52 protein-coding genes and 1 pseudogene (1 of these 53 cut by a window edge) are annotated in these 56,038 nt (G+C 75.1%); 30 read left to right on the top strand and 23 right to left on the bottom strand.

Annotated features, from left to right (window positions below):
* Both fxsT and V6V16_RS20785 read right to left on the bottom strand, forming a co-directional pair.
* A protein-coding gene (gene fxsT / locus V6V16_RS20790) for an FxSxx-COOH system tetratricopeptide repeat protein (protein ID WP_334564486.1) crosses the window boundary here: on the bottom strand, positions 1–3,800 show its 5' portion. The gene continues 112 nt to the left of window position 1, outside the view; the window shows 3,800 of its 3,912 coding nt (coding positions 1–3,800); its start codon is at positions 3,798–3,800; its stop codon lies beyond the left edge, outside the window.
* Between the two features lie 16 nt (positions 3,801–3,816).
* Positions 3,817–5,049: a TIR-like protein FxsC gene (locus V6V16_RS20785; RefSeq protein WP_334564485.1), complete on the bottom strand. Its 1,233-nt coding sequence runs from the start codon at positions 5,047–5,049 to the stop codon at positions 3,817–3,819.
* 176 nt (positions 5,050–5,225) lie between these two features.
* Between V6V16_RS20785 and V6V16_RS20780 the strand changes: the two genes are divergently transcribed.
* From V6V16_RS20780 to V6V16_RS20765, 4 genes are all read left to right on the top strand, one after another.
* Positions 5,226–5,606, top strand: coding sequence for an ArsR/SmtB family transcription factor (locus V6V16_RS20780; protein WP_334564484.1), 381 nt, complete (start codon positions 5,226–5,228; stop codon positions 5,604–5,606).
* Positions 5,603–6,247, top strand: a complete 645-nt coding sequence (locus tag V6V16_RS20775) for an SRPBCC family protein (protein WP_334564483.1) — start codon at positions 5,603–5,605, stop codon at positions 6,245–6,247. Before V6V16_RS20780 ends, V6V16_RS20775 begins: the two co-directional genes overlap by 4 nt.
* 73 nt (positions 6,248–6,320) lie before the next feature.
* A complete protein-coding gene (locus V6V16_RS20770) occupies positions 6,321–6,881 on the top strand; it encodes an NADAR family protein (RefSeq protein ID WP_334564482.1) in 561 nt (186 codons plus the stop codon).
* Between the two features lie 175 nt (positions 6,882–7,056).
* Positions 7,057–7,569: an NUDIX domain-containing protein gene (locus V6V16_RS20765; protein ID WP_334564480.1), complete on the top strand. Its 513-nt coding sequence runs from the start codon at positions 7,057–7,059 to the stop codon at positions 7,567–7,569.
* Positions 7,570–7,620: 51 nt separating this feature from the next.
* On the opposite strand, the gene V6V16_RS20760 is transcribed toward V6V16_RS20765, so the two are convergent.
* The gene (locus V6V16_RS20760; RefSeq protein WP_334564478.1) at positions 7,621–8,160 is read right to left on the bottom strand and encodes an RNA 2'-phosphotransferase; all 540 of its coding nucleotides are present in this window, start codon (positions 8,158–8,160) and stop codon (positions 7,621–7,623) included.
* A gap of 143 nt (positions 8,161–8,303) precedes the next feature.
* On the opposite strand from V6V16_RS20760, the gene smpB reads away from it, so the two are divergent.
* On the top strand, positions 8,304–8,798 hold the full coding sequence (smpB, locus tag V6V16_RS20755) for an SsrA-binding protein SmpB (protein WP_250100895.1): 495 nt from the start codon (positions 8,304–8,306) through the stop codon (positions 8,796–8,798).
* A gap of 34 nt (positions 8,799–8,832) precedes the next feature.
* Here the strand turns inward: smpB and V6V16_RS20750 are convergent, their stop codons facing one another.
* Both V6V16_RS20750 and V6V16_RS20745 read right to left on the bottom strand, forming a co-directional pair.
* Positions 8,833–9,981, bottom strand: coding sequence for a hypothetical protein (locus V6V16_RS20750; protein WP_334564476.1), 1,149 nt, complete (start codon positions 9,979–9,981; stop codon positions 8,833–8,835).
* On the bottom strand, positions 9,873–11,006 hold the full coding sequence (locus V6V16_RS20745; RefSeq protein WP_334564475.1) for a transporter substrate-binding domain-containing protein: 1,134 nt from the start codon (positions 11,004–11,006) through the stop codon (positions 9,873–9,875). Before V6V16_RS20745 ends, V6V16_RS20750 begins: the two co-directional genes overlap by 109 nt.
* Positions 11,007–11,204: 198 nt before the next feature.
* Between V6V16_RS20745 and V6V16_RS20740 the strand changes: the two genes are divergently transcribed.
* Genes V6V16_RS20740 through V6V16_RS20725 form a run of 4 tightly spaced genes read left to right on the top strand, consistent with a single transcriptional unit; the run spans position 11,205 to position 14,291 of the window.
* Positions 11,205–11,627, top strand: a complete 423-nt coding sequence (locus V6V16_RS20740; protein WP_334564473.1) for a TOBE domain-containing protein — start codon at positions 11,205–11,207, stop codon at positions 11,625–11,627.
* Positions 11,624–12,421, top strand: a complete 798-nt coding sequence (gene modA, locus V6V16_RS20735) for a molybdate ABC transporter substrate-binding protein (RefSeq protein WP_442934120.1) — start codon at positions 11,624–11,626, stop codon at positions 12,419–12,421. Before V6V16_RS20740 ends, modA begins: the two co-directional genes overlap by 4 nt.
* Positions 12,418–13,230 (top strand): ABC transporter permease, encoded by an 813-nt coding sequence (locus V6V16_RS20730; protein ID WP_334564468.1) that lies wholly within the window; start codon positions 12,418–12,420, stop codon positions 13,228–13,230. The genes modA and V6V16_RS20730 overlap by 4 nt, the downstream gene beginning before the upstream one ends.
* Positions 13,227–14,291: an ABC transporter ATP-binding protein gene (locus tag V6V16_RS20725; protein WP_334564466.1), complete on the top strand. Its 1,065-nt coding sequence runs from the start codon at positions 13,227–13,229 to the stop codon at positions 14,289–14,291. Before V6V16_RS20730 ends, V6V16_RS20725 begins: the two co-directional genes overlap by 4 nt.
* Positions 14,292–14,452: 161 nt before the next feature.
* Here the strand turns inward: V6V16_RS20725 and V6V16_RS20720 are convergent, their stop codons facing one another.
* Positions 14,453–14,878, bottom strand: coding sequence for a type II toxin-antitoxin system Phd/YefM family antitoxin (locus tag V6V16_RS20720; RefSeq protein WP_334564464.1), 426 nt, complete (start codon positions 14,876–14,878; stop codon positions 14,453–14,455).
* A gap of 539 nt (positions 14,879–15,417) precedes the next feature.
* Here V6V16_RS20720 and V6V16_RS20715 point away from each other — a divergent pair.
* Both V6V16_RS20715 and V6V16_RS20710 read left to right on the top strand, forming a co-directional pair.
* A complete protein-coding gene (locus tag V6V16_RS20715) occupies positions 15,418–16,956 on the top strand; it encodes a chitinase (protein WP_442934121.1) in 1,539 nt (512 codons plus the stop codon).
* Between the two features lie 234 nt (positions 16,957–17,190).
* Positions 17,191–17,778, top strand: a complete 588-nt coding sequence (locus V6V16_RS20710; RefSeq protein ID WP_334564460.1) for an ATP-dependent endonuclease — start codon at positions 17,191–17,193, stop codon at positions 17,776–17,778.
* Here V6V16_RS20710 and V6V16_RS20705 read toward each other — a convergent pair.
* A complete protein-coding gene (locus V6V16_RS20705; RefSeq protein ID WP_334564459.1) occupies positions 17,749–18,324 on the bottom strand; it encodes a GNAT family N-acetyltransferase in 576 nt (191 codons plus the stop codon). The genes V6V16_RS20710 and V6V16_RS20705 overlap by 30 nt on opposite strands.
* A gap of 78 nt (positions 18,325–18,402) precedes the next feature.
* Here V6V16_RS20705 and V6V16_RS20700 point away from each other — a divergent pair, with 78 nt between their 5' ends.
* The 4 genes from V6V16_RS20700 to V6V16_RS20685 all read left to right on the top strand — a co-directional run bounded on the left by V6V16_RS20700 (position 18,403) and on the right by V6V16_RS20685 (position 22,872).
* Positions 18,403–18,927 (top strand): PadR family transcriptional regulator, encoded by a 525-nt coding sequence (locus tag V6V16_RS20700; RefSeq protein ID WP_334564457.1) that lies wholly within the window; start codon positions 18,403–18,405, stop codon positions 18,925–18,927.
* Positions 18,924–19,604: an ABC transporter ATP-binding protein gene (locus tag V6V16_RS20695; RefSeq protein WP_334564454.1), complete on the top strand. Its 681-nt coding sequence runs from the start codon at positions 18,924–18,926 to the stop codon at positions 19,602–19,604. The genes V6V16_RS20700 and V6V16_RS20695 overlap by 4 nt, the downstream gene beginning before the upstream one ends.
* The gene (locus V6V16_RS20690) at positions 19,601–21,874 is read left to right on the top strand and encodes an ABC transporter permease (protein ID WP_334564451.1); all 2,274 of its coding nucleotides are present in this window, start codon (positions 19,601–19,603) and stop codon (positions 21,872–21,874) included. Before V6V16_RS20695 ends, V6V16_RS20690 begins: the two co-directional genes overlap by 4 nt.
* 287 nt (positions 21,875–22,161) lie before the next feature.
* Positions 22,162–22,872 (top strand): GAF and ANTAR domain-containing protein, encoded by a 711-nt coding sequence (locus V6V16_RS20685; protein WP_334564450.1) that lies wholly within the window; start codon positions 22,162–22,164, stop codon positions 22,870–22,872.
* 7 nt (positions 22,873–22,879) lie between these two features.
* On the opposite strand, the gene V6V16_RS20680 is transcribed toward V6V16_RS20685, so the two are convergent.
* Positions 22,880–23,590 carry a GAF and ANTAR domain-containing protein gene (locus tag V6V16_RS20680; RefSeq protein ID WP_334564449.1) on the bottom strand — a complete coding sequence of 237 codons (711 nt, stop codon included), beginning with the start codon at positions 23,588–23,590 and terminating at the stop codon, positions 22,880–22,882.
* Between the two features lie 256 nt (positions 23,591–23,846).
* On the opposite strand from V6V16_RS20680, the gene V6V16_RS20675 reads away from it, so the two are divergent.
* Positions 23,847–24,296: an STAS domain-containing protein gene (locus tag V6V16_RS20675; RefSeq protein ID WP_334564447.1), complete on the top strand. Its 450-nt coding sequence runs from the start codon at positions 23,847–23,849 to the stop codon at positions 24,294–24,296.
* 111 nt (positions 24,297–24,407) lie between these two features.
* Here V6V16_RS20675 and V6V16_RS20670 read toward each other — a convergent pair whose 3' ends face one another.
* From V6V16_RS20670 to V6V16_RS20645, 6 genes are all read right to left on the bottom strand, one after another.
* On the bottom strand, positions 24,408–25,493 hold the full coding sequence (locus tag V6V16_RS20670) for a (Fe-S)-binding protein (protein WP_334564445.1): 1,086 nt from the start codon (positions 25,491–25,493) through the stop codon (positions 24,408–24,410).
* The gene (locus V6V16_RS20665) at positions 25,490–26,875 is read right to left on the bottom strand and encodes an FAD-binding oxidoreductase (protein ID WP_334564442.1); all 1,386 of its coding nucleotides are present in this window, start codon (positions 26,873–26,875) and stop codon (positions 25,490–25,492) included. The genes V6V16_RS20670 and V6V16_RS20665 overlap by 4 nt, the downstream gene beginning before the upstream one ends.
* Before the next feature lie 145 nt (positions 26,876–27,020).
* Positions 27,021–27,464 (bottom strand): hypothetical protein, encoded by a 444-nt coding sequence (locus tag V6V16_RS20660; RefSeq protein WP_334564440.1) that lies wholly within the window; start codon positions 27,462–27,464, stop codon positions 27,021–27,023.
* 59 nt (positions 27,465–27,523) lie between these two features.
* Complete coding sequence (locus tag V6V16_RS20655; protein ID WP_334564438.1) at positions 27,524–28,345, bottom strand: sugar phosphate isomerase/epimerase family protein; 822 nt, start codon at positions 28,343–28,345, stop codon at positions 27,524–27,526.
* 31 nt (positions 28,346–28,376) lie between these two features.
* Positions 28,377–29,486 (bottom strand): dihydrodipicolinate synthase family protein, encoded by a 1,110-nt coding sequence (locus tag V6V16_RS20650; RefSeq protein ID WP_334564494.1) that lies wholly within the window; start codon positions 29,484–29,486, stop codon positions 28,377–28,379.
* A gap of 341 nt (positions 29,487–29,827) precedes the next feature.
* A complete protein-coding gene (locus V6V16_RS20645; RefSeq protein ID WP_334564436.1) occupies positions 29,828–30,979 on the bottom strand; it encodes a Gfo/Idh/MocA family protein in 1,152 nt (383 codons plus the stop codon).
* 294 nt (positions 30,980–31,273) lie between these two features.
* Here V6V16_RS20645 and V6V16_RS20640 point away from each other — a divergent pair, with 294 nt between their 5' ends.
* Together V6V16_RS20640 and V6V16_RS20635 are read left to right on the top strand one after the other, a co-directional pair.
* Positions 31,274–32,350 carry a LacI family DNA-binding transcriptional regulator gene (locus V6V16_RS20640; protein WP_334564434.1) on the top strand — a complete coding sequence of 359 codons (1,077 nt, stop codon included), beginning with the start codon at positions 31,274–31,276 and terminating at the stop codon, positions 32,348–32,350.
* A gap of 423 nt (positions 32,351–32,773) precedes the next feature.
* Complete coding sequence (locus V6V16_RS20635; protein WP_334564433.1) at positions 32,774–33,178, top strand: helix-turn-helix domain-containing protein; 405 nt, start codon at positions 32,774–32,776, stop codon at positions 33,176–33,178.
* 16 nt (positions 33,179–33,194) lie between these two features.
* On the opposite strand, the gene V6V16_RS20630 is transcribed toward V6V16_RS20635, so the two are convergent.
* Complete coding sequence (locus V6V16_RS20630; RefSeq protein WP_442934119.1) at positions 33,195–33,815, bottom strand: phosphoesterase PA-phosphatase; 621 nt, start codon at positions 33,813–33,815, stop codon at positions 33,195–33,197.
* A 340-nt stretch (positions 33,816–34,155) separates the two neighbouring features.
* Between V6V16_RS20630 and V6V16_RS20625 the strand changes: the two genes are divergently transcribed.
* Together V6V16_RS20625 and V6V16_RS20620 are read left to right on the top strand one after the other, a co-directional pair.
* Positions 34,156–34,626 (top strand): ImmA/IrrE family metallo-endopeptidase, encoded by a 471-nt coding sequence (locus tag V6V16_RS20625; protein ID WP_334564432.1) that lies wholly within the window; start codon positions 34,156–34,158, stop codon positions 34,624–34,626.
* Between the two features lie 13 nt (positions 34,627–34,639).
* Positions 34,640–35,785 (top strand): annotated as a pseudogene (locus V6V16_RS20620) (MAB_1171c family putative transporter); the annotation flags it as partial.
* A 93-nt stretch (positions 35,786–35,878) separates the two neighbouring features.
* Here the strand turns inward: V6V16_RS20620 and V6V16_RS20615 are convergent.
* Entirely contained in the window at positions 35,879–37,132 is a 1,254-nt protein-coding gene (locus V6V16_RS20615; RefSeq protein WP_334564431.1) for a hypothetical protein, read from the bottom strand.
* 175 nt (positions 37,133–37,307) lie between these two features.
* On the opposite strand from V6V16_RS20615, the gene V6V16_RS20610 reads away from it, so the two are divergent.
* Both V6V16_RS20610 and V6V16_RS20605 read left to right on the top strand, forming a co-directional pair.
* The gene (locus tag V6V16_RS20610) at positions 37,308–38,861 is read left to right on the top strand and encodes an NAD(P)/FAD-dependent oxidoreductase (protein ID WP_334564430.1); all 1,554 of its coding nucleotides are present in this window, start codon (positions 37,308–37,310) and stop codon (positions 38,859–38,861) included.
* 99 nt (positions 38,862–38,960) lie between these two features.
* Entirely contained in the window at positions 38,961–39,446 is a 486-nt protein-coding gene (locus tag V6V16_RS20605) for a GNAT family N-acetyltransferase (protein ID WP_334564429.1), read from the top strand.
* A 94-nt stretch (positions 39,447–39,540) separates the two neighbouring features.
* Here V6V16_RS20605 and V6V16_RS20600 read toward each other — a convergent pair whose 3' ends face one another.
* Both V6V16_RS20600 and V6V16_RS20595 read right to left on the bottom strand, forming a co-directional pair.
* Positions 39,541–40,383, bottom strand: coding sequence for a siderophore-interacting protein (locus V6V16_RS20600; protein WP_334564427.1), 843 nt, complete (start codon positions 40,381–40,383; stop codon positions 39,541–39,543).
* Positions 40,380–41,417: an ABC transporter substrate-binding protein gene (locus V6V16_RS20595; RefSeq protein ID WP_334564425.1), complete on the bottom strand. Its 1,038-nt coding sequence runs from the start codon at positions 41,415–41,417 to the stop codon at positions 40,380–40,382. The genes V6V16_RS20600 and V6V16_RS20595 overlap by 4 nt, the downstream gene beginning before the upstream one ends.
* 116 nt (positions 41,418–41,533) lie before the next feature.
* Here V6V16_RS20595 and V6V16_RS20590 point away from each other — a divergent pair, with 116 nt between their 5' ends.
* From V6V16_RS20590 to V6V16_RS20575, 4 genes are all read left to right on the top strand, one after another.
* Positions 41,534–42,586 (top strand): FecCD family ABC transporter permease, encoded by a 1,053-nt coding sequence (locus V6V16_RS20590; protein ID WP_334564491.1) that lies wholly within the window; start codon positions 41,534–41,536, stop codon positions 42,584–42,586.
* Entirely contained in the window at positions 42,583–43,611 is a 1,029-nt protein-coding gene (locus V6V16_RS20585) for a FecCD family ABC transporter permease (protein WP_334564423.1), read from the top strand. The genes V6V16_RS20590 and V6V16_RS20585 overlap by 4 nt, the downstream gene beginning before the upstream one ends.
* Before the next feature lie 47 nt (positions 43,612–43,658).
* Entirely contained in the window at positions 43,659–44,495 is an 837-nt protein-coding gene (locus V6V16_RS20580; RefSeq protein WP_334564421.1) for an ABC transporter ATP-binding protein, read from the top strand.
* Positions 44,496–44,586: 91 nt separating this feature from the next.
* Positions 44,587–45,153, top strand: a complete 567-nt coding sequence (locus V6V16_RS20575) for a GNAT family N-acetyltransferase (protein WP_334564419.1) — start codon at positions 44,587–44,589, stop codon at positions 45,151–45,153.
* A gap of 26 nt (positions 45,154–45,179) precedes the next feature.
* Here V6V16_RS20575 and V6V16_RS20570 read toward each other — a convergent pair whose 3' ends face one another.
* The 4 genes from V6V16_RS20570 to V6V16_RS20555 form a co-directional block, all read right to left on the bottom strand.
* Entirely contained in the window at positions 45,180–49,409 is a 4,230-nt protein-coding gene (locus tag V6V16_RS20570) for a HAMP domain-containing protein (protein WP_334564489.1), read from the bottom strand.
* A 282-nt stretch (positions 49,410–49,691) separates the two neighbouring features.
* Entirely contained in the window at positions 49,692–50,255 is a 564-nt protein-coding gene (locus tag V6V16_RS20565; protein ID WP_334564488.1) for a GerMN domain-containing protein, read from the bottom strand.
* 122 nt (positions 50,256–50,377) lie between these two features.
* Positions 50,378–51,733, bottom strand: a complete 1,356-nt coding sequence (locus V6V16_RS20560) for a sensor histidine kinase (protein WP_334564417.1) — start codon at positions 51,731–51,733, stop codon at positions 50,378–50,380.
* Complete coding sequence (locus tag V6V16_RS20555; protein ID WP_334564416.1) at positions 51,730–52,404, bottom strand: response regulator transcription factor; 675 nt, start codon at positions 52,402–52,404, stop codon at positions 51,730–51,732. Before V6V16_RS20555 ends, V6V16_RS20560 begins: the two co-directional genes overlap by 4 nt.
* A 172-nt stretch (positions 52,405–52,576) precedes the next feature.
* Between V6V16_RS20555 and V6V16_RS20550 the strand changes: the two genes are divergently transcribed.
* From V6V16_RS20550 to V6V16_RS20540, 3 genes are read left to right on the top strand one after another with little or no spacing between them, the layout of a single operon-like run.
* Positions 52,577–52,948, top strand: coding sequence for a GlsB/YeaQ/YmgE family stress response membrane protein (locus tag V6V16_RS20550; RefSeq protein ID WP_334564415.1), 372 nt, complete (start codon positions 52,577–52,579; stop codon positions 52,946–52,948).
* Positions 52,945–53,595, top strand: a complete 651-nt coding sequence (locus V6V16_RS20545; protein WP_334564413.1) for an STAS domain-containing protein — start codon at positions 52,945–52,947, stop codon at positions 53,593–53,595. Before V6V16_RS20550 ends, V6V16_RS20545 begins: the two co-directional genes overlap by 4 nt.
* Positions 53,596–53,653: 58 nt before the next feature.
* Positions 53,654–53,956, top strand: a complete 303-nt coding sequence (locus V6V16_RS20540; protein ID WP_334564411.1) for a BON domain-containing protein — start codon at positions 53,654–53,656, stop codon at positions 53,954–53,956.
* 42 nt (positions 53,957–53,998) lie between these two features.
* On the opposite strand, the gene V6V16_RS20535 is transcribed toward V6V16_RS20540, so the two are convergent.
* Positions 53,999–54,748 carry a DNA-formamidopyrimidine glycosylase family protein gene (locus V6V16_RS20535; protein ID WP_334564409.1) on the bottom strand — a complete coding sequence of 250 codons (750 nt, stop codon included), beginning with the start codon at positions 54,746–54,748 and terminating at the stop codon, positions 53,999–54,001.
* An 80-nt stretch (positions 54,749–54,828) separates the two neighbouring features.
* Between V6V16_RS20535 and V6V16_RS20530 the strand changes: the two genes are divergently transcribed.
* Positions 54,829–55,905 (top strand): spore photoproduct lyase family protein, encoded by a 1,077-nt coding sequence (locus tag V6V16_RS20530; protein ID WP_334564407.1) that lies wholly within the window; start codon positions 54,829–54,831, stop codon positions 55,903–55,905.
* Positions 55,906–56,038: the final 133 nt, after the last annotated feature.

Raw genomic sequence — 56,038 nt, 5'->3', positions numbered from 1 at the left:
TAGAGGGCGCGGCCGGCGTCGGCCTCGTTCTCGGTGACCAGCCGACTCACCGCCAGGTTCACCGACGCCGAGACCGTGTCCGGGTGCTCGGCGCCGAGGGCGCGGGTCAGCTCGACGTACGCGGTGGTGTCCAGCAGCAGGGCGGCGTCCCGCTCGCCGAGGGCGAACAGGTCGTTGGCGAGGTTGAGGGTGGCGAGCAGGGTGTGCGGGTGCCGCTCGCCGAGGCTGGCCAGCAGCTGGTCGCGGACCCGCTGGGCGAGGTCCCGGGACTGCGGGTGCTCACCGGCCTTGCGCAGGAACACGCCGAGGTTGTTGAGGCAGGCCAGGGTGATGGCGTGGTCGGCGCCGAGCACCTCCGTGTAGCCGTCGCGCAGCCGCCGCGCCATCCGCAGCGCGGTCGGGTTGTCGCCCACCGCCGACCAGGTGGTGGCCAGCGCCATCTCGCAGGAGAGGGTGTCGGCGTGGTCGCCGCCGAGGGTGCGCTGGTAGCGCACGACCGTCCGTTCCAGCACCCGGTGGGCGTCGGCGAAGCGGCCGAGCTGGCGCAGGGTCAGCGCCAGCTCCTTGGCCGTACGCAGGGTCTCCGGGTGGTCGGGGCCGATCACCTTCTGCTGGGTGGCGGAGGTGCGTTGCAGGACGCTGTGCGAACGCCACAGCTCCCCGGTGTCGCGCAGCCCCCGGCCGTAGTTGCTGGCCGAGGCGAGGGTGGACGGGTCCTCCTCGCCGAAGCGTTCCCGGCGCCGCTCGTAGATGTGCTGGTCGAGCTGGGCGGCCTCGCGGAACTGGCCGACCAGGCGCAGCGAGACGGCGAGGTTGTTCTCGGCGGTGAGGGTACGGCCGCTGTCCTCGCCGAAGCTGCGCACGCTCAGCTCCAGGGTGCGCCGGTCGCGCTGCTCGGCGTCGTGGTAGCGCCCCTGGGCGCGCAGGTCGGCGCCGAGGCTGCGGGCCGTCATCAGGGTGTAGAGGTGCTGCTCGCCGAAGATCCGGCGCTGCCGCTCGTAGACGTCCTGGTCGATGTCGAAGGCCCGGTCGAAGAGGCTCTGCGCGCGCAGCACGTTGGCCAGGTGGAACCTCATCCGCAGCTTGGTCGGGTCGTCGTCGTCGGTGTCGCCCCAGCGCTCCAGCGCGTCCTCGGCCAGGGAGCGGCTGCTCTCGTAGTCGCCACGGCGGTAGAGGTAGCGCACGGTGTCGGCGACGAGCTGGCGGGCCTCGTCGGCCGTCGACTCGTGCAGCGCCGACGGGCGTACGTGCGGCCACAGCTCGGCGTAGCGCGGCCAGTTGGCCGGCTTGTCGGGGTCGCGGGGGCTGGCGGCGGCGAGCAGCAGCTGGGCCTGGCGGCGGGTCTCGGCGGGGTCGTCGAGCTGGTCCTTGATGACCAGCTGCACCAGCCGGTGGATGCGTACGGTGTTGTTCTCCGCGTCCACCTGGGCCAGGCCGTAGCGGCCCAGCTCGGCGGTGACCAGGCCCTGCAGGATCGGGTCGGTGAGGGTGGGGTCGAACGGTGCCATGAAGGCGGCGAACCGCTCGCCGGTGAGCATCGCGACCGGGATCGGCTCGGGGGCGTAGTACGAGCAGAGCTCCAGCAGGCGCGCGGCGGCGGGCTTCTCCTGCCGCAGCTGGCGGAGGGTCACCAGCCAGGTCGCGGCAAGCGCCTTGGAGTAGCCGGCCGACTGCCGTCCCTCCAGGATGCGCAGCAGGCCGGGGGTGTCCAGCGACGTCAGGTACTGCGCCACCGGCAGGGCCGTGGCCCGCAGGTAGGCCGCGCCCTGCTCGACCGCCAACGGCAGGTCGCCGAGTTTCTCCGCGACCTGGGTCGCCTCGTCCTCGCTGAGCCCGCGGACCCGGTCGCGCAGCAGCTGGACGCTCTCCGTCCGGTCGAAGACGGTCAGCTCCGTGGCGGTGGCGTACTCGCTCCAGGACCGGTCGCGGGTGGTGAGCAGGACGTGCCCGGGGCCCTGCGGGATCAGCGCCCGGGTGGCCCGCGACGGCTCGTCGGCGTTGTCGAGGATGACCAGCCAGCGCCGGCCGGGGCCGCCCCGGCGCAGCGCGTCGAGCACCCGCCGGACCGCCTCGCCGCCGCCGCCGGCGCCGAGGCCCATCGCCTCGGCGAGGTCGGCCAGCCCGCCGCGGATGCGCTCCTCGCTGTCGGCGGGGATCCACCAGACCACGTCGTAGTCGCGGGCGAAGCGCAGCGCGTACTCGGCCGCGAGCTGCGTCTTGCCGACCCCGCCCAGGCCGTGGACCACCTGCACGCCGGAGGCGGGCGAGGCGGTCAGCCGGTCGCGCAGCGCCTCCAGGTGCGCCGCCCGGCCGACGAAGGTGGTGCCGTGCTGGCGTACGTTCCACACCCCGGGGAACGCCCCGGGGAACCGGCCGACCACCCGCCCCGTGACGGCGTGCGGGGGCGCGCCGACCTCCTCCAGCAGCAGGGTGCGGGCGGTGCCGGCGTCGGCGTCGCTGAGGTCGACCGGCGGCCGGTCGGTGTAGGGCAGGGCGAGCCGGGACTCGTCGACGCGCAGCGGCACCAGGACGCCGGTGCCGGCGATCTGGTCGCGGCTGGCGGCGACCTTCCAGGTCTCCCCGGCCAGCGGGGTCGCCGCGAAGTGCCGGGTGAGCACCACCAGCACCCGGCTCGCGGCGGCGAGCGCCCGGTCGAACTCCGTCCGACCGCCCGCGCGGACCGGCACGTCGACGGCGCGCCGGTCCACCCGCAGGCCGGCCTCCTCGAGCTGGTCGCTGATCCACTCCGCCCAGAGCCGGTCCATCGAGGCGTAGCCGACCAGCACGGTCTGCTCCGCGGTGAGCCGGGAGCGCTCGAACGCGGCCAGTGAGCGCCGTCGCTCCTCCTCCGGCATCGGCTCCAGTCGGGTGACCCGGCCGCCGGTCACCACCGAGGCGAGCTGCTCGTACGCCGCCAGCAGGGTGCCCGACTGCTCCGGCCGGTCGCCGAACGCGGCGAGGATCTCCTCGTAGGCGTAGAACGTGCGGTACGGCACCTCGATGGTGTTCCAGTAGCGGGCCCGCGCGGCGTCGGAGAGGTGGTCGAGGAACGACGCGAACTCCGCCCGGACGAGGTCCCGGCCGGTCTCCAGCTTGCGCAGCTCGGCGTCCTCCACCCGGGTCGGCACCGGCACCATCAGCGGCGGGTCGTCCGGGCGCTGGGCCCGGATCGAGCGGGCCACGGCCGCCGCGCCCCGGATGCTCTGCGTCGACATGGTGAAGCAGTTGACGACGGTGTCGGGCAGCTGCACGGTGCAGATGCCGGCCACGTCGCTGAGGCCGGTCCGGCTGTCCACCAGCACGATGTCGTACTCGGCGCGCATCTGGGCGCGGACCGCGTCGAAGAAGGCGGCCCCGCCCTGGCGCTCGTAGAAGTTCGACCAGTCGAAGGTGCTCACCAGCCGCGAGTACGCCGAATCCTGCTGGCCCGCCGCCACGAAGTCGATGACGCCGCCGTGCGGGAACTCCCAGTTCAGCGAGACGGCCCGGCGCTGGATCTTGGCGTGCCCGGCGAGCAGCTCCTGCGGGTCGTCGGCGGGGTTGCGCTGCATGGTGGCCATCGAGTAATCCCAGATCATCTCGATAACCCCGGGGGTGGCGCGCAGCTCGGAGTCGCGCAGGAACGGGTGGAAGTAGCGGTGCAGGCCGGGCGATTCCAGGTCCCAGTCCACCACCAGCACCTGGAGCCCCTGGCTGGCGAGGATCCAGGCGACGTTGGCCAGCGCCATCGTGCGGCCCGTGCCGCCCTTGTACGAGTAGAAGGTGACGATCTGCCCTCGTGCCACGTCGTTCATCGCCATGGGCTGCCCGCCTCCATCAGGGACCTTCGAGGATCGGGCGGTGCACCGGGCCGTCCGACGGCGGCTCCTGGTAGACCGTGCCCGTACGGTAGATCCGGCTCTGGGCCACGACCAGCGCGTCCTCGAGCTCGGTGTGGAAGCGGCCGGCGGTGGCGATCTCCGGTCGCCAGGTCGCCGGGTCGTTGCGCACCACGTGGTGCGAGAGCACGCGCGCCAGCGTCTCCCACATCCGCTGGTCGCCGTCGGCCGCCGCCTCGTCGGCCGCCGTCCAGGGCACCAGCACCGGGGTGGTGGTGTCGGGATCGCGGTCGTAGCCGACCAGGGTCAGCTCGTAGCGCGGCAGTCCGGCCGACCAGACGTCCACCACGAGCACGACGATCTGGTTGTGCGCCCGGGCCCACTCGCGCACCTCGGCGAGGTCGACGGCGTCCTCCACCGTCCAGCCGTAGCTCTTGGTGGTGGCGACCGCCCCGGCGTAGCTGCCGATCGGCGCCTCCAGCTCGGGGCGGTACGGCCGCCAGTCCCGGGCCAGCGCGCCGTAGCGCTCCTCCGCCCCCGGCCGGGTGCCGGCGAGCTCCGCCGAGCTGCCGGCGGCCAGGACGAACCAGACGTGCCGGGCGCTGGTCGGGCGGGGCACCCGGCCGGGAGCCGAACCGGCCGGCGGCACCCGGCGCGGCGTCTCGAAGGCGCTGGTGACCTTGGCGAGCACCGGGCGCTGGGCGGGGCGGGCCAGCCGGTGGTCGCGGTCGGTCTGCACGATGTGCTTGGCCAGCGCGTCGACGAAGTCCTGGTAGTCGTCGTGGTGCCGGCGGCGCTGCTTGAGGGTGAGCAGACCGTCCTGGGCGTACACGGCGCCGGCCGGGAAGTTCTTGTGCTGGAAGCCGGTCATCACCTCGGGCAGCCGGTCGCAGGGGATCCAGCGGATCGGCAGCACCGCGGGGGGCCGGCGGCGGAACTGCCGCTCGTGCTCGTCGACCCGGTCGACGAAGACCCGGAACTCGCGTCCGCAGTAGTCGCTGACCACGTATCGGGGGGAGGTCAGCGCCACCAGGCAGGAGCTGCCCGCGAGCGCGTCGGCCAGCTCGTGCGACCAGGTCGCGCCGAGCTGCAACTGCCCGTCGATGAATCCCGCCTCGTCCCACCCCACGCCGGCCAGCCGGGCCACCGCCTCGCTGAGGTCGCCGAAGAACTCCTGCACCTGGCCGTTGCGGTTGTCCTCATGGGCGTAGCTCAGGAAGAAGAGTGGCACGCCCGCCTCCGCTCACGGGTCCCCGACCGACCGTACGGAAAGTATAAGTGCGTCGATGCCAGGGTAACGTCGCGCGATCTTCGCACCGAGACCGGGAAGAGTCGTATCCCCGACCGATGCCGGCGCGCCCGCCATCAGTCTTTGCTTAAATAAGTTACTCCTGATATAAAGGTCCGGTGCACGCCTTCGATGTGCTCGGCGACCCGGTGCGACGGCGCATCCTCGAACTGCTCACCGACGGCGAGATGACCGCCGGCGGGCTGTGCGACGTGATCCGGCGGGAGTTCGGGATCTCCCAGCCGGCCGTCTCCCAGCACCTCAAAGTGCTGCGGGACAACGGCTTCGCCACCGTTCGGGCGGAGGGGACGCGGCGGCTCTACGCGGTGGACCCCGGCCCGCTGCGGGAGGTCGACCGGTGGCTGGACCACTTCCGCCGGTTCTGGACACCGCCCCTGCACGCACTCGCGACCGAGCTGGCCCGGGGCAGGCGCGAACGGCGGCTGCGGGAGCGGCCGGCCGGCACCGACGACACGACAGATGAGGCAGGAGACCCATGATCGAAGCGACCGGACAGATAAGCGCCGTGCGGCGCCAGCTCGGCCGGCGGGTGCTGGAGGCCGGCGAGGCCCGCGTGATGACCATGAGTCAGACGTACGACGCCCCGCTCGACGACCTCTGGGACGCGTGCACCAACGCGGAGCGGATCCCCCGGTGGTTCATGCCGGTCTCCGGCGACCTGCGGCTGCACGGCCGCTACCAGTTGGAGGGGAACGCCGGCGGCACCGTCGAGCGCTGCGACCCGCCGAAGAGCTTCGCCGCCACCTGGGAGTTCGGCGACGAGGTGAGCTGGATCGAGGTGCGGCTGACGCCCGTCGGGGACGGCCGGACCCGCTTCGAACTGGAGCACGTCGCGCACGTCGACCAGGCACGCTGGGACCAGTTCGGTCCGGGTGCGCTCGGGGTCGGCTGGGACCTGGCGCTGCTCGGCCTGGCCTCGCACCTCGCCGCCGACGGCAGCGGGGTCACCCCGCAGGAGAGCGAGTCCTGGTCGGTCTCGGAGGAGGGCCGGCAGTTCGTGACGGCGAGCAGCGAGCGGTGGGGCGAGGCGAGTGTCGCCGACGGCACCGACGCCGCCGCCGCCCGGGCGGCCGTACGGCGCACCACCGCCTTCTACACCGGCGCGCCGGAGCCGGACTGAGCGCCCCGCACGCCGGGCGCCGGGCCGGAAAACCCGCGGCGGCCCGTCGGTGCCCTCGGGCAGAATCGCCGCCATGGCACCGCGATCCGTCGCCGAGCTGACCGCCGCCGTACGCGCGGGCGAGAAGCTCCGCTGTCTGTATTTCTGGGGCCACCGGCCGGGGCGCGACGGGGGCGTGGGGCCCGGCTGCCTGAGCCAGTGGTGGCCGGCCCCGTTCGGCGACGGTGGGCGGACGTACGCCACCGCCGAGCACTGGATGATGTGGCACAAGGCCATGTTGTTCGGCGACCCGGAGGTCGCCGGGCGGATCCTGGCGGCCGGGCATCCCCACCGGGCCAAGTCCCTCGGCCGGCAGGTGCGCGGCTTCGACGAGGCGACCTGGCAGGCCCGCCGCTACGACATCGTGGTGGCCGGCAGCGTCGCCAAGTTCGGCCAGCACGACGACCTGCGGGCGTTCCTGCTGGCCACCGGCGACCGGGTGCTCGTGGAGGCCAGTCCGGTGGACCCCGTCTGGGGGATCGGGCTGGCCGCCGACGACCCACGCGCCGGCGATCCGGCGTCCTGGCGGGGCGAGAACCTGCTCGGCTTCGCCCTGATGGCGGCCCGCGACGCCCTGCGCGCGGGCCGCCCCTGACCTCTCCTCCCGCGTGGGCCGCCCCTGACCGTCCGCGCACGGGCCGCGCGACGCCCTCGGCGCGGGCCGCGGGACGCCCCCGGACCGGGTTGGCCACGACCCGGGCGGGAGGCGTCGCGCGGCTTGCGGCGGCGGGTCGCGACGGCCCCGGCGGCGCCGGGTAACGTGCTTCGGCATGACGGCTGCGGCGTACTCCCACTGCTCCTTCTGCGGCGCCGCCTACCCGGCGGGGACGGGCTGGCCGCGGGTCTGTGCGGCCTGCGGCGAGACGGTCTGGCGCAACCCCCTGCCCGTCGCGGTCGCCGTGCTGCCGGTCCGCACGGCCGACGGGCTCGGCGTGGTCGTCGTCCGCCGCGACATCGAGCCGGCGCGCGGGCAGCTCGCCCTGCCTGGCGGCTTCATCGAGTACGGCGAGGACTGGCGCGAGGCGCTGGCCCGGGAGCTGTGGGAGGAGACCGGCCTGCGCGCCGACGCCGCGGACGCCCGGCTCCTCGCGGTGCACGGCGCCCCGGCCGGCGGCACCATGATGGTCTTCGGCGAGCTGCCCGAGCGGCCGGCCGAGACGCTGCCGCCCTCGGCGCCGACCGAGGAGGCGACCGAGTGGCTGGTGCTCACCGAACCGACGGAGCTGGCCTTCTCCACCCACACCCGGGTGCTCGCCGAGTTCCTCGCCCGGCACGCGGGCTGAGCCCGTCCGGTCGGCCGACGCGGCGGCCACGCGCGGGCCGGGCCCGGCCGGTCAGCCCGTGAGGTAGCGCGCGGGCACGGCGTCGGTGAGCCAGACGCCGTTCTCGCTGCGGTAGAAGGCGTGCCCGTCGCGCGCCATGGCCGCCGCGTCGACCGTCAGGATCACCGGCTCGCCCGCCCGGCGGGCACCCACCCGCCGGGCGGTCGCCTCGTCCGGCGACAGGTGGACGTGATGCCGGCCGCCCCGGTGCAGCCCGCTGGCCCGGATCGAGTCCAGGGCGGCGGAGCTGGTGCCGTGGTAGAGCCGCGCCGGCGGCGGGCAGGGGGTGAGTTCCAGGTCGACCGGGATCGAGTGGCCCTGGTTGGCCCGGATCCGCTCGTCGCCGTCGCCGCCGCGACGCACCGCGAAGCGCTGCTTGTCGTTGCCGGCCACCACGGCGTCCAGGTCGGCACGGTCGATTCGCAGCGCGGCGAGCAGCTCCTCGACGGGCACCCAGCCGGCCCGGTCGGGCGCGAGGCCGAACTGGGCGGGCTGGTGGCGCAACGCCAGGGACATCCGCTTGCTCAGCCCCACCAACGCACGATGATCCATCCCCGGAGTCTCCCTCCGGACGCACCGCCCGCGCCATCGGATTCGACCGCCCCGGCGACGCCGACGGCGGGCCCTCCGGCGGTTGGGCGTGCCCGCTGGAGGTCGTCCGGCCGGCGGCCCGCGGCACCGATATCCTCGACCGGGTGAATGCGGCCCGGCAGACCGAGCGCAGACTGATCGCCTCGAACAAGAAGGCGCGGCACGACTACACGATCCTCAAGACCTACGAGGCGGGCATCGTGCTCGCCGGCACCGAGGTCAAGTCGCTGCGCGAGGGCCGGGCGTCGCTGGTCGACGCCTTCGCCCAGGAGCGCGACGGCGAGCTGATGCTGTACGGGCTGCACATCGCCGAGTACGGCTTCGGCAGCTGGACCAACCACGCCCCCCGGCGCACCCGCAAGCTGTTGCTGCGCCGGGTGGAGATCGCCCGGATCCTGGAACGCACCCGCGAGGGCGGCCTGACCCTGGTGCCCCTGTCGATGTACTTCTCGGGCGGCTGGGCGAAGGTCGAGCTGGCTCTGGCCAAGGGCAGAAGGTCGTACGACAAGCGGCAGGCGCTCGCCGAGCGGGACGCCGAGCGGGAGATCGCCCGGGAGCTGGGCCGCCACCTCAAGGGCCGCACCGCGCGGCGGGGCTGACCCGCGCCCGGTCCGACGCGTTCGGGGTGAGCCTTCAGCGGGGGCCCGGGGACGGCGGGGAGGCGGCGGGACCGGGCGTGCCGGGCAGGACGGGACCGGGCGTGCCGGGAAGCGCGGGACCGGGCGCCGGCACCCGGCCGAGGCAGCGCGGGTCCGGCCGGCCGACCGGCTGCCGGGGGATCATCCAGTCCAGCGCCGTCTCCTCCACGTGCCAGCCGTACACGTCGACCCGGCTGACCGGGACCCGCCCGGGGTCGGGACAGAGGAGCTGCCCGCGTACCCGGTCGTTGGGCAGGAAGCGCACCTCGCCCCGCCCGTCGAGCACGATCGTCATCCGGTCGGTGACGGTGACCGCCTCGCCGCGTACCACCTCCCGGACCGGGCCCGCCTCCGGGCCGACCTCCACGGCGACGGCGGGCAGCAGCGGCACCCGCAGGAAGACCACCCCCATCACCGGCGGCAGCACGGCGGCCACCGTGTAGGCCAGGGTGCGGGTCAGCACCGGGGCCACCGGGCGCGGCACCGGACCGGTGAGCACCACGGCCCCCAGCGGCGGCACGACCAGCAGCAGGGCGGTGGCCACCTCGCCCTGCCGCAGCGCGGCCGGCACCGCGGGCGCGAGCCAGGCGAGGATCGCCGCCGCCGCCACGACGGGCAGCACCAACCCGGTGACCAGCAGCCGGCGGGCCCGCTCCGGGTGGCGCAGCCGGGTCCGCAGCGCCAGCAGCCAGAGGGAGAGCATCAGCAGCAGCGGCAGGAACCGCAGCTGCCAGGTGAGCGTCGCCAGCGCGATCGCCGCCACCAGGACCCAACCGGGCGTACGCACGGTGCCGTAGGCGAGCAGCGAGCGCTCCGGGTCGAACCGCTCAGGCGCGCTGACCTGGAGCAGCCGGCCGAGGACGGCCAGCACCAGCACCACGAGCGGGAACGCCCAGACCAGCGCGATCAGCAGGGCGCTGAGCAGCCCGAGCGGGCTGACGTACTGCACCAGCAGCAGCATCGTCGGCATGTCCTGCCGGCTGAGCCGCCAGAGCCGCAGCACCAGCAGCAGCACCGGGAACGCGGGCAGCAGCGTCAGCAGCCACTGCTGCGCCTGTTGCGCCTGCTTGGTCCCCGGGCGGCGGTCGGGACGCCCGAACGCGGCCGGCTCGGAGACGGCAGGGCCCATCTCTCCCACGGCCACTGCCGCACCTCCACCTTCTCCTCGGGCTCCGGCTGCCGGCCGACCGCCACCTGCTGCGGGTTGCTGTACTGCTGCTCCGAGGCCAGGTAGCGGTCGAACGCCGCCTTCCAGCGGTCGCCGTCGGGGCCCTTCGCGGACTGGTAGAGGGAGAGGTTGACCAGGTCCCGCATCTCGGGGACGGGACCGGTGTTCACGCCCCACTTCTCCGCCGACTCCGCGCCGATGTCCCAGTGCCGCAGCTCCTTGCGCCGCAGCAGCTTGGTCGCCGGCGGCAACTCCCCGGGCGGGCGCGGCCCCACGAAGCCGGCCAGGATCGCCGCGTCGGTGGTGACCGCGTCGACCTCACCGTCGTAGAGCGCCTGGACGCACTCGCTGATCCGGTTGCGGCCGATCGGGCTGGCGCCCGCCTCGCGCAGCCGCTGTTCCGAGGTGGACGTGCCCAGCGTGCAGACCTTCGCCCGGTCCAGGTCGCGCAGGCTGGCGACCTGCCGGGGGTTCGACGCGAGCGTGAGCACCGACTGCTCGGTCTCCAGATAGGGGAAGGAGAAGACGACGCCCTGGTCCCGGCGCTGCTCGGTGATGCTGTAGGAGGCGATCACGAGGTCGACGGTGACGAAGCTGCCGTCGGCGTCGCGCGCCTGCCGGCGGGCCCGGTCCTCGCTCTCGATCGACAGCAGCGTCACCTCCGGCGCGTCGAAGCCCAGATCCTCCGCGATCATGTACGCGATGTCGATGTCGAAGCCCTCGAACGCGCCGTTCTCCAGCCTCTGCGCCACGCCCGGCTGGTCGTCCTTGACCCCGATGATCAGCCTGTCCCGGTTGGTCAGCCCGGCCCGCTCGCGCAGCTCGTCCCAGGTGGGCGGGCCGCTGGCCACGATCACCCGGACCGCCGCCGCCGCGAGCACCACCAGCAGGAACAGCAGGGCCGCCAGGCGCACCTGACGTGATCCCGGCCGGCGGGCGGGGGCGGTCGCCGCCGCGGCGGTCGCGGGCGGGTCGCCGCTGGTCTCGTCGTCCTGGCCCAACTGGCCCTCCCGGTCGCCGTCCCCCGTGCGAGCCCTTCATTGTGGACCATCGCGCGACGCCGCGACAGCAGGCGGAGGTCCGGGTGCTCGTGTCACCCGGTGCCGTCGCGGGTACGCCAGGGCCGAGCGGGCCACGCCACGGCAACCGCGAGGGCCGGCCGGCTTCTGCCCTGGCATCTGCGGCGCTAGGGTGGCCCGGTGACGACGTTCCGCATCGGGGAGGCCGCCGAGCTGCTCGGGGTCAGCGCCGACACCGTACGCCGGTGGGTCGACGCCGGGCGGCTCGCCGCCGGCCGCGACGAGCACGGGCACCGGGCCATCGACGGTGTCGACCTGGCCGCGTTCGCGCGGGGGCAGGCCGCCGACCCGGACGACCGGTCGGACGCCTCGTCGGCCCGCAACCGGCTGCGCGGCATCGTGGTCAACGTCGTCCGGGACACCGTGATGGCCCAGGTGGACATCCAGGCCGGGCCGTTCCGGATCGTCTCGCTGATGAGCCGGGAGGCGGTCGACGAGCTGGGCCTGCGGGTCGGTTCGCTGGCCGTCGCGGTGATCAAGTCGACCACGGTGGTGGTGGAGCGCGCCACCCCCGGCGGCTCCCGGGGGAGGCAGGGCTCGTGAGGCCGCGGCGGCGTCGGGTGACGGCGACGGTGGTGGTGGCGGTGGTGCTGGCCCTCGCCGGAGCGGCCGGCTGCGGCCGGAGCGCGTCCGGCGGCGGGGCGACGGGAGGCCCGGGCGCCGGCGGCACGGTGACCGTGTTCGCCGCGGCGTCGCTCACCGAGGCGTTCACCCGGCTCGGCCGGGACTTCGAGGAGGCCCGTCCTGGCAGCACGGTGGTGCTGAGCTTCGCCGGCAGCGCGGCGCTGGCCGCCCAGATCAACCAGGGCGCGCCGGCCGACGTGTTCGCCTCGGCGGCCACGCGGAACATGGCCACGGTCACCGGCGCCGGCAACGCCGACGGCGACCCGGCGCTCTTCGCCCGCAACCAGCTCGTCGTCGCCGTGCCGAAGGGCAACCCCCGGGGCGTCGCCGGCCTGGCCGACCTGGCCCGGCCGGGGCTCAAGGTCGCGCTCTGCGCGCCGCAGGTGCCGTGCGGGGCGGCGGCCCGCACGGCCCTCGACGCCGCCTCGGTCGCCCTCACCCCGGTCACCCTGGAGCAGGACGTGCGGGGCGCGCTGGCCAAGGTGCGCCTCGGCGAGGTCGACGCGGCCCTCGTCTACCGCACGGACGCGCTGGCCGCCGCGGCCGAGGTGACGGCCGTGGAGTTCCCCGGGTCGGCCGGCGCCGTCAACGACTACCCGATCGTCGTGCTGCGCGACGCGCCCAACCCCGACGGGGCGCGGGCCTTCGTCGCGTACGTCCGCTCCGAGCGGGGCCGCGGGGTGCTCGCGGCGGCGGGGTTCCAGGTTCCGTGACAGGCACCCGCGCACGCGCCCGGCGGCGGGGTGGCCGGGTGCCCCTCGCGCTGCTGCTGCCGGCCGGGCTCGGCCTGGTCCTCCTCGTCCTGCCGCTGGTCGGGCTGCTGGCCCGTACGCCGTGGGCCACCCTGCCGCAGCGGCTCGCCGCGCCGGGCGTGCTCACCGCGCTGCGGCTCTCCCTGCTGACCGCCACCCTGGCCACGCTGCTCTGCCTGCTGCTCGGGGTCCCGCTCGCCTGGCTGCTGGCCCGCGTCGAGTTCCCCGGCCGACGCCTGGTGCGCGCCCTCGTCACCGTGCCGCTGGTGCTGCCGCCCGTCGTCGGCGGGGTGGCGCTGCTGCTGGTCTTCGGCCGGCGCGGGCTGCTCGGCGGCTGGCTCGACGCGACCTTCGGGATCACCCTGCCGTTCACCACCGCCGGCGTGGTGCTGGCGGAGGCGTTCGTGGCGATGCCGTTCCTGGTGATCGCGGTGGAGGGGGCGCTGCGCGGCGCCGACCGCCGCTACGAGGAGGCGGCGGCCACCCTGGGCGCCGGGCGGTGGACGACGTTCGTCCGGGTCACCCTGCCCCTGGTGGCCCCCGGCCTGGCGGCCGGGGCGGTGCTGTGCTGGGCCCGGGCGCTCGGCGAGTTCGGGGCCACCATCACCTTCGCCGGCAACTATCCGGGCCGGACGCAGACCATGCCGCTGGCGGTCTACCTGGCGCTGGAGACGGACGTGCAGGCCGCCGTGGTGCTCAGCCTCGTCCTGCTCACCGTCTCCGTGGCCATCCTCGCCGGGCTGCGCGACCGCTGGATCACCAGCCCGTGAGCGCGCCCCTGCTCGACGCGCACCTCGTGGTGGACCGGGGCGGGTTCCGCCTCGACGTCGCGCTGCGGGTCGCCGCCGGCGAGGTGGTCGCGCTGCTCGGCCCCAACGGGGCGGGCAAGACCACCGCGCTGCGCGGGCTCGCCGGCCTGCTCCCGCTGACCGCCGGGCACCTCACCCTCGGCGGCGTCGACCTGGACCGCCCCCAGCGACGTGCCTGGACGCCGACCGAACGCCGGTCGATCGGCGTGGTCTTCCAGGACTACCTGCTCTTCCCGCACCTGAGCGCGGCGGAGAACGTGGCATTCGGGCCCCGGCGGCACGGCGCCGACCGGCGTACCGCCCGGGCGACCGCGCACGACTGGCTGAGCCGGGTGGGCCTGGCCGAGCACGCCCACCGCCGGCCCCGGCAGCTCTCCGGCGGGCAGGCGCAGCGGGTCGCGCTGGCCCGCGCGCTCGCCGTCGAGCCCGCGCTGCTGCTGCTGGACGAGCCGCTCGCCGCGCTCGACGCGCGCACCCGGCTGGACACCCGCGCGGAGTTGCACCGGCACCTCACCGCGCACCCGGGGGCCACCCTGCTGGTCACCCACGACCCGCTGGACGCGTTGGTGCTGGCCGACCGGCTCGTGGTCGTCGAGGAGGGTCGGGTGGTGCAGGAGGGGGACGCCGCGACCGTCACGGCGCGGCCCCGCACCGACTACGTGGCCCGGCTCGTCGGGCTGAACCTGCACCGGGGCCACGCCGACGGGCAGCGGGTCCGGGTCGCCGACGGGCTGACCCTCACCGTGGCCGACCGGCTCGACGGGGAGGCCTTCGTCGCCTTCCGGCCCTCGGCGGTGGCCCTGCACCCGTCGCGCCCCGAGGGCAGCCCGCGCAACACCTGGCCGGCGACGGTCGCCGGCGTGCAGCGGCACGGCGACAACCTGCGGGTGCGACTCGACGGACCGATCGGGGTCTCCGCGGACGTCACGCCGGCCGCCGCCGCGCAGCTGCGGCTGGCACCCGGCCAGCCGGTCTGGGCCGCGGTGAAGGCGGCGGAAACCCACGCCTACCCCGCGGGCTGACGCCTCGGCCCGAGGCCGGCGGCACGCGCGACCATCACCTGCGGCGCCGTCGGGGCACGGTTCACGGCGGCGCACCGGCGCCCGGCACGGGGCCGCGCGGGCCCGACGCCGCGCTGACCCGGCGCCGCCCGGAGTGCGGGGCGGCGCGGAGCCCGGGCGCCTCAGGCGGCGGGGTCGGCGGCCAGCAGGTCGGCGTGGGCGGCGCGGAGCCGGGCGAGACCGGAGTCGCTGCCCGGGGTGACGCGGCGGTCGAGTTCGGCCCAGACCTCGGCGAGGGCGGCGGTGACCGCGCGCAGCTCGGCGGCGTGCCGGTGGCTGCTGCGCCGGTGCGCCTCGTCGAGGCGCCGGGCCCAACCGGCGGTGACGGCGGCGAGGCGATCGGTGTCGGCACGCGCCTGGGCGGCGCTGCGGGCGGCGGCCGCCGGGACGATCGCGGCCACCGGGCGGGGATCGCCGTCGCGGGTGACGACGGTGACGGTGTCGGTCAACTCGGCCAGCGCGACGAGCTGGGTGAGCCGGGTGCGCGCCTCGCGCAGCGGCACCGAACGCGGCTGGTCGGTGTGCGGGGTGAGAGCGGGGACAGCCATGGATGGATGGTCGCCGCCGGGTACGACATTTCCGCACGCCGACGGTCCAGGGTGGACGCGCGGACCCGAACACTGGCGCGAGCCGGGGCCCTCGCGGCGGATAAGCTGCCCGGCGGCGCGTACCTCATCGGCAGCCGCGAGGAGCTGCTTGTACGCGCGCGGCGACCTGAGCCGACCTCGTCGGGCGGGCCGACGCGCTGGGCCTGCCGACCGTGCCCCGGCTGGCCACCCTCTCCGCCGGGGACCTGCCCTGGGACACCGCCGGGACGCACGCGTTCCTGACCGGTCACCTGCCCGGACCCTGGTGGCCCTGGACGGGCCGGCCGGCAGGCGGGCGGGCGGAGAGACGGGCGGGCCGGCAGGCGGGCGCCGAGGGTCGGGCGCCGACACGCGACCCGGCGCGGACGGCGCCGAGGATGTCGTGGGAAGTTCGGCCCGAACGCCTGGACAATTACAGTTAACAATCCTAATAATTGTGCATCCGTCGATCCGACGGCCCTCGTACCCGGGAGGTCCGGATGCGTCGCCCTGCCCGAAACCTGCTGCTGGCCGCCGTCGCGGCCCTGGCCACCGTCACCGCCACCACGTTGACCCTCGCCGCGCCGGCGCACGCCGCCGGCCCGACCGCCACCTTCGTCAGGACCGCCGACTGGGGCACCGGATGGGAGGGGCGCTACACCGTCACCAACGGCGGCCCGAGCACCGTCAACGGCTGGCAGGTGGCCTTCACCCTGCCCACGGGCACCACGCTCGGCTCCTACTGGGACGCCACGGTGAGCAGCGTCGGCCAGCGGCACACCTTCACCAACCGATCCTGGAACGGCACCGTGGCCCCCGGCGCCTCGGTGTCGTTCGGCTTCCTGGTCACCGGCTCCGGTTCCCCCACCAACTGCACGCTCAACGGCGCGCCCTGCTCGGGCGGCACGCCCACCACCCCGCCGACCACGGCCCCGCCCACGACCGCACCGCCCACCACGGCCCCGCCGACGACGCCACCGCCCAGCACGCCGCCGCCCACCACGCCACCGCCCACCACTCCCCCGCCCAACGGCCTGCCCCGGCACGCGTTGATCGGCTACCTGCACGCCAGCTTCGCCAACGGCTCGGGCTACCTGCGGATGGCCGACGTGCCCGCCGACTGGGACATCGTCAACCTCGCCTTCGGCGAGCCGACCAGCGTCACCTCGGGCGACATCCGGTTCCAGCTCTGCCCGCCCAGCGAGTGCCCGGGCGTCGAGACCGAGGCCGAGTTCGTCGCGGCCATCCGCGCGAAGCAGGCGCAGGGCAAGAAGGTGCTGCTCTCCATCGGTGGGCAGAACGGCCAGGTCCAGCTCACCACGACCGCCGCCCGGGACACCTTCGTCCGGTCGGTGGCGGCCGTCATCGACCGGTACGGCCTCAACGGGCTCGACATCGACTTCGAGGGGCACTCGCTCTACCTCGACGCCGGGGACACCGACTTCCGCAACCCGACCACGCCGGTGATCGTCAACCTGATCTCCGCGATCCGCACTCTCAAGCAGCGGTACGGGGCGGGCTTCGTGCTCACCATGGCACCGGAGACGTTCTTCGTCCAGCTCGGCTACCAGTACTACGGATCGGGCCCGTGGGGCGGGCAGGACCCGCGCGCCGGGTCGTACCTGCCGGTGATACACGCGCTGCGCAACGACCTCACCGTGCTGCACGTGCAGGACTACAACTCGGGGCCGATCATGGGGCTCGACAACCAGTACCACACCATGGGCAGCGCGGACTTCCACATCGCGATGACCGACATGCTGCTCGCCGGCTTCCCCGTCGCCGGCAACCCGGACCGGGTCTTCCCGGCGCTGCGCGAGGACCAGGTGGCCTTCGGCGCGCCCTCCTCCCCCAGCGCCGGCAACGGCTACCTCGCCCCGGCCGGGGTGCAGGCGGCGGTGACCTGCCTGGTCCGGGGGCAGGGCTGTGGCCCGTACACCCCGCGCAGCGGCACCAACCCCGCCTTCCGGGGGCTGATGACCTGGTCGATCAACTGGGACCGGTTCTCCGCCTGGGAGCCCCGCCTGACCCCCGGCCCGTCCCTGCGCACGCTGCCCTGATCCCGGCGCCGCCGTCCGGGCCGCCCGGCCCGGACGCCGGCCCGGCCGGCACCCCACCCCACCCCACCCCGGGCGTCGGGGTGGGGTGCCGGCAGCACCACACCCCGACGGATCCGGTTGCGCCGCGGTGCGGGTCCGGCCCACGATCCCGGGGCGGACACGGGACCGGACCGTCCGGACGGGCACCCCGGCCGCGCGGCGGGCGCGGCGACGTCCGGGGGGCGGGAGGCGACCGTGTGGGGCATCCGCGAGCTGGCGACCCGGATCGATGCGCGGGCCGTGGTGCTGGTCGAGGGGGTGAGCGACCGGGTCGCCCTGGAGACCCTGGCCGCGCGCCGCGGCCGGGACCTCGACGCCGACGGCGTACGGATCGTCGCGATGGGCGGCGCGACCAACATCGGCCACTTCCTCGACCACCTCGGCCCCGCCGGGCGCGGGCTGCCGCTGGCCGGCCTCTACGACGAGGGCGAGGAGGGCTTCTTCCGGCGGGGGCTGCAACGCTGCGGCCTCGGCGCCGACCTGTCCCGCGACGACCTGGCCGCGCTCGGCTTCCACGTCTGCGTGGCCGACCTGGAGGACGAACTGATCCGCGCGGTCGGCGTCGCCGGGGTCCGGGAGGTGCTCGCCGCCGAGGGCGAGCTGCGCTCGTTCGACCTCTTCCAGCGCCAGCCCGCCCAGCGGGGGCGCGCCGTCGAGGCGCAGCTGCGCCGGTTCCTCGGCACCCGCTCCGGCCGCAAGAGCGCGTACGCGCGGCTGCTCGTGACGGCGCTGGCGCCGGACCGGGTGCCCCGCTCACTGGACGCGGTGCTCACCCGCGTCTGACCGGACGCCGCGCCACTCGGGCGCCAGCACCGACCACACCTCGAGGTCGATCCGCCCGTCGGGCCCGGGGTGGAGCTCGCGCAGCGTCCCGTCGAGGCGCATGCCCAGCCGTCGGGCGGTGGCGATGCTGCGGGCGTTGCGTGCGTTGGTGCGCCACTCGACGCGGTGGATGCCGCGCTCGCGTACGGCCCAGTCGACGATCCGGCCGACCGCCCGGCTGACCAGCCCGTGCCCCTCCCCCGCGGGCTCCAGCCAGCAGCCGGCCTCGCAGACGCCCCTGCCGGCGTCGAACGAGACGAACATGACCCCGCCCACCAGGTCGCCCCGCCGCCAGATGCCCCAGATGCCGCCGGCGTCGCGCGCCCACAGGTCCGCGTAGCGCTGGAGCGTGGCCCGTGCACCGGCGAGGTCGTCGACCAGGAACGAGGGCGACACCCAGGGCGCGATGTGCGTACGCGCCCGCTCCAGATGGGCCAGGAACTCCTCGGCCCGCCAGGGTTCCAGGGGACGCAGCTCGGCGTCCTCGGTCAGGGACAGGGCGAACACGGGAACCTCCCACTCGACGGTCGGGAGGCAGCGTACCGCTATACACATCGGGTATACCCGGTGTGTATAGTCGCCGCCATGTCGATCGGACAGACCTTCCTCGGCCTCCTGGAGGCCACCCCCCGCCACGGCTACGACATCAAGCGCCTCTACGACGAGCGCTTCGGTCACGCCCGCCCGCTCGCGTACGGGCAGGTCTACGCCACCCTCTCCCGGCTGCTGCGCGGCGGCCTGGTCGAGGTGGACGCCGTGGAACCGGGCGAGGGCCCGGAGCGCAAGCGGTACGCGATCACCGAGGCCGGCGTCACCGACGTGACGCAGTGGCTCGCGCGGGCCGAGAAGCCCGAGCCGTACCTGCAGAGCACCCTCTACACGAAGGTGGTGCTCGCCCTGCTCACCGGCCGCCCCGCCGCCGACGTGCTCGACGTGCAACGCGCCGAGCACCTGCGGATGATGCGCGAGCTGACCCGCCGCAAGCGCGACGGCGACCTCGCCGAGCAGCTGGTCTGCGACCACGCCCTGTTCCACCTGGAGGCCGACCTGCGCTGGCTGGAGCTGACCGCCGCCCGCCTCGACGAGCTCGGCGCGGCGGTCCGGTCGTGAGCGCGCCGCTGCTTCTCGCCGAGGACCTGCACCGCTCGTTCGGGCCGACCCGGGCGCTCGCCGGGGCCAGCCTGCGCGTCCACTCCGGCGAGGTGCTGGCCCTGATGGGCTCCTCGGGCTCCGGCAAGTCCACCCTGCTGCACTGCCTCGCCGGCATCGCCCGGCCCGACTCCGGCCGCGTGCTCTACGCCGGCCGCGACCTCGCCACGCTCGGCGACGCCGGGCGCAGCGCCCTGCGCCGGGAGGAGTTCGGCTTCGTCTTCCAGTTCGGTCAGCTCGTGCCGGAGCTGACCTGCCTGGAGAACGTCGCACTGCCGCTGCGGCTGGCCCGGGCCGGCCGCCGGGAGGCGGAGCGGCGGGCCGCCGAGTGGCTGGAGCGCCTGGAGGTCGCCGAGGTGGCCGGCAAGCGGCCCGGCGAGGTCTCCGGCGGGCAGGGGCAGCGGGTGGCGGTCGCCCGGGCGCTGGTCACCCGCCCCCGGGTGGTCTTCGCCGACGAGCCGACCGGCGCCCTCGACTCGCTCAACGGCGAACGGGTGATGCGGCTGCTCACGGCCGCCGCCCGGGACACCGGCGCGGCCGTGGTGCTGGTCACGCACGAGGCGCGGGTCGCCGCGTACTCCGATCGGGAGGTGGTGGTGCGCGACGGCCGCACCCGGGACCTGGAGGTCGCGGCGTGACGCGGCTGCGCGACGGCGCGGCCGACCTGGTCATGGGCGCCCGGATGGCGTTCACCGGCGGCCGGGACGGCTGGCTGCGGGCGGTGCTGACCGCGGTCGGCGTCGGGGTGGGGGTGGCGGTGCTGCTGCTCGCCGCCGCGGTGCCCGGCGCGCTGGACGCCCGGCAGGCGCGCGGCGACGCCCGCGACGACCTGCGGATGGGCCAGCAGATCCCGGCCGCCGCGGACACCCTGCTGATCCGCCAGACCGACAGCGAGTTCCGGGGGCAGCCGGTGCGGGGCCGGGTGCTGCGGCCCGAGGGACCGGCCGCGCCGGCCCCGCCGGGGGTGGCCGCCCTGCCCCACGCCGGGGAGGTGCTGGTCTCCCCCGCGCTGCGCGACCTGCTCGGCTCCGCCGACGGCGCGCTGTTCGCCCCCCGCCTCGGCGGGGCCACGGTCACCGGCGTCATCGCCGACGAAGGGCTGGCCGGTCCGCGCGAGCTGGCCTACTACCTGGGCAGCGACACCCTCACCGCCGACGACGCGACCCGGCTGGACGCGTTCGGCGGCGGGCTGCCCGGCGAGGCCTTCGACCCGGTGCTGATGGTCCTGGTGGTGGTCATCTTCGTGGTCCTGCTGCTGCCCATCGCGGTGTTCCTCGGCGCGGCCGTGCGGTTCGGCGGGGAGCGGCGCGACCGGCGGCTGGCCGCGCTGCGGCTGGTCGGCGCCGACGCCGCGATGGTCCACCGGATCGCCGCCGGGGAGGCCGCCGCCGGCGCGCTGCTCGGCGTCGCGGCCGGCGGCGTGCTCTTCGCGCTCGGCCGGCAGGTGGTGCCGCTGGTCACCCTCATGGATCTGAGCGTGTACGCCGCCGACGTGCGCCCGCCGCTGCCGCTGGTGGCCGCCGTCGTGCTGGCGGTGCCGGCGCTCGCCGTCGTGGTGACGCTGGTGTCGATGCGCTCCGTCCTGGTCGAGCCGCTCGGGGTGACCCGGCGCGCGACGCCGGTGCGCCGCCGGCTGCTGTGGCGGCTGCTGCTGCCGGCCGCCGGGCTCGGGCTGCTGCTGGCCGGCGCGGCCGGCGTCGCACCGCTGGGCGACGAGCGGCAGACCGCGGCCGGCGCCGTGCTGCTGCTGGGCGGCGTGGTCACCCTGCTGCCCTGGCTGACCGACCTGCTGGTACGCCGGCTGCGCGGCGGCCCGGTCGCGTGGCAGCTCGCGGTGCGCCGCCTCCAGCTCGACAGCGCCGCCTCGGCGCGGCTGGTCAACGGCATCGCGGTCGCCGTGGCGGGCACCATCGGGTTGCAGATGCTCTTCGCCGGCGTCGCCGGCCGGTTCACCTTCGACACCGGGCAGGACCCCTCCCGGGCCCAGGTGCAGGTGCAGTTCCCGGCGCGGCCGGACGCGCTCCCGGCGCTGGAGCGGCTGGCCGGCGCGCCCGGGGTGACCGCCAGCACCGCCACGCTGACGACCTCGATCACGGCCGACGGGGCGTACGGCGTGCTGCGCGTCGGCGACTGCGCGGCGCTGGCCGAGTTCGCCCGGCTCGACCGGTGCGCCGACGGGGACGTGTTCCTCGTCCGGGATCCCGAGGGCCAGCCAGCCGGCGTCGGGCCGGGCGGCACGGTCGTGGTCGCCGACACCGAGGGGGTGACCTGGCGGGTCCCGCGCGCCGCCCGGGAGGCGCCGGTGCGCACCGACCCGTCCGGCTACCCGCAGGGCGGGGTGCTGGCCACCCCCGGCGCGGTCGACGCCGCCCGGCTGGGGCCGCTGCGCGCCGAGGCGTACCTGCGGCTCGCGCCCGACCGGCCGGACGCGGTGGAGCACGTCCGCAACGCCGCCGCCGGCGTCGACCCGTTCGCCTCGGTGCTCACGCTGACCGGGGAACGGCGGGCCACCCAGTTCGTCAACGTCCAGCGTGGCCTCTACATCGGCGCGGTGGTCACCCTGCTGCTGATCGGGGCCAGCATGCTGGTCGGCGTGCTGGAGCAGCTCCGGGAACGCCGCCGGCTGCTGGCGATGCTGGTCGCGGTCGGCACCCGGCGCACCACGCTGAGCTGGTCGGTGCTCTGGCAGACCGCCGTGCCGGTGGCGATCGGGCTCGCCCTGGCGGTGGTCTTCGGGCTCGGCCTCGGCGCGGTGCTGCTGCGGATGGTGCAGACGCCGGTCACGATCGCCTGGCCGGCACTGGGCGTCTCCACCGGCCTCGGGGCGGCGGTGGTGCTGCTGGTCACCGGGCTCAGCCTGCCGGTGCTGTGGCGGCTGACCCGTCCGGACGGCATCCGCACCGAGTGAGGCGGCGCCCGCCCCGGTCGGTGTGGCGTCAGGCGATGTCCGGGCGGCGCACGCCGGCCGGGGCGGCGCCAGGCGCGGGCCGCCGGTCGCGGGCGGGCGCCGCGCCGTAAACTGGTGGGCCTGTAGCGAACGCCGACAGGGGCGTCGCGAACGCGCGTCAAGCAGCGGCGCCGGTCCCGGATCCGAACGTGGATCCGGTACAGCGGTCCGTGCCCTCGGACCGCCACCACGCGCTGTCCGGCTCCGCCGGAGCACCACCGCGCCGTTCGCCGAGGACGAGTGACGCCATGCCGCAGCCACCGCTGGATCTCACCGACGCCGTCATCCGGCTCGGGGCGATCCGTCACGACGAGTCCGACCTGGACACCGTCCTGGCCCGAATCGCCGAGGTCGCCAAGGAGAGCATCCCGGGCACCCGGGAGGTGTCGGTGACACTGGTGCACGGCACCGAGGCGCACACCGCCGCGTTCACCGGCGAGCTGGCGCTGCGTCTCGACAAGTGGCAGTACGAGCAGGGCCGGGGCCCCTGCCTGGACGCCGCCACCACCGGCAGCACCATGGTCGTGCACGACATGGCCACCGAGAGCCGGTGGCCGGAGTGGGCCCGGGCCGCGCACGCGGCGGGCGCCGGCAGCTCGATGTCCATCGGCCTGCCGATCCAGGAGGCCGTGGTGGGGGCGCTGAACGTCTACGGCGCCGAACCCGGCGCGTTCGACGACGTCACGGCGGCGGCCCAGACGTTCGCCGGCTACGCAGCGATCGCCCTGGCCAACGCCCACCTCTACGAGAGCACGGCGACGCTGGCGCAGCAGATGCGGGTGGCCATGGAGAGCCGGGCCGTCATCGAGCAGGCCAAGGGGATCATCATGGGTCAGCGGCGGTGCACGGCGGAGGAGGCGTTCAGCATCCTCGCGAAAATCTCGCAGAACTCCAACCGGAAGCTGCGCGACGTCGCGGAGGCCCTGGTCCGCGGCGCCGCCGCGGGGCAGAACCGGTAGGGCGGGGTCACGGCTGCCGGCCGATGGCCCGGTCGACGAGTGCCGCGGCCACGTCCCGGACCTTGCGGTTGCTGTCCTGGGAGATCCTGGACAGCAGCGCGAACGCCTCCTCGGGCGTGCACCGCCGCTCGCCCATGATGATCCCCTTGGCCTGCTCGATGACGGCGCGGCTCTCCATCGCGGCGCGCATCTGCAGGGCGAGGGTGGTGGTGCTCTCGTAGAGGTGGGCGTTGGCCAGGGCGACGGCCGCGTACGCCGCGAAGGTCTTCGCCAGCTCGATCCCCTCCGGGTCGAAGGCGTGCGGCCGGGTGCCGTAGACGTTGAGCGTGCCGACCACAGCCTCCTGGATCGGCAGTCCCAGGGAGAGCGAACTGTGCACCCCCCGGTCGCGGGCCTCGGCGGCCCATGCCGGCCACCGGTTCTCGGTGGCCATGTCCGGCAGGCTCAGCACTCCCCCGCTGACCGACGCGTCGAGGCACGGGCCCCCGCCGTGCGCGTACTGCCACTCGTCGAGTTCCCGCGCCAGCGCGCCGGTGTACGCGAGACTCTGCGGGGCCTCGCCCCGCAGCAGCGTCACGGAGACCTCCTCGGCACCGGGGACGCCCCGCCGGGCCAACGCCGCGATCTGCGACACGACCGTTTCCAGACCGGCTTCCCCGAGCCGGAACCGGCCGAGCTCGGCGAGCGCCTCCCGGGGGTCCAGCGGGCTCTGCTCCATCGGGTGGGCCCCCTCTGCGGTCGGAGCGCCGACCGCCCGTGCCGGGATCGGCTGTGCGCGGCCCCAACCTACCGGCCGGCCCGGTCCCGCGCGCAGACAGCGCCGTCACCCGTCGATCCGCGCGTGCCCGTGTGTGCGGGGCCCGGGGCGCGGGTAGCGTCTGATGCGGGTCAAGACATGCGCCCCAGGGCAGGTGCCCCGCCGCGAGCGCGGCGGCCGCCGGCCCGCTACCCCGTTGTCCATTCCGGGAGGCGTCATGTCGACCGTACGACCGTCACTCGATGCGACGCTGCCCGCGACCGGAACGGGTCGTCTCCGCCGCACGGCCCCGCCCGTCGTCTCCCTCTCCGTGACCGTGCAGCGCACGATCCGGGTCGTCGAGGTCCGTGGTGAGCTCGACATGAGCAGCGCCCACCTGCTGGTCGAGTTCGTGGAGCTGTTCTGCGGTGGGCACGCGGACGAGGTCCGGCTCGACCTGTCCGGCGTCACCTTCTTCAGCGCCCACGGCATCACCGCGCTGCTGCGGGTGCGGCAGGCCGTCGACCTCGCCGGAGGCCACCTCACGCTGCCCGACCCCGCCCCCTGCGTACACCGCCTGCTGGACCTGAGCGGGGCCGCTCGGGAGCTTCCTTCCGACGGCGGGTCGCGCACCGCCGCGCGGCCCACGCCCCGGCGATCGCCTTCGGCGTACCTAGTGTCGGACTGATCGGTCGGGACTGCCCGCGCGGTCGCGCGGGGCCGGGGTTCGTCGCGGCCGTGGGGACTCGCGTCACCGCCGCCACGGCGGTCCCGTGACCGGCGACTCCGGCGGATCCGCTCAGGCCGGTCGCGACGGCGGCTCGACGCGGGTGAGCAGCTCGGCCAGGTGCACGGCCCGCACGGTCGATCGGCGCCGGCGCAGCCCGGTGCGCAGCTGCCGCAGGCAGCCGGGGTTGACCACCACCACCAGGTCCACCCCGGCCGCCTCGATCTCGTCGATCTTCGCGTCCAGGATCCGCCGCGACTCCCTCGGCCGCAGCAGCGAGTACGTGCCGGCGGCCCCGCAGCAGGCGGCCGCCGAGGGCAGCTCCACGTAGTCGGCGACCTGGCGCAGCAGCGCCCGGGGCTCGGCGAAGACGCCGAGACCGTTGCGCAGGTGACAGGAGTCCTGCAGGGCGACCCGGGCGCGCCGACCGGCGACGCGCAGTTCGCCCCCGGCGGGCCGGCCGGCCAGCCAGGTGGAGAGCTCGCGTACCCGGTCGGAGCCGAGCACGGAGGTGAGGTGGGCGGCGCAGCCGCCGGAGGTGGTGACGATCGTGCCGGGCAGTTCCTCGCCGAGCCGCTCGGCCAGCCGCTCGCCGCCGGCCAGGTCGCCGTTGTGCGCGTGCAGCGCGCCGCAGCAGCCCTGGGCGGTGGGGACGGCCAGCTCGGGGGCGAGCGCGTGCGCCGCCCGGCTGACCGCCGGGTAGAGCCCGCGCTCGACGCAGCCCAGCATGAGCTGCGCGCCCCCGGTCGGCGCCGTTCCCGGGGCGGCGGCCGGGCCGCGGGCGGCACGGCGGACGAGACCGGAGAGCCGCAGCAGCCACCGCCGCTCGACCAGCAGCATCAGCGCCCGGGCGACCAGGGGTCGCCGCCGGCCCCGCCACTGGTGCACCCGCCACTGCTCCAGCAGGCTGCCGTACTCGACGCCGGCCGGGCAGACCGGCTCGCACGCCCGGCAGCCCAGGCAGAACGAGGACTGTTCGGCGAGGGTGTCGTCGTCCGGGGGCAGGCTGCCGTCCTGCAAAGCCCGCATCAGGGTGATCCGGCCGCGCGGCGAGGAGGCCTCGTCGCCGGTCATCGCGTACGTGGGGCAGGCCGGCAGGCAGAACCCGCAGGAGATGCAGCGCGACAGCTGCTCCGGGTTGAACACGTCGCCCGTCACGAGCCCAGCTTTCCGGGATTGAGGATGCCCGCCGGGTCGAAGGCGGTCTTGATCCGCCGCAGCAGGGCGAGCTGCTCCTCGCCGAGGCGGGCCGCGAGGAAGGGCAGCTTCGCCGCGCCCACCCCGTGCTCGCCGGTGATGGTGCCGCCGAGGTCGAGGGCGGCGGCGAAGACGTCGGCGAAGGCCGCCTCGGCGCGGCGTACCGCGTCGTGGTCCTCCGCCGAGTCGAGCACGCAGGTGGGGTGCAGGTTGCCGTCACCGGCGTGGCCGAAGGTGGCGATGGCGACGCCGTGCCGGGCGGCGACGGCGTCGATCCGGTCGACCATCTCGGCGATCCGGGGCCGGGGCACGGTCGCGTCCTCCAGGATGGTCACCCCGCCGCGGCGGGACAGCGCCGGCAGCGCGCAGCGGCGGGCGGCCAGCAGCGCCTCGGCCTGCGCGACCTCGCGGGCCGTGGTGACCTCCACCGCGCCGGCGTCCACGCAGGCGGCGCCGATCCGCTCCAGGTTGGCGGCGACCAGGTCCGGCGGGCCGTCGTCGCCGAAGAGCAGCAGGGCGCCGGCGTCGGCGCGCAGGCCCAGCCGGGCGAAGTCCTCCACGGCCTCGATGCAGGCCCGGTCGAGGAACTCCAGGGTCGCCGGCACCACCCCGGCCCGGATCACCCGGGCCACGGCCTCCCCCGCGTCGGCCAGCGTCGGGAAGTAGGCGACCCCGGTGTTCGTCGACGCCGGGGCGGGCAGCAGCGCCACCGTCGCCTCGGTGATCACGGCGAGGGTGCCCTCCGAGCCGGTGAGCAGCCGGGTCAGGTCGTAGCCGGCGACGTCCTTCCAGAGCCGGCCGCCGGTGCGGATCACCTCGCCGGTCGGCAGCACCGCCTCCAGACCGAGCACGTAGTTGCGGGTCACCCCGTACTTCAGGCCACGCAGCCCGCCGGCGCAGGTGGCGATGGTGCCGCCGACGGTGGCGACGGTCCGGCTGCCCGGGTCGGGCGCCCAGAGCAGGCCCCGCGCGGCGGCCGCGTCCGCCAGGGCGGCGCTGGTCACGCCCGGCTGCACCCGGGCGAGCAGCTCGTCGGCGCTGAGCTCCAGGATGGCCCTGAGCCGGGTCAGCACCAGCACGATGCCGCCGCGCAGCGGCACCGTCGCGGCGCAGAGGTTGGACCCCGCGCCGCGCGGCACCACGGGCACCCCGTGCCGGGTGGCCAGCGCCAGCACGGCGGCGACCTCGGCGGTGTCGGCCGGGAAGACCACGGCGTCGGGCCGGTGCGAGAAGAGGGGCGTGGCGTCCCGCGCGTACGCCACGAGGTCGCCGGCCGCGTCGTGCACGTGCGACGGGCCGACGATGCCGCGCAGCTCGGCGAGGACGGTCGCGGAGAGCGCCATGCCCACCCTTCCCGGCGCGCCGGCCGCGCCTGTAGGTTTTTGCCGGCTCTCGGCCGGCTGTCCGGCGACAGTTTTCAGACCGATCATAGAGAGCGGGGCGGGCCAGGTGAAGGCGCGCCGGCGACCCCGGCGGCCGGACCGGCCGTCAGGGCGGTGGCAGGCGCTCGCGCAGCGCGGCGAACTCGGCCGCGGTGAGGAAGGACGGGTTGGCCGCCTGCGGCTGCCGGAGCACCTCCGCGCCGGCCAGCCGGGGATCGGCGCGGAACAGCTCCCGGCGGACCCGGTGCGCCTCGTCGAGAACGGTCAGGTCCAGCGGCACCGTCCAGGCCGCGCCCGCCTCGCCCGGCACCGCGACGCCCGCCACCAGCCCCACGCCCCAGACGCCGTACCCGAGCCGGCCCCGGCTGCCGCTGGCCCAGAACACCACCGGCTGCCCGGCCCGCATCAGCCGGGTCCGGTAGCCGGGACGTACGCACCAGCTCGTCACCCGCGGGTCGCGGGCGAAGCGGCCGGTCAGGTCGACCCGGTCCGCGTTGCCCTTGATCAGCCACGCGCCGAGGTCGCCGAGGTGCACCAGCCGGTCGGTCATCGCCACATCATCGCCCGGATCCCCGCCGGCCGCCGGACGCCGGCCGGCCGGGACCGTTCTCAGGCGACGTGGCGCAGGTATCCCGCGATCGAGGCGGCCAGGACCTCGCGACCCGGCCGGGCCCACACCTCGGCCGAGAAGACCTCCACCTCGACCGGCCCGGCGTAACCGGCCGCGTCGACGGCCTCGCGCAGCCGACGCAGCTCGATGCAGCCGTCGCCGGGCAGCGCCCGGCCGAGCAGCACCCCCTCGGGCAGCGGGGTCACCCAGTCGCAGACCTGGAACGCGGCGATCCGCCGGCCCGCCCGGGAGATCTGCGCGTACACCGTGTCGTCCCACCACACGTGGTACGCGTCGACGACCACCCCGACCACCCCCGGATCGAACCGCTCGGCGATGTCCAGCGCCTGCCCCAGGGTGGACACCACGCACCGGTCGGCGCAGAACATCGGGTGCAGCGGCTCGATCGCCAGCGTCACGCCGGCCGCCGCGGCGTGCGGGACCAGCTCGGCGATGGCGTCGGCGACCTGCTCCCGGGCCCCGTCGACGTCCCGGCTGCCCGGCGGCAGGCCGCCCGAGACCAGCACCAGGGCCGAGGTCCCGAGGGCGGCGGCCTCCTCGATGGCCCGCAGGTTCTCCGCCCGCCAGCCGTCGGCGGTGAAGAAGCCGCCCCGGCAGAGCGAGGTGACCTCCAGGCCGGCGTCGCGGACCAGCTTCGCGGCGCGCGCCAGCCCGTACTCGGCGACGGGCTCCCGCCACAACCCGATCCCCGGTACGCCGGCGGCGACGCAGCCGGCGACCACCTCGGGCAGCGCCCAGTGCTGCGACGTTGCCTGGTTGAACGAGAACCGCCGCAGGTCGTGCCCGTCGACGCCGCTCACCGGGCCGCCCTCCGCTCGCCGCCGCGCGGGCTCACTGAGCCACTCCCGCCACCGAGAACAGCGCCCGGGCGCGGCCGGCGGCCAGCTCGGCGTCGGGCAGCAGGCCGGCGGCGTCGGCGAGGGTGAGCAGGGTGGCCAGGTGCGCCGGCGAGCGGCCCGTCTGGGTCCCGCCGACCATCGTGAAGTGCTCCTGGTGCCCGGCCAGCCAGGCCAGGAACACGATGCCGGTCTTGTAGTGCCAGGTGGGCGCCGCGAAGATGTGCCGGGCCAGCGGCACGGTCGGCGCGAAGATCCGGTCGTACTCGTCCGGCTCGCCCCGGTCCAGGGCGGCCAGCGCGGCGGCGGCGGCCGGCGCGATCGCGGCGAACACCCCCAGCAGCGCGTCGGAGTGACCGCTGTCGTCGCCCCGGATCAGCTCCGGGTAGTGGAAGTCGTCGCCGGTGTACAGGCGCACCCCGGCGGGCAGCCGGCGGCGCAACGCCACCTCGCGTTCGGCGTCGAGCAGGGAGACCTTGATCCCGTCCACCCGGGCGTCGTGCGCCTTGATCAGCTCCACCACGGCGTCGGCGGCCTCGTCCAGGTCGGCCGACCCCCAGTAGCCCGCGAGCGCCGGATCGAACATCGGGCCCAGCCAGTGCAGCACCACCGGCTCCTCGGCGGCGGTCAGCAGCTCGTCGTACACCCGCAGGTAGTCCTCCCGGCCGCGGGCGGCGGCGGCCAGGTGACGGCTGCACATCAGCACCGGGCGGGCCCCGGCGGCCCGCACGTCGTCGAGCTGTTCGCGGTAGGCGCGGGCGACCTCGGCCAGGGTCGCCGGGCCGGGCGGGAGCTGGTCCGTGCCGACCCCGGAGACGATCCGGCCGCCCACGGAGCGGGCCTCGGCGGCGCTGCGCCGGATCAGCTCGCGGGTGGCCGGGTAGTCCAGGCCCATGCCGCGCTGCGCGGTGTCCATCGCCTCGGCCACCCCGAAGCCGTACGACCACAGGTGGTGCCGGAAGGCCAGGGTCCGCTCCCAGTCCAGCACCGCCGGGGCGCCCGGCACGTTCTCGGCGAGCGGATCGGCCACCACGTGCGCGGCGGCGTACGCGATGCGGCTGCTCGACGGCCCGGCGGGGCGCGGGAACCCCCCGCCCCCGCTCAGCCGGTACCGCCGCCCCCCGGGCAGCACCACCTCGGCGGCGCTCGCGGGGCCCCCCTCCGATCGCGGCTGCGGGGCTCGCAGACCCGGCTCGCTCCTCGCGCTCACAGGCCCACCTTCCGATCGCGACTGCGGGGCTCGCAGACCCGGCTCACTCCTCGCGCTCACAGGCCCACCTTCCGATCGCGACTGCGGGGCTCGCAGACCCGGCTCACTCCTCGCGCTCACAGGCCCACCTTCCGATCGCGACTGCGGGGCTCGCAGACCCGGCTCACTCCTCGCGCTCACAGGCCCACCTTCCGATCGCGACTGCGGGGCTCGCAGACCCGGCTCACTCCTCGCGCTCACAGCTCCAGCTCCGGGATGTCCAGCCGGGCGCCCTCGCGCGCCGAGCGCAGGCCCAGCTCGGCGAGCTGCACGCCGCGCGCCCCCGCCAGGAAGTCCCACGGGAACGGCTCGTTGGCGGCCACGTGCCGCAGGAACGCCTCCCACTGCACCTTGAAGCCGTTGTCGAACTCCTCGTTGTCCGGCACCTCCGTCCACTGTGCCCGGAAGGGCTCGGTGACGGGCAGGTCCGGGTTCCAGACCGGCTTCGGGGTGACCGCCCGGTGCTGCACCCGGCAGCTGCGCAGACCGGCGACCGCGCTGCCCTCGGTGCCGTCGACCTGGAACTCGACCAGCTCGTCGCGGTGCACCCGGACGCACCAGGAGGAGTTGAGCTGCGCGACCACGCCCCCGTCGAGCTCGAAGATGCCGTACGCGGCGTCGTCGGCGGTCGCCGGGTAGGCCCGGCCCGCCTCGTCGACCCGCTGCGGCACGTGCGTCGCGGTGAGGCAGGACACCGTGCGCACCCGGCCGAAGAGCTCCTCCAGCACGTACTGCCAGTGCGGGAACATGTCCACGACGATGCCGCCGCCGTCCTCGCTGCGGTAGTTCCAGGACGGGCGCTGGGCCGGCTGCCAGTCGCCCTCGAAGACCCAGTAGCCGAACTCCCCGCGCACCGACAGGATCCGCCCGAAGAAGCCGCCGTCGATGAGCCGCTTGAGCTTGCGCAGCCCCGGCAGGAAGAGCTTGTCCTGCACCACCCCCGTACGCACCCCGGCGGCGCGCGCCGCCCGGGCCAGGTCGAGGGCGCCCTCGGTGTCCTCGGCCAGCGGCTTCTCTGTGTAGATGTGCTTGCCCGCCTCGATCGCCCGGCGGATCGCCTTCTCCCGCTGCTGGGTGACCTGGGAGTCGAAGTAGACCTCGACGTCGTCGCGGGCCAGCGCGGCGCTCAGGTCGGTGGTCCAGTCGGTCAGGCCGTGCCGCTCGGCGATGTCGCGGAGCTTGGCCTCGCTGCGCCCGACCAGGACGGGCTCCGGCCAGATCGTGGTGCCGTCGGCCAGGGGCACGCCGCCCTGCTCGCGGATGGCGAGCAGGGAGCGCACCAGGTGCTGCCGGTAGCCCATCCGGCCGGTGACGCCGTTGACGATGATGCCTATCGACCTGCGGGTCATGGTGTTCCTTCCCTCCGCGGGCGTCGCCGGCCGGGACGGCGGCGGGCGGCGACCCTCTTCCACGCCTGCGCCGCCGCCCGGAGGTCCCCGGCGGCGGAGGTCAGGCAAGCGCTTTCCTGGCAGCGTAGGGAACGCCTCCCCTATCCGGCAAGGGGCCGTCCGGCCCGGCCGCCCGGCACGCGCCGCGCGGTCAGCCGCCGGGCCGCGCGCGGGGCCGGGGAAGGGCTTTGGCTACGGTACGGTGACGGGTGGCCGGCACCCGGGCGCGGCCGTCGAGCGACCGAGGGAGCGGCAGTGGCGACCCTGTCCGACGTGGCCCGGCGGGCGGGGGTCTCGCCCGCCACCGCCTCCCGGGTGATCAACGGCAGCAGCAAGCCCGTCACCGAGGAGCTGCGCGAGCGCGTGCTCCGGGCCGTCGCCGAGTTGCAGTACGTGCCGAACGCGCACGCCCAGCTGCTGGCCCGCTCGCACCGCACGGCGGTGGGCGTCATCGTGCACGACGTCTCCGACCCGTACTTCGCCGAGATCACCCGGGGCCTGCAACGGGTCGCCGCCGACCAGGGCCGGCTGCTGATGATCTGCAACAGCTACCGCGACCCGGACCGCGAGCTGGAGTACGTCGAGCTGCTGCGCGGCCAGCAGGTCGCCGCGATCATCCTGGCCGGCTCGGGCTACCACGATGCCACCTTCACCCGCCTGCTCAACGAGAAGCTCACCGCGTACGAGGCGACCGGCGGACGGGTCGCGGTCATCGGCCGGCACGAGCACTCCGGCGACGCGGTGATGCCGGACAACCGCGCCGGGGGCCGGCTGATCGGCGCGGAGCTCTACGAGCTCGGGCACCGGGCGATCGGGGTGGTGGCCGGGCCGGCGGTGCTCACCACCACCACCGACCGGCTCACGGGGCTGCGCGAGTCCCTCGCCGCGCACGGGCTGAGCCTGCCCGAGCACCGGGTACGCCACGCCGAGTTCGACCGCGACGGCGGCGTCGCCGCCACCGCCGCCCTGCTCGACGCCGAGCCGGAGCTGACCGCGATCGTCGCGCTCAACGACTCGATGGCGATCGGCGCGCTGACGCTGCTGCGTTCCCGGTCGGTGGCGGTGCCTGGGCAGGTGTCGGTCGTCGGCTTCGACGACATGCCGATCGCCCGCGACGTGACCCCCGCGCTGACCACCGTCCGACTGCCCCTGGTCGAGATGGGGGCCCGCGCGATGTCACTGGCACTCGACGCGGGGGCGCCGGCGCCGCGCGTCGAGGTCCTGCCCGCCGAGGTGGTGCGCCGCGACAGCACCGGACCGGCACCCGAGGTCGTGCCGGTCCGTCCACGGGGTGCCGGGCCGGGCGCCGACCGCCCCGTCCGGCGGAGCTAGGAACGCCCGCTGCGCCCGACCGGGGGCGACCACCGGGAGAGCGTCGTCGGTGGCCCCGGGCGTGGCTGCCCGGGGCCACCTGGCGCCGGGTCGCTCGGGTGACGGCCCCCCTGATGCGCGCGGCCTGACCGGCTGCCGCCCCCTGCCGGTGCTGTTCGGCGTGCGGTGAGGCGCGCCTGAGCGGCTTGCGCATCCCCCGATTCCGTCCCCCTTCGCCGCGACCGGCGGTCATCGCCGACAGGTGGGCGTCGATCGGCGCGCGCGGCCTGCGCACACTATGGTTGTCCGATACGGTGTGAGCGCCACAACAGTGGTCGGCGTGGTCAGTCAACCACGCTCCGCCAGCCCCCCGCAACCGTGGTGGCGGGGGCGGCCGGGTCAGCCACTATGGTGGGAGCCCGGGGTCGGATCAGGAGGGTGGCCATGGCCGACGGCGGCAGAGCCGACGGGTCGACGTCCTTCGCCGCCCGGCTGCGGCACCTGTTCGACACGCGTCGTAGGCCCGGTGGTGGCAAGCCCTACTCGCCCGACGAGGTCGCCAGGGCCACGGGGCTGTCGACGAGCTACGTCAACTACCTGCTGAGCGGGGAGCGCGACAACCCCACCCGATCGGCGATCCAGCAGCTGGCCAACTTCTTCCGGGTGCCGCCGGGCTACTTCTTCGACGCGGTGGCCGAGGAGGGCGAGGGCGACCCGGACCTGGAGACGATCACCGTCCTGGCCCGCCGCATGCCGCCCGGGGCGCCGAGGGCGAGCCTGCGCGCGATCGTGGAACAGGTCGCGGCGCTGGAGGCGCGGAACAAGGGCACGGGGCGGGGCCGGGCCTGAGCGGGCCCGACCGCCGTCAGCGCAGGAGGAGGAACGTGGGGACCGCGATGAGCAGCCCCACGGCGGTGCCGGCGAGCACCTGAGCGACGGTGTGGTCGCGCAGGCGCACCCGGGACCAGCCGACCAGCGCCACCACGGGCGCCGACACGAGGAGCGCGGGCCCGAACTCGATCACGAGCACCGCGGCGGCGCCGGCGGCCACCGCCGCGTGGATGCTGAGCTTCCACGCCAGGTTGGCCACGGTGACGGCGAGCCCGAGGGCGAACATGACGACGACCATCGCCACGACCGGGTCCGGGGCGCCGAAGCCGATCATCAGGGCCAGGCCGACGAGCACGGAGAGCAGGCCGTACGTCAGTGGCCGCCGGCGCTGTTCCCGTCGCCCGATGTGGTGGTCCGTCAGCCGGCCCCGGCGTACGCCCCACCAGATCAGGCTGTTCGGGATGACCGAGCAGAAGAGGGAGCCGACCAGGGCCCAGGCGAGCCCCGCCGCGACGGGGGACGTGCCGTGCAGACCCACGACGACGGGCATCAACGCGGCCAGCAGCGCCGGGGCGAACACCTCGGTGACGGCGCGGGCGACCGGCCTGCCCGCGCGGCGGCCGGGGCGCTCGGTGACGTCTTGCACGCCTGACATTGTGCCGCCCGTCGCGGGGCGGGGCCGCTCCCGGCTCCGCGCTCCCGTGGCCGGCCGGCGCGCGGGCGCTGCGGCGGGGCGCTGCCGGTGGACGGGACCGGCCGGTCCGACCGACCCGGGACGCGTGGAACTTGCACGCTTCTCCCCTCTCGGGGCGTCACGCGGCCGTCGCGCTTGGCTATGCTGCCGGCAATCCGCGCCACCGGCGTGGTCGGAGCACGACCATCCGCGGGACGCCGCGGGCAGGCGCACACGACACGGGGGCCGTCTCGGGCCGACGGCCCGCACGGGAGAGTGATGGCGGGCGATGTGGCACCGACGGCGTCGGACGGGGAGGTTGTTGCGCCAACTCGAGGTGGAGCTGCCGACACCGCTGACGGTGCGTGGGCTGGTGTCCGCGCTCGAGACGGCGCGAGGCCGCCGTATCCAGCTGGCCGCGATGACCGTCGACGGGCGCTGCGGGCCCTGCGGGCTGTGGGTGGCGACGCCCGAGACCGACTACGTCCTCTTCAGCCGCGACTCGTCGCCGGTGTTGCGGGTCCAGACGATCCTGCACGAGTTGATGCACATCGCCCTGGGTCACACCGCCGGGCCGGTGCGGGCCGGCGCGACGTGCGAGGTCCCGGGCGCGCGGGGGGCGCTCGCCCGGTCCCCCTCCACGTTCGACGAGCAGCAGGAGCACGACGCGGAGCTGCTGGCGACGTACCTGGGGGCGCGGCTCGACGGCGGCGACCGGGTCGGCGCCTTCGATGAGCTGGCAGGCGCCAAGGCGGCCGTCATGCGCCGCATCGCCGCGGCGCTGACGGACTAGGCGGGAGATCCGGGTGATCGTCACGGCCGGCCACCTCGTCGCGGCTCTCGTCGCCGCGGTCGCGTTCGCCGTGCGGCTGAGGGCGCTGCGCCCCCATCCGGCCGACGCCAGGATCCTGGCGAGCGCGGGAATCTGCCTGGGCATGGGCGTCGCGGTCACCGCCGGCTGGGCCCCGGTGCACAGCCTGGTCGACCGCGTGTCGGGCGTACCCAACCTCGCCAAGCTGGTCGAGCACGCCTCGGCGCTGCTCGCCGCGGCCGCGATCCAGTTCCTCTTCCTGCACCTGGGCGATCCCGGCCGGGCCCGCCGGCTGATGGCGCGGCGGCTCGCGTTCCTCGCCGCCGCGTTCGCGACGATGGTCGCGATGTTCGTCGGCGCCGACTTCCGCGAGTCGGAACCCCTGCACTTCGCCGAGCGGTACGGGGACCTGCCCCAGGTCGGCGTCTACATGCTCGCGTTCCTGACCTGCCTCGGGGTGACGGTCGTGGACATCCTGCGGGTGTCCGCCGGCTACGCGAGGTACGCCGGGGCCCGGCTGCGGGCCAGCATGAGGCTGCTCAGCGCCGGTACGGCGTTCGGTGCCGGGTTCGTCGCGCACAAGGCGCTGTTCATCTGTCTCAGGCTGGCCGGAGGCGCGCCCCCGTGGCCCGAACCGACCGCGACGCAGCTGCTGATCATGATGTCGGTGTCGTTGATCGGCGCCGGCTTCGCCCTGGCGACGTTCTGGAAGGCCGCCGACGCCGCCCGGGCCTGGCCGCGCAGGAGCGCGACGCACCGGAGGCTGCACGCGCTGTGGTATGTGCTCTACCGGGCGGTGCCGGGCATCGCGCTGCACGCCCCGCGCCGGCCGGAGGTGGACTCCCGCTGGGCGTGGCGCCCGGGCGAACGCTGCTACCGCCGGTGCGTGGAGATCAGCGACGGCCTGCGGGCACTGGGGCCCCTCGACGGGTCCGTGGCGAGCGCGGCCCGGGAGCGCGCGGTCGCGGCCGGATGGGACCGCGAACGTGCGGCCGCCGCCGGCGACGCCGCGGCGATCCTGGTGGCGCTGCGGCGGTACGGGTCCGGTCGCCCGGCGGCGCCGGAGGTGGATCCGGCCCTGGAGTCCCAGCCGGTGGCCGTCGCGCACGTCGACCTGGAGGCCGACGCCCGTCGGCTGGCGTTGATCTCGACGCTGCTCGCCGAGGAGCTGGTACGCACCGTCGCCGCCGGGGCGCGCGACCCGGCGGCCCGCGGGCGGCGACCGGAGGCGCGCTCAGATGATGAAGTGCGTCCAGTAGGCGAGCCAGGTGACGAAGAGCGCCCCCTGGAGCAGGGCCAGGGCGGCGGTCAACCAGGCGTCCGCGCCGGCGTGCCGGGCCCAGCGGGCCAGCACGAGGCCGACCGGAAAGACGGCTAGCAGGTACCGCAGCAGGCTCTTGTACACCGGCGGGCCCATCGACAGCGGCACCATGACCATGATCAGCCCGTAGACGAGGTAGGGCAGCCCGATCCGGCGGGCGCCCGCGACCAGGACAACCAGCACCAGCACGGCGACCCACACCCGCAGGGCGTCGCGGGACGGGGTGCCGGTCAGGCCGTGCCAGAGCACCGCCAGCGGATTCTGCACCCTGATGCCCCAGCCCTTCTCCTGGGCGTGCTTGTAGGCGAACCAGTCGCCGCCCTGCCACCGGCAGAACGCCATGAAGCTCAGCCAGCCGGCGGGCACCAGCGCCAGCGGCCAGCCGACGCGCACGTACGCCCACCACCGGCGCGGACCCAGCCGGTAGCGGTGCTGGCGCAGCAGCACCAGCGCCAGCGGGAGCACGACGAAGAAGCCGACGGAGCGGCTCGCCGCCAGGAAGAAGCCCACGACGCCGACGAGCAGCCAGCGCCGCCGCTCGGCGTAGTGGAAGGCGGCGAGCGCGAGACAGAGGAACAGCGACTCGGTCAGCGCCGCCTGGAACAGGAACCCGGCCGGCAGGAGCACCAGGTAGCGGACGAACCGGCGGGCGGAGGCGTCGTCGCCGAGCAGCCGCTCCCCCAGCCGGTGGGCGTAGTAGAGCATCAGCAGGAACGCGACGTTGGCGACCAGCAGCAACGCCAGCGCCGTGTCGCCGCCCAGCAGCGGGGCCAGCGGGCGGGCCAGGAACGGGTACAGCAGCGGGAAGCCGAAGTCGCGCCACGGTTCGTCGAGCGGCAGCCGGGCCAGGTGGTCGTAGAGGAAGGAGTCCCAGGCGAACCAGAGCGAGACCGCGCGGTGCGCGGAGACCGCCCGCTGCTGCTCGCGCATCGTCGTCTCGTCCGGCGGCGGCGCCCAGGGCACCTCGTCGAAGGCGCTCAGCGCCAGCACCCCGACGGCGCTGAGCACGATCTTCGTACCGAGGAAGACGGCGACGACGAACAGCCACGGCCCGGGCACCCGCTCCGCGGCCCGCGCCGCCGCGCGCCGCAGGTCGTGGCCGTGCCCGGCCAGCCGGGCGGACACGGCCCGCCGGCGCCGGTCCACGACGGCCCGCCCTCTGTGCATCACGCTTCTCCCGGTCCGGCGCCTGACGGTGCCACATCCCCGTTCCGCGGCCATTGACACGTCCGGCCGGCGGCGGCAGGCCCGGCTGCCGGGCCGGACGGGAATCCGGGGTGAGTTCGGGTCGATGCCGGGTAAGCGGGCCGCCTCCGGACGGGCGAGGCAGGGAGCGACGGGCATGGGCGAAGAGCGCGGCACGGTGGTCATCGGCGCTGGGCCGGCGGGCCTGACCGCGGCGTACGAGCTGCTCCGGCGGGACACCCCGGTCCGGGTCTTCGAGGCCGACGAGGTGGTGGGCGGCATCAGCCGGACCGTCGAGCGCGACGGTTGGCGCTTCGACATCGGTGGGCACCGCTTCTTCACGAAGGTGGCCCGCGTCGAGGAGTTCTGGCACGAGATCCTGCCCGACGAGGACTTCCTGCTGCGGCCCCGGATGAGCCGGATCTACTACCGGGGCGCCCTGTTCGACTACCCGCTGAGCGCCACCAACGCCCTGCGCAACCTCGGGCTGCGGGAGGCCGCGCTCTGCATGGGCTCGTACGCGCGGGCCCGGCTGCGCCCGCCGAAGGACCAGTCGCACTTCGAGGGCTGGGTCTCGGCCCGGTTCGGGTGGCGGCTCTACTCGATGTTCTTCAAGACGTACACGGAGAAGGTCTGGGGCATGCCGGCCGACCGGTTGCAGGCCGACTGGGCCGCGCAGCGGATCAAGAACCTGTCGCTGGCCAAGGCGGTCCGCAACGCGGTCCTGCCCCGGCGCAACCGCAAGGACGTCACCAGCCTCATCGAGGAGTTCCAGTACCCGAGGCTCGGCCCCGGCATGATGTGGGAACGCTGCACCGAGGAGGTACGCCGACGCGGGGGCCGGGTCGACACCGGCACCTGGGTGACCGCCGTGCACCGGGACCCGGCGGCGCGCCGCGCCGTCGCGGTCACCGTCGACGGCGCGGGCGGGCGGCGCACCGAGCCGGCCGCGCACGTCGTCTCCTCGATGCCGATCTCGGAGCTGGTGGCCGCGCTGCGCCCGGCGCCCCCGGCGGAGGTGCTGGCCGCCGCGGCCGACCTGCGGTACCGGGACTTCCTGACCGTCGCGCTGGTGGTGCCGGAGGAGTTCTCGTTCCCGGACAACTGGATCTACGTGCACGACCCGGCGGTACGGGTCGGCCGGATCCAGAACTTCGGCTCCTGGTCGCCGCACCTGGTGAAGGACGGCCGCACCTGCCTGGGCCTGGAGTACTTCGTGTTCGAGGACGACGAGACCTGGCGTACGCCGGACGCCGAGCTGATCGCCGCCGCGACGGCCGAGTTGGAGCGGCTCGGCCTGGTCCGGCCGGGCGTGGTCGAGGTTGGGTACGTGGTGCGGATGCCGAAGGCCTACCCGGTCTACGACGAGCGCTACCAGCGCAACGTCGACGTGATCCGGGAATGGCTGGCCCGCGAGGTGCCCAACGTGCACCCCGTGGGCCGCAACGGCATGCACCGCTACAACAACCAGGACCACTCGATGCTGACGGCCATGCTCACCGCCGAGAACATCGCCTGCGGCACCCGCCACGACGTGTGGTCGGTCAACGTCGAGCAGGACTACCACGAGGAGTCGGGCCACGACGGGGACGGCCACCGGGGCACCGGCCGGGACGCCCCCGTCGTACCGGCCCGACCCACCGCCCCGGTCGGCACGACGCTCGACGGCGCCACCCGTGCCGAGCCGCCGGCCCGGGTCCACCTCGGCTGAGCCCCGGCCGGTGGCGCCACCGCAGGGGCGGGGGTGGCGCGTGCCGCCCCGCCGGTAAACGCTTTGCCGCCGGGCCGTGCCGCCCATAGCATCCGCCGGATGCTGATCCGCGATTTCCAGGAACCCGACTGGGCCCGGGTGTGGCCGATCGTCCACGAGGTGGTCCGGGCGCGGGAGACCTTCCCCTACGACCCGGGGCTGAGCGCCGAGCAGGCGTACGACATGTGGGTGGAGGCCGCGCCGGGCCGCACGGTGGTCGCGGTCGAGGGTGACGCGGTGCTGGGCACCGCGAAGATGGGCACCAACCGCCCCGGGCCGGGTTCGCACGTGTCGACCGCCAGCTTCATGGTGGCCCGCGCGGCGCGCGGGCGCGGCGTGGGTACCGCGCTGTGCCGGCACGCGCTGGACTGGGCCCGCGAGCGGGGGTACGCGGGGATGCAGTTCAACGCGGTGGTGGCGAGCAACGTCAGGGCCGTCGAGCTGTACCGGCGGGAGGGGTTCGACGTGGTGGGCACGGTGCCCGGCGCGTTCCGCCACCCCGTCCTCGGCCGGGTGGGCCTGCACGTGATGTACCGGGAACTCTGAGCCGGGACCACGCGGGACCTCGGGCCACGCGGGACGCCGCCGCGCGCCGGGGTCCCACCCCCGGCGGGTGGGATCCGGCGCGCGGCGGCGTCGGTCAGACGGCGGCCGCGGCGGCCTCGGCGCGCAGGTCCTCCTCGGAGGCGCCGCGGCGCCAGTAGCCGGAGAAGGTGACCCGGCGGCGGTCCAGGCCACGCTCGGCGACGAGGTGCCGGCGCACCGCACGCACCATCGAGGACTCGCCGGCGATCCAGGCGTAGGGGGTGCCCTCCGGCAGCCGGGCGGCGCGCACCGCGTCCACCAGCAGGGTGCTGCCGGCGGCGGTGCCGCCCCGCACGATCCAGGTCACCTCGGCCCTTGCGGCGGACGGCAGCCGCTGGATGTCCGCCGCGTCGGGCACCTCGATCCAGGCCCGGACCCGGGTGTCGGGCGGCAGCCACGCGAGGATCCCGGCGGCGGCGGGCAGCGCGGTCTCGTCGGCGACGAGCAGGACCGAGTCGGTGTCGACCGGCGGCCGGAAGCAGACGCTGCGGTTGTCGTGCACGGCCGGACCGAGCAGCACCACCCGGTCGCCCGGCAGGGCGTGCCGGGCCCACCGCGAGGCGGGGCCGGTGTCGCCGTGGCTGACGAAGTCGATGTCCACCTCGGACAGCTCGGGGCGCTGCTCCCGGATCGTGTAGGAGCGCATCACCGCGCGCACGTCGGGGTCCATGGCCCGGTACGCGCCGAACCAGTCGTCTCCCGCCGCGACGGGGAGCACCGGCTCGGGCTGGCCGGGGTGCGGCAGGAACAGCGAGACGCTCTGGTCCCTGCCACCGCCGGCGAAGTCGGCCAGCTCCGGCCCGCCGAGGGTGACCCGCATCAGGGAGGCGCCGACCCGCCGGGCGCCGACGACCTGCGCGGCGTAGAAGCGGTACTGCACGGCGACGGCGGTGGTCATGCGCTGACCTTCTTCGCGCCCTTGATGGCCGTGGCCAGGTTCTCCAGCAGCGGCGCGGCCCCGGCGTACGAGAAGCGCGGCACCGCGTCCCACGGGGTGATCTGGTTGGCCTTGACCGCGGGGAGCTGCTGCCAGGTGGGCTTGGCCGCCATGTCCTTGGGCTGCAGGGCCGTGTTGCGGTTGTCGAGCAGGATCAGGTCGGCGGGGAACTTGCCCGCGTTCTCCCAGCTCAGCGCCTCGAAGTAGTCGCCGGCTTCGAGCTTGGTCGGCACCACGATGTCGACGCCCAGCTCGGCGAAGTACATCAGGTCGGTGCTGACCTTCGGGTTGGAGACGTAGAACAGGTCGGGGCTGCCGGAGGCGGCCATCACCTTGATGCCCGGGTTCGCCTTGACCGCCTGGCGGACCGACTCGGCCGCGGCCTCGAAGCGGGCCTTGGCGTCGGTGACCTTCTTCGCCGAGAGGTCGGCGCCGAGGGCCTCGGCGAGCTGCGCGTACCGCTCGATCGGCTTGGTCATCGGCACCCGGGCGGTGGTGACGGCGACGCTCGGGGCGAGCGGGAGGATCTTGTTCTTGCTCTCGTCGGGCACGTACCACAGGGCGCCCGGGTCGTACATGTGGGTGACGAGCAGCTCGGGCCGCAGGGCGGCGTACTTCTCCAGGCTGAACTCGCCCCAGACGTTGCCGAGGATCTGCACGGACTCCACGTCGAGGTCGCCGGCCTGCGGGTCCTTGCTGCCGTCGGCGCGCTTCGTCTCGCCGAACACGCCGACGATCTGCTTGTCGAGCCCGAAGTCGACCAGCGCGGCGGCGACCCCGGTGAAGGCCACCACCCGGGTCGGGCGGGCGCCGACGCTCACCTTCTCGTTGCGGTCGTCGGTGAACGACCACGGGCCGCCGGCGTCGGACGCGGCGGGGGTGGCGGAGTCCTCGTCCCCACCACAGCCGGCGAGCAGGGCGGCCAGGGTGGCGGCGCCACCGGCGGCGAGCAGGCCCCGGCGGGAGAGGCGGCGGGCGGACACGGGATGTGGCATGGCGGGTGTCTTTCGATCAGGGTCGGGCGAATGACCATGGACAGCGAGGTTAGGTTAACCTAACCTAAAGCGCTGTCAAGCCTGGCCCTGACTTTTCCACCACATCGGAGCCCACACTGTCCGCCATCACCTCCCCACGCCTGGAGGCGCCGCCGGCACCCCCCGCCGCGCGCCGGCCCGGCCGCGCCGCGCCGCGCGCCGTCGGCCTCGCGGCGTCGGTACTGCTCCTCGCCACCGTCGCCGTGCTCAGCATCGCCGTGGGCGCCAAGCAGCTCCCCCTCGTCGACGTGTGGCAGGGCCTGCTGGACCGCGACGCCGCCGAGTACGCCGTCGTGCACCGGATGCGCCTGCCGCGTACGCTGCTCGGCCTGCTCGCCGGGGCGGCGCTCGGCGTCGCCGGCGCGGTCATGCAGGCGCTGACCCGCAACCCGCTCGCCGACCCCGGCCTGCTCGGCATCAACGCCGGCGCCTCGGCGGCGGTGGCCACCGGGGCGGTCCTGTTCGGCGTCGGCGGCGCCGGCGGACAGGTGTGGTTCGCGCTGATCGGCGCCGCCGCCGTGACCGCCGCCGTGTACGTGGTGGGCGGCGGGCGCGGGGCCACCCCCGCCCGGCTGGCGCTGGCCGGCGCGGCGCTCAACGCCACCCTCTACTCGTACGTCAGCGCGGTGATGCTGATGGACACGGCGTCGCTGGAGCGGCTGCGGTTCTGGACGGTCGGGTCGCTGGCCGGCGCCGAGCCGCCGACGGTACGCACGGTGGCGCCGTTCATCGCGGCCGGGCTGCTGGTCGCGCTGGCCGTCACGCGCCCGCTCAACGCGCTGGCGCTGGGCGACGACGCGGCGCGCGCCCTGGGCGCCCGCCCGACGCTGGTCCGGGTCGCGGTGATCGTGGCGATCACGCTGCTCTGCGGCGCCGCCACCGCCGCCTGCGGGCCGATCGTCTTCGTCGGGCTGCTCGTGCCGCACCTGGTCCGCGCGCTGACCGGGCCCGACCTGCGCTGGCTGCTGCCGTACTGCGCGGTGCTGGCGCCGGTGCTGCTGCTCGGTGCCGACGTGCTGGGCCGGGTGCTCAGCCGGCCCGGCGAACTCCAGGTCGGGATGGTGACCGCCGTGGCGGGCGGGCCGCTCTTCCTCTGGCTGGTCCGGCGCGGGCGGGTGGCCCACCCGTGATCACCATTCGCACCCGCGGCAACCTCTCCCTGCGGCTGCGCCCCCGGGCCGTCGCCGTCGGCGTCGTCTGCGTGCTGCTGGCCCTGGCCCTGAGCGTGTTCGCCATCGGCAGCGGCGACTACCCGATGAGCACCGCCGACGTGCTGCGCGCCCTCACCGGCCGGGGCGACCCGGCCGAGGAGTTCATCGTCACCGAGCTGCGGCTGCCCCGGGTGGTCACCGCACTCTGCGTCGGCGCCGCGCTGGCGCTGGCCGGGGCGGTCTTCCAGTCGCTGGTCCGCAACCCGCTCGGCAGCCCCGACATGCTCGGCTTCACCCAGGGCGCGGCGACCGGGGCGCTCGTCGTGGTGGTGCTGGGCGGCAGCAGCCTGGCGCTGGCCTCGTCCGCGGTGCTCGGCGGGCTGGTCACCGGCGCGCTGGTGTACGCGCTCTCCTGGCGGCGCGGCGTGCACGGCTACCGGCTGATCCTGATCGGCATCGGCACCATGGCGATTCTCACCGGGGTCAACGGCTGGCTGCTCACCCGGGCTCCGCTGATGGACGCCGCCCGCGCCGTGCTCTGGCTCACCGGCAGCCTCGACGGGCGCGGCTGGGTCAACGCGCTGCCCGTGCTGATCGCGCTGGCGGTGCTGGTGCCGCTCATGCTGGCCGCGTACGGGCCGGCGCTGCGGTTGGTGGAGATGGGCGACGACACCGCCTCCGCCCTCGGCGTACGCGTGGAGCGGCTGCGTCTGGTCGTGCTGGCGGTGGCGGTGCTGCTGGTCTCCCTCGCGGCGGCCGCCGCCGGGCCGGTGAACTTCGTGGCGCTCACGGCGCCGCACCTGGCCCGCCGGCTGACCCGGGCCCCCGGGCCGAACCTGCTCCCCTCCGCGGCCGTCGGTGCCGTGCTGCTGGTCGCGGCCGACCAGCTCGCGCTGCGCGCGTTCCCCGGACACCAGCTGCCCGTCGGCGTGGTGACCGGCGTGCTCGGCGGCGCCTACCTGATCTGGCTGCTGGCCACCGAGCGCCGGGCCGGCCGGCTGTGACCGGGCACGGCCGGCGGGCCGCCCACGACGAGAACGGAGCACCGAGCATGCAGTCCCGGCTGAGCGGCACCGCGATGACCCTCGCCTACGAGCGGCGGACCATCGCCGAGGACCTGAGCGTCGCCGTCCCCGACCGCTCCTTCACCGTCGTCATCGGCCCCAACGCCTGCGGCAAGTCGACCCTGCTGCGGGCCCTGGCGCGGCTGCTCAAGCCGACCGCCGGGGCGGTGCTGCTCGACGGGGAGGACATCCACCGGCTGCCGGCGCAGGGCGTGGCGCGCACCCTCGGCCTGCTGCCACAGACGTCGGTCGCCCCGGACGGCATCGGCGTCGCCGAACTCGTGGCCCGCGGCCGGTACCCGCACCAGGGGCTGCTGCGGCAGTGGTCGCGCGAGGACGAGCGGGTGGTGACCGAGTCGATGGCCGCCACCGGCGTCGCCGACCTGGCCGACCGCTCCGTCGACGAGCTCTCCGGCGGGCAGCGGCAGCGGGTGTGGATCGCCATGGCGCTGGCCCAGCAGACCCCGCTGCTGCTGCTCGACGAGCCGACCACCTACCTGGACATCGCCCACCAGATCGAGATCCTCGACCTCTGCGCCCGGCTGCACGAGGAGCAGGGCCGCACCCTGGTGGCGGTGCTGCACGACCTCAACCACGCCGCCCGCTACGCCACCCACCTGATCGCGATGCGCGAGGGGCGGGTGGTCGCCGCCGGCCCGCCCCGGCAGATCGTCACCGCGGAGCTGGTCGAGGAGGTCTTCGGGCTGCCGTGCCGGGTGATCGACGACCCGGAGAGCGGCACTCCCCTGGTGGTCCCCGCCGCGCGCCGCCGGGTCGGCGCGAGCGCCCCGACGATCGCGGCGGCCGCCGGGAAGCCGGCGTGAGCGCCGCCCGGCGGGGCCGGCGGCCCGCCGTCGCCACGCCCGGGGCAGCGGTGCGTGCGCATCGATCACGATCACCGTATCGTGGGGCACGATGCGTGACGTTGCCAGCACCTACCGACAGGACGTCGACGGCTTCGGCCGGGTGACGATCCGCCCCCTCGACCCCGACACCGACATCGACCTGGTCCATGGCTGGGTCAGCGAGGAACGCGCCCGGTTCTGGGGCATGCGCGACGCCGGCCGCGACCGGGTCGAGGAGATCTACCGCTACCTGGACTCGCTCCCCACCCACCACGCCTGGCTGGTGCACCGCGACGGCACGCCGGTCGCGCTGTTCCAGACGTACGAGCCGGCGGCCGACCCGGTCGGCGAGTGCTACGAGGTCCAGCCCGGCGACCACGGGGCCCACCTGCTGATCGGCCCGCCCACGGCCCCCGAACGGGGCTTCACGGGCACCCTGCTGGACGTGTTCCTCGCCTTCGTCTTCGCCGACCCCCGGCACCGGCGCGTGGTGATGGAGCCGGACGCGCGCAACGAGAAGGCGGTCGACCGGCTGCTGCGCACCGGCTTCGTCGCCGGGCCGCTGATCGACCTGGACGGCAAGCGGGCCCGGCTGCTCTTCCTGGACCGGGAGACGTTCGAGGCCCCCCGGCCCTGACCGGGGCGCTCCCCCGGCGGGGCGGGTCAGCCGTGCAGCCAGCGGTGGATGCACTGCAGGAGGTCGGCGGCGTCGACCGGCTTGGTGACGTAGTCGCTGGCGCCGGAGGAGATGCTCTTCTCCCGGTCCCCGTGCATCGCCTTCGCCGTCACCGCGATGATCGGCAGGTCGGCGTAGCGGGGCATGGCGCGGATCGCCGCCGTCGCCGCGTAGCCGTCCATCTCCGGCATCATCACGTCCATCAGCACGAGGTCGATGTCGTCGTGCCGCATCAGCGTCTCGATGCCCTGCCGGCCGTTCTCCGCGTAGACCACGTCGAGCCCGTGCAGCTCCAGGATGTTGGTCAGGGCGAAGACGTTGCGCGCGTCGTCGTCGACGACCAGCACCTTGCGCCCGGCCAGGTCCTCCGGCAGGGCGTCGGTGGCGGTGGGGCGGACGTCGGGCAGCACCGGGGCGAACGGCAGCACCCGCTCCGGGGTCACCGCCGTGAGGTGCAGGGCGATCCGCTCGCGCAGGTCGTCCAGGCTGCGCAGGACCTCCAGCGGCCGCTCCCGGGCCAGCGCCTGCAACAGGGCCTGCGGGCCGGCGGGCAGCGGGTGACCGTGGTACGCCAGCACCGGCACCCCGCGCAGCGCCGGGTCGTCGTGCAACGCCCTGATCAGGGTCGTCCCGCCGTCGTCGGGCAGGTCCAGCTGGAGCACCAGGACGTGGTGCCGCCCACCGGCCAGCGCCTCGGTCGCCGCGGTCACGTCCACCACGGTGGAGATCTCCACCGGCGGGTGCGCCTCGCCCAGGTCCGCCGCGACGCCCTGGGCGAGCAGCGTCAGCAGCCCCTTGTCGTGGCGCTCCAGCACCAGCATCCGGCGGACCTCGCCCGGGGCGAGGCTGACGGCCTTCGGCAGCGCGGCCGGCGGCGTCCACGGCAGCGCGCCGCCGCGGCCGGTCGTCGCGGGGCCGGCCGGGCGGTCGTCGGGGACCGGCTCGCCGCCCGCCGTGGCGGGCACCGGCCCGACGGGCAGGTAGAGGGTGAACGTGCTGCCCTGGCCGAGCACGCTGTGCGCCCGGATCCGCCCGCCGAGCAGGTGGGCGATCTCCCGGCTGATGGAGAGGCCGAGGCCGGTGCCCCCGTACCGCCGGCTGGTCGTGCCGTCGGCCTGCTGGAAGGCGTCGAAGATGGCGGTCAGGTGCTGCTCGGCGATGCCGATGCCGGTGTCGATCACCCGGAACGCGAGGACGGTGTCCCCCGGGGCGAAGCCCTCGGGCAGCTCGTCCGGCAGGGCCCGCTCGATGCGCAGCCGCACCCGCCCCCTCTCGGTGAACTTGACCGCGTTGGAGACGAGGTTGCGCAGCACCTGCCGCAGCCGCTGCTCGTCGGTGTGCAGCTCGGTCGGGACCCCCGGCCCGGTGCTGATCTCCAACTCCAGGCCCCGGGGCGTGGTCAACGGCCGGAAGGTGGCGTCGACGTAGTCGCGCAGTGCGGCCACCTCGAACGTCTCCGGGTTGATGTCCATCTTGCCGGCCTCCACCTTGGACAGGTCGAGGATGTCGTTGATGAGCTGGAGCAGGTCGGTGCCGGCCGAGTGGATGACCGTGGCGTACTCGACCTGCTTGGCGGTCAGGTTGCGGTTCGGGTTCTGCGCGAGCAGCTGGGCGAGGATGAGCAGCGAGTTCAGCGGCGTACGCAGCTCGTGGCTCATGTTGGCGAGGAACTCCGACTTGTACTTGGAGGCGAGGGCGAGCTGCTGGGCCCGGGCCTCCAGCTCCTGGCGGGCCTGCTCGATCTCGGAGTTCTTCGTCTCGATGTCGTGGTTCTGCCGGGCCAGCAGGGCCGCCTTGTCCTCCAGCTCGGCGTTGGAGCGCTGGAGCTCCTCCGAACGGGCCTGCAACTCCTCCGAGCGGGCCTGCAACTCCGCGGCGAGGCGCTGCGACTCGGTGAGCAGCACGTCGGTGCGGGCGTTGGCGACGATGGTGTTGACGTTCACGCCGAGGGTCTCGGTGAGCTGGTCGAGGAAGTCGCGCTGCACCTCGGTGAAGCGGCTCATGCTGGCCAGCTCGATGACGCCGAGCACCTGGTCCTCGAAGAGGATCGGCAGCACCACGAGGTGCAGCGGGGCGGCGGCACCGAGGCTGGAGGAGACGGTGACGTAGTCGGCCGGCACCGCGTCCACCACGATCGCCCGCTTGCTCACCGCGGCCTGCCCGACGAGGGAGTCACCGAGGGCGTACCGGCGCCCGGAGGTGTCGTGCCCGTACCCGCCGACCACCCGCAGGCCGGTGCCGCCGGGCCCGTCGTCGACCAGCAGGAACGTGCCGAGCTGCGCGGAGACCAGCGGGGCCAGCTCGTTCATCACCAGCCCGGCGACCACGTCCAGGTCCCGGTGCCCCTGCATGAGCCCGGCGATGCGGGCCAGGTTGGTCTTGAGCCAGTCCTGTTCCTGGTTGGTCCGGGTGGTCTCGCGCAGCGACTCCACCATCGAGTTGATGTTGTCCTTCAGCTCGCCGACCTCGCCGGGCGCGTCCACCGTGATCGAGCGGGTCAGGTCCCCGGTCGCCACGGCGCTGGTCACCTCGGCGATGGCACGCACCTGGCGGGTGAGGTTGCCGGCCAGCTCGTTGACGTTCTCGGTGAGCCGCTTCCAGGTGCCGGAGACGCCCTCGACCTCGGCCTGCCCGCCGAGGCGGCCCTCGCTGCCGACCTCCCGGGCCACCCGGGTCACCTCGGCCGCGAACGACGACAGCTGGTCCACCATCGTGTTGATGGTGGTCTTCAGCTCCAGGATCTCGCCGCGCGCGTCGACGTCGATCTTCTTGGTCAGGTCACCCTGGGCCACCGCGGTGGTGACCTGGGCGATGTTGCGCACCTGCCCGGTGAGGTTGTTCGCCATCGAGTTGACGTTGTCGGTGAGGTCCTTCCAGGTGCCGGCCACGTTCGGCACCCGGGCCTGGCCGCCGAGGCGCCCCTCGGTGCCCACCTCCCGGGCCACCCGCGTCACCTCGTCGGCGAACGCGCCGAGGGTGTCGACCATCGTGTTGATGGTCTGGGCGAGCACCGCCACCTCGCCCTTCGCCTCCACCGTGATCTTGCGGCTGAGGTCACCCTGGGCCACCGCCGTGGCGACCAACGCGATCGAGCGGACCTGGTTGGTGAGGTTGTTGGCCATCTCGTTGACGTTGTCGGTGAGGTCCTTCCAGGTCCCGCCGACGTTGAGCACCCGGGCCTGGCCGCCCAGGCGCCCCTCGGTGCCCACCTCCCGGGCCACCCGCGTCACCTCGTCGGCGAACGCGGAGAGCTGGTCGACCATCGTGTTGATGGTCTCCTTCAGCGCCAGGATCTCGCCGCGCGCGTCGACCCGGATCTTCTGGGTCAGGTCGCCCTTGGCCACGGCGGTGGTCACCTCGGCGATGCTGCGCACCTGGGCGGTGAGGTTGTCGGCCATGACGTTGACCGACTCGGTGAGGTCCTTCCAGGTGCCGGAGACGCCCTTGACGTCGGCCTGGCCGCCGAGGCGGCCCTCCGTGCCGACCTCACGGGCCACCCGGGTCACCTCGTCGGCGAACGACGACAACTGGTCCACCATCGTGTTGATGGTGTTCTTCAGCTCCAGGATCTCGCCGTGCGCGGTGACGGTGATCTTCTGCGACAGGTCGCCCCGGGCCACCGCCGTCGCCACCTGGGCGATGCTGCGGACCTGGTCGGTCAGGTTGCCCGCCATCGAGTTCACCGAGTCGGTCAGGTCGCGCCACGTGCCGGCCACGCCGCTGACCTGGGCCTGGCCGCCGAGGCGGCCGTCGGTGCCGACCTCGCGGGCCACCCGGGTCACCTCGTCGGCGAACGACGACAACTGGTCCACCATCGTGTTGATGGTGATCTTCAACTCCAGGATCTCGCCGCGCACGTCCACGGTGATCTTCTGCGACAGGTCGCCCCGGGCCACCGCCGTCGCCACCTCGGCGATGTCCCGGACCTGGTCGGTCAGGTTGCCGGCCATGGCGTTGACCGAGTCGGTGAGGTCCTTCCAGGTGCCCGACACCCCGGGCACCTCGGCCTGCCCGCCCAACTGCCCCTCCGTGCCCACCTCCCGGGCGACCCGGGTCACCTCGGAGGTGAAGAGCGACAGCTGGTCCACCATGCCGTTGAAGACGGTGGCGATCTCCCCGAGCAGGCCGTCGGCGTCCTCCGGCAGCCGGGTGCCGAAGTCCCCGTCGCGCACCGCCGTCAGGCCGGCCAGCAGTTGCCGCAGTCCGGGATCGGCCATCGCCGGGGCGCCGCCCGCCGCCGGGTTCCGCCGCGACGCCGTCTTCTCGACCACCACAACCACCTCGCGCAGCAGCCGGCGGCCCGCCCGCCGGCACAACATCAACCGCGCAAGTATGCACAGCCCGACCGCCGCCCGCGCGCCCAGCACCGCCGCCGGCCGGCGGCCCTCCGCCGGGCCGTGACCGGTGCGGTCACCCGCGATCGTGGTGGGCGGCGGCACCGCTCTTATGGGGCGCGGGCACCACGGGGTCAACGCGCGCGGGGGCGAGGCGCTCCGCCGTCACCGGCCCACGATGAGGTTGGCGTAGTCGTCGGCGGCGAGGGGAGCCTGGGTCAGCGAGCCGTCGGCGCGCGGCACGCCCAGCCGGGCCCCGCCCCGCAGGAAGGCCACGGTGTCGACGTCCGAACGGGCCGTCAGGGTGCAGACGATCTGCCCGAAGGCGAGCACCTCGTCGCTGCGGCCCGTTTCGTCGCCCGCGCCGCCGAGGTCGACGTCGACCTCCGTGCCTCGCGGCCGGGCGACGGCGACCTCGACGGCCCCGGGCAGCGCGGTGGTGATACCGGCGTCGCGCTCGCCGGCGGTCGGGCCGGCCAGCAGGTGCTGGAGCTGGGCGTCGACGGTGGGGGTGCCGTCGACGCGGCGCTCGACGCGCACCAGCCGGTCGTCGCGGACGAAGCAGAGCACCTGCGTCGCCCGCCCCGGGTTCAGCGTGGGCGTCTGCGTCGCGGCGACCGTCCCCGACGTGGGGAACGGCCCGGGCGGGGGCGCCACGGCGCGCGGGGCCCCCTCGGTCGGGACACCGCAGCCGGCGAGCAGCCCGAGGACGACGAGCGCGCCGCCCACCCCACGCCGCCGCCCCGGCCGCCACGCCCACCGGCGCGACGCGGCGGCCGACGCGACGGACCGAAGCCGCGCGGGCACGCCGGCCGACCCGGCGAGCGGGAGCCCGCCGGGGGCGGGGCCCGTCACGGCAGCACCTCGGGCAGTTCGACGCGGAAGCGGGCGCCGCCGCCGGGGCGGTCGAGCGCGCCGGCGCGTCCCCGGTGGGCGGCGGCGTGCTGCGCGACGATGGCCAGCCCGAGCCCGGTGCCGTCGCCGCCGGCGCGCGAGTGCGCGGCCCGGCCCCGCACGAAGCGGTCGAAGATGACCTTCCGGTCGTCCGGGGGCACGCCCGGCCCCTCGTCGTCGACCTCGACGATCCCCGTCCCGTCCCGCTGCGACAGCCGTACGGCCACCGGCCCTCCGGCGTGGCGCAACGCGTTGTCGACGAGGTTGGCCAGGATCTGCTCGACGCGACGCTCGTCGACCAGCCAGGCGTCCGCGAGTCCCGGGTCGGTTCGTACGAGCGTGTCCGGCAGGCCGCGCGCCCGGCAGGCCTGGCGGGCCAGCGCCGCCACGTCCACCGGCGCCCGGTCGACCGGCTGGTCGCCGCGGGCGAGCTGGATCAGGTCGTCGACCAGTCGCTGGAACCGGCTGATCTCGTCGGCCACCAGCCCGGCGGCGGTGGCGGTGCGGTCGTCGAGGTGCTCGCGGCGGCGCGCCAGGACGCTGGCCGCAGCCGCCAGGGTCTGCAACGGCGAACGTAGCTCGTGGCTGACGTCGGCGGCGAAGCGTCGGTCCCGCTCGATGCGCTGCGAGAGCTGGTCGACCATGTGGTTGAACGACGTGGAGAGCCGGGTGAGATCGGGGTCGGTGGTCGTCGCGAGCCGGGCCGAGAAGTTGCCCGCCGCGATCTCCTGCGCGGCGTCGGCCACCGCCGTCAACGGCCGGAGGCTGTGCCGGGTGGCGTACCAGCCCAGCGCGGCGCCCGATCCGGCGACCACGATCGCGACGGCCGTCAGCGCGAGCGCCAGGACCCGCAGGGTCTGGTCCAGCTCGCGCAGCGAGGTCAACTCGTAGTAGCTGGTGGACGGCGCCAGCGGCAGGCCGACGAGCAGGGTGGGCTGGCCGTCGACCCGGACCCGCTGCACGGCCGGTTCCCCGCCCCGGACGAGCCGTTGCAGGTCGAGCGGGACCGCGGCGGTCAGCCCCGTGTCGGCCGTGCGGGCGTACCAGTCGTCGCCGCGCAGCAGCAGCGGCCGGCGGTTGCCTCCGGTGTCGAGGGAGCGCAGCACCTCCACCACGTCGGTCTCCTCGGTGTCCAGCCCGGTACGCACCACCGCCGCGTCGAAGTACGCCGCGCGCACGGCGGTGCGTTCCCGCTCGTCGAGCAGGGACCGCCTGGTCAACTCGTAGGAGACCAACGCCATGGAGGCGGAGAGCAGCAGCGCACCGACGGCGAACCCGGCGGACACCCGGGCCCGCAGGCCGAGGCGCCTCACCGGGTCAGCTTGTAGCCGAGGCCGCGCAGGGTGACCAGGTGCCGGGGGTTGCCCGGATCGTCCTCGATCTTCTGCCGCAGCCGACCCACGTGCACGTCGACGAGCCGCTCGTCGCCGGTGTCGTAGCCCCAGACCCGCTGCAGGAGCTGCTGGCGCGACAGCACCCGGCCGGCGTGCTCGGCCAGCTCGCAGAGCAGCCGGAACTCGGTGCGGGTGACGGGCACCGGCCGCCCCGCGCGGCGCACCTCCCCGGCGTCCGGGCTGATCTCCAGCGACCCGAAGGTGAGCACCGGCACGGGGTCGGGCGCCGCGCGGGCCCGGCGTCGCAGGGCGCGCAGCCGCGCCGAGAGTTCCTTGATCGCCACCGGCTTGACCAGGTAGTCGTCGGCACCGGCCTCGAGCGCCGCGACGATGTCGTGGGTGTCGTCGCGGGCGCTCACCACCACGATCGGCACGTCGTCGTCGCGGCGCAGCCGCCGGATGCACTCGAAGCCGTCCAGGCCCGGCAGCATCAGGTCGACCAGCACGTTGTCCGCCGGTTCCCGGCGCTGCATCCGCAGCCCTTCCTCGGCGGTGCCGGCGCCCCGGACCTGGTAGCCCTCGTCCTCGAGCGCGAGCAGCAACGCCAGACGGATCCGGTCGTCATCCTCGATCACCAGCACGCCCGTCATACCGGCATCATCCCCAAGCCGGCGGCGGTCGCCCAGCCCTGCCCGGCGTCCGGCGGTTTTGTCACGAAACTGTCATACAACCGCGTGGCCCGCGCCACGGGCGGCGCCGAGGGTGGTGGTCGAACGGCGCGGGCCGACGGCCGTCCGCCCACCGGTCGCAGGGAGGGAGCAGATGACCGTCACCGGCCTCGTCACCGCCCTCGTCGTCGGTCTGCTCGTCGCCGGGGCGGGCTGGCTGGCGGCCCCGCACCGGCGGGAGGTGCCGGCCTGGCTGGCGCTGGTGGCCGGGATCGTCACCGCCCTGCTCGGCGTCATCCTGGCCCGCATCGCCGGCCTCGACACCGACCGCTCCCACCTGTGGCGGATCGGCGTGCCGGCCCTCTCGGCCGTGCTCGGCGTCGCCCTCGTGACCGCCACGGCCGGCCCCCGGCGCTCCTCCGCGCCACCGCGCGGGAGGGGCCCGGACCTCGACCCCACCCCGACGTCGCCGGCCGAGGGCCGGCGGGTCGCCCGGCCCGACCTCCCGTGGAGGAAGACACCATGACCGTCGTACCGGACGAGCACCTGATGACGTTGATCTGCGACAGCTGCGGCGACACGACCACGGGAGCCGCGTGCGTCCTGCCCGACGCCGAGGTCGTCTGGACCCTGGTGGCCGAGCACGGCTGGAGCGGCTCGCCGTTCGCCACGGGCCCGCACCGCTGCCCCCGGTGCAGCTTCCTGGGGCCGGGCGTCGAGGGCGGTCCCGCCGGTCGGGCGGCGGCGCCGTCGGGTGGGGTGCTGGGCGTCGACCACCTCGACGACGTCGCGGTCGTCACGGCCGCCGGCGACCTCGACGCGGACACCGCCGACGAGCTGCGGGCGGCCCTGCGGCAGGCCGTGGACGTCGGCGGGCACGTGGTGGTCGACCTCGGCCGGGTCCACCTCATCGACGCCGGCGGGCTCGGGCTGCTCGTCCGCGCGCACCGCGACGCCCGGGACCGGGGCGCCGTGCTCTGTCTGGTCGCGCCCTCCCGCTTCATCCGCACCGTGCTGCACACCATGCGGCTCGACGGGGTCTTCCCGATCTTCGGGAGCATCCCGGAGGCCGTCCGGCGGCTCGCCACGGCCGGGACGGACGACGCCGGCGTGCCGGGGCAGAGCCGACGCCGCCCGCCCCCGGTGGCGGTGGGCGACGCGGTGTCCCACTAGGCCGGGGCCGGGCCCGCGACGCGCGCCCGCCCGCGAACCGCGGAAGGAAGGCACAGCCATGCACATGCCTTGGCCGTACCCCGACGAGGGGCCGTTCCGCCGCCCCGAACCGCCCGGTCCCCCGCCGGACGACGAGGACGGCCGACTGGCGGTGCTGGTCGCCCGGCGGCTGAGCAGCGACTGGAGCACCCGCGGCCAGCACATCGTCGTGACGGTGCAGAACCGGGTCGTCATCCTCGCGGGCGTCGTGGCCGGCCCGGAGGCCCGACGGGTGGCCGGCGAGATCGCCTGGGACGTGCGGGGGGTGGTGGACGTCTGCAACGCCCTGCGGCTCGCCGGCGCCCGGCGGTCCCGCCACTGACCGCGCCGGCACGCGCCGCCGGGCGGACGCGCCCTGGTCGGGTCAGGCCACGGGCTGGTCGACCGGGCAGGCGTACGCCGTCCGTCCGCCCAGCCGCCACTCCCGCACCGGGGCTCCGCAGCGGCGGCAGGTCGGCCGCTTGTAGACCCACCGCTCGTCGGGGGCCGCCGGGTCGCTGACCACCTGGCCGGCGTCGCGGCCCAGCGACAGGTGCCGGACGGCGAGCTCCCAGAGCCCACGCGCCCGGCCCGGCCCGACCGTCCGGGCGTCCGGGTCGAGGCCGGCGAGGAAGAGCAGCTCGGCCCGCCAGGCGTTGCCGAGACCCGCCCACACCGCCTGGTCGAGCAGGGCCGCGCCGACCGCGCCGGGCGCGGCGCCGAGCCGGCGCACCGCCTCCTCGGCGTCGGCGTCGGCACGCAGCGGGTCGGGACCGAGCGAGGCCCGCAGCGCGCGCTCGCTGTCGCCGGTGAGCGGTTCGCACCGGATGGGCGCGATCAGGTCGTACGCGACGCCGGCGCCGGCCAGGCGGAGCCGGACGCCCCCGCGTGGCGCGACGGCCGGATCGTCGTACCGCAGGAACAGCCCGCGCATGCCGAGGTGAACGTGCAGGCAGGGCGCCCCGTCGACGTGGTAGAGCAGGTGCTTGCCGTACGCCTCCACCGCCCGCAGCCGCCGCCCGTCGTACGGGCCGACGTCCACCCGGCCCTGCGGACTGGACACGGCGAGGATCCGCCCGGCGAGGGCGGCGTGCTGCTCCCGCGCGTACCGGTGGATGAGGTGGCCCTCGGGCATGGGCGCGGGTACCCGGGGGTGGACCGGAATAACGACGCCGGCACGGGAACAGCGGCGATCGGTCCGCAGTTGTCCCTTTCGTGACCGACACTGCCCCGCACCCGCGGCTGTTCGACATCCGGCGGATCTATCTGGAGCCGGAGGCCGCCGCGCTGCCCCGGGGGCGGGCCGTGCTGGACCGCTTCCCCGACGCCGAGCGCGTGGAGGTCGAGAACCACTCCCGCATCCCCGAGCTGTACGGCGACGAGACGAACGTCGCCCGGTGGGTGCGGATCAAGACCGAGGCCCTGGTGCTGGGGGTGAAGAAGTCCCTGACCGCCCGGCCGAACGGTCGTTCGGCCGACTTCATCGCCCCGTCAACGGCGAACGGCTGCGCGATGGCCTGCGCCTACTGCTACGTGCCGCGGCGCAAGGGCTACAGCAACCCGGTGACGGTCTTCGCCAACATCGAGCGGATCAGCGGATATCTGCGCCGGCACGTGGGCCGGCAGGGCACCAAGGGCGAGCCGAACCAGTGCGACCCGGCGGCCTGGGTGTACGACATCGGCGAGAACTCCGACTGCTCCCTGGACGCCCGCGTCTCGGAGAACGTGCGGGACCTGGTGACGCTCTTCCGGGACCTGCCCACGGCGAAGGCGACCTTCGCCACCAAGCACGTCAACCGCGACCTGCTCGACTGGGATCCGCGGGGCCGCACCCGTGTCCGCTTCTCGCTGATGCCGGCCCGGGACGCGAAGCTGCTCGACATCCGCACCTCTCCGGTCGCCCAGCGCCTCGCGGCCATCGACGACTTCGTCGCGGCCGGCTACGAGGTGCACGTCAATTTCAGCCCGGTGGTGGTCCGCGACGGCTGGCTCGACGACTGGGCGGAGCTGCTCGACCAGCTCGACGACGCGCTCGGCCCGGCCGCCAAGGCGCAGCTGGCCGCCGAGGTCGTCTTCCTGACCCACAACGACCGGCTGCACGAGGTCAACCTCGGCTGGCACCCGAGGGCCGAGGACGTGCTCTGGCGCCCGGATCTCCAGCAGCCTAAGCGGTCGCAGACCGGCGGCTGGAACGTGCGCTACCGCACCGGCCACAAGGGCGCCTACGTGGCGGCGTTGACGGAGCTGATCGCCGCGAAGACGCCGTACTGCCGCGTCCGTTACGCGTTCTGACCCGGACGGCCGGGGCGAAAAAGGCCCGTAACGCAGTTCAGGGTCACCCCGAAGGGTGACCCTGAACTGGAAGATTGTCCGGCGGTGTCCTACTCTCCCACACCCTCCCGAGTGCAGTACCATCGGCGCTGGA

The sequence above is a fragment of the Micromonospora sp. CPCC 205561 genome, assembly GCF_036906775.1.
In the GTDB taxonomy this organism is placed as follows: Bacteria; Actinomycetota; Actinomycetes; order Mycobacteriales; family Micromonosporaceae; genus Micromonospora.
Note: the sequence above shows the minus strand (reverse complement) of the source record. Positions and strands in the feature narration are given on the sequence as shown.

Coding starts and splice junctions, on each gene's coding strand:
- V6V16_RS20775 (WP_334564483.1), top strand. CDS start 5,603: ATGATCGAAGCGACCGGACAGATAAGCGCCGTGCGGCGCCAGCTCGGC.
- V6V16_RS20770 (WP_334564482.1), top strand. CDS start 6,321: ATGGCACCGCGATCCGTCGCCGAGCTGACCGCCGCCGTACGCGCGGGC.
- V6V16_RS20765 (WP_334564480.1), top strand. CDS start 7,057: ATGACGGCTGCGGCGTACTCCCACTGCTCCTTCTGCGGCGCCGCCTAC.
- V6V16_RS20760 (WP_334564478.1), bottom strand. CDS start 8,160: ATGGATCATCGTGCGTTGGTGGGGCTGAGCAAGCGGATGTCCCTGGCG.
- V6V16_RS20720 (WP_334564464.1), bottom strand. CDS start 14,878: ATGGCTGTCCCCGCTCTCACCCCGCACACCGACCAGCCGCGTTCGGTG.
- V6V16_RS20700 (WP_334564457.1), top strand. CDS start 18,403: ATGTCGATCGGACAGACCTTCCTCGGCCTCCTGGAGGCCACCCCCCGC.
- V6V16_RS20685 (WP_334564450.1), top strand. CDS start 22,162: ATGCCGCAGCCACCGCTGGATCTCACCGACGCCGTCATCCGGCTCGGG.
- V6V16_RS20680 (WP_334564449.1), bottom strand. CDS start 23,590: ATGGAGCAGAGCCCGCTGGACCCCCGGGAGGCGCTCGCCGAGCTCGGC.
- V6V16_RS20675 (WP_334564447.1), top strand. CDS start 23,847: ATGTCGACCGTACGACCGTCACTCGATGCGACGCTGCCCGCGACCGGA.
- V6V16_RS20665 (WP_334564442.1), bottom strand. CDS start 26,875: ATGGCGCTCTCCGCGACCGTCCTCGCCGAGCTGCGCGGCATCGTCGGC.
- V6V16_RS20660 (WP_334564440.1), bottom strand. CDS start 27,464: ATGACCGACCGGCTGGTGCACCTCGGCGACCTCGGCGCGTGGCTGATC.
- V6V16_RS20645 (WP_334564436.1), bottom strand. CDS start 30,979: ATGACCCGCAGGTCGATAGGCATCATCGTCAACGGCGTCACCGGCCGG.
- V6V16_RS20635 (WP_334564433.1), top strand. CDS start 32,774: ATGGCCGACGGCGGCAGAGCCGACGGGTCGACGTCCTTCGCCGCCCGG.
- V6V16_RS20630 (WP_442934119.1), bottom strand. CDS start 33,815: ATGTCAGGCGTGCAAGACGTCACCGAGCGCCCCGGCCGCCGCGCGGGC.
- V6V16_RS20615 (WP_334564431.1), bottom strand. CDS start 37,132: ATGCACAGAGGGCGGGCCGTCGTGGACCGGCGCCGGCGGGCCGTGTCC.
- V6V16_RS20610 (WP_334564430.1), top strand. CDS start 37,308: ATGGGCGAAGAGCGCGGCACGGTGGTCATCGGCGCTGGGCCGGCGGGC.
- V6V16_RS20605 (WP_334564429.1), top strand. CDS start 38,961: ATGCTGATCCGCGATTTCCAGGAACCCGACTGGGCCCGGGTGTGGCCG.
- V6V16_RS20600 (WP_334564427.1), bottom strand. CDS start 40,383: ATGACCACCGCCGTCGCCGTGCAGTACCGCTTCTACGCCGCGCAGGTC.
- V6V16_RS20595 (WP_334564425.1), bottom strand. CDS start 41,417: ATGCCACATCCCGTGTCCGCCCGCCGCCTCTCCCGCCGGGGCCTGCTC.
- V6V16_RS20580 (WP_334564421.1), top strand. CDS start 43,659: ATGCAGTCCCGGCTGAGCGGCACCGCGATGACCCTCGCCTACGAGCGG.
- V6V16_RS20575 (WP_334564419.1), top strand. CDS start 44,587: ATGCGTGACGTTGCCAGCACCTACCGACAGGACGTCGACGGCTTCGGC.
- V6V16_RS20570 (WP_334564489.1), bottom strand. CDS start 49,409: ATGGCCGATCCCGGACTGCGGCAACTGCTGGCCGGCCTGACGGCGGTG.
- V6V16_RS20555 (WP_334564416.1), bottom strand. CDS start 52,404: ATGACGGGCGTGCTGGTGATCGAGGATGACGACCGGATCCGTCTGGCG.
- V6V16_RS20550 (WP_334564415.1), top strand. CDS start 52,577: ATGACCGTCACCGGCCTCGTCACCGCCCTCGTCGTCGGTCTGCTCGTC.
- V6V16_RS20545 (WP_334564413.1), top strand. CDS start 52,945: ATGACCGTCGTACCGGACGAGCACCTGATGACGTTGATCTGCGACAGC.
- V6V16_RS20540 (WP_334564411.1), top strand. CDS start 53,654: ATGCACATGCCTTGGCCGTACCCCGACGAGGGGCCGTTCCGCCGCCCC.
- V6V16_RS20535 (WP_334564409.1), bottom strand. CDS start 54,748: ATGCCCGAGGGCCACCTCATCCACCGGTACGCGCGGGAGCAGCACGCC.